This is a genomic window from Bradyrhizobium sp. CER78, from assembly GCF_029846235.1.
Taxonomy (GTDB): domain Bacteria; phylum Pseudomonadota; class Alphaproteobacteria; order Rhizobiales; family Xanthobacteraceae; genus Bradyrhizobium.
This window is the reverse complement of sequence record NZ_JARVWP010000015.1, coordinates 110,530-167,725: the sequence shown is the minus strand read 5'-3', so window position 1 is coordinate 167,725 and position 57,196 is coordinate 110,530. Positions and strand designations below refer to the sequence as shown.

Annotated in this window: 52 protein-coding genes (2 of these 52 running past the window's edge); 21 read left to right on the top strand and 31 right to left on the bottom strand. The window is 65.1% G+C overall.

Translation table 11 applies throughout. The features are described 5' to 3' along the window. On the bottom strand, positions 1 to 63 hold the 5' portion of the coding sequence (locus QDT69_RS27955) for a hypothetical protein (RefSeq protein WP_279709676.1). Its footprint begins 141 nt before the window's first position; 63 of the gene's 204 nt are visible here — the first part of the coding sequence; its start codon is at positions 61 to 63; its stop codon lies beyond the left edge, outside the window. 176 nt (positions 64 to 239) lie between these two features. Between QDT69_RS27955 and QDT69_RS27950 the strand changes: the two genes are divergently transcribed. Then, positions 240 to 1,244 (top strand): hypothetical protein, encoded by a 1,005-nt coding sequence (locus tag QDT69_RS27950; RefSeq protein ID WP_279709675.1) that lies wholly within the window; start codon positions 240 to 242, stop codon positions 1,242 to 1,244. Between the two features lie 187 nt (positions 1,245 to 1,431). Here QDT69_RS27950 and QDT69_RS27945 read toward each other — a convergent pair whose 3' ends face one another. After that, complete coding sequence (locus tag QDT69_RS27945) at positions 1,432 to 2,664, bottom strand: rhodanese-like domain-containing protein (protein WP_279709674.1); 1,233 nt, start codon at positions 2,662 to 2,664, stop codon at positions 1,432 to 1,434. Between the two features lie 245 nt (positions 2,665 to 2,909). On the opposite strand from QDT69_RS27945, the gene glgC reads away from it, so the two are divergent. Continuing rightward, the gene (glgC, locus tag QDT69_RS27940) at positions 2,910 to 4,172 is read left to right on the top strand and encodes a glucose-1-phosphate adenylyltransferase (RefSeq protein ID WP_279709673.1); all 1,263 of its coding nucleotides are present in this window, start codon (positions 2,910 to 2,912) and stop codon (positions 4,170 to 4,172) included. Further along, the gene (gene glgA, locus QDT69_RS27935; protein WP_279709672.1) at positions 4,169 to 5,623 is read left to right on the top strand and encodes a glycogen synthase GlgA; all 1,455 of its coding nucleotides are present in this window, start codon (positions 4,169 to 4,171) and stop codon (positions 5,621 to 5,623) included. The genes glgC and glgA overlap by 4 nt, the downstream gene beginning before the upstream one ends. A 7-nt stretch (positions 5,624 to 5,630) precedes the next feature. Here glgA and QDT69_RS27930 read toward each other — a convergent pair whose 3' ends face one another. From QDT69_RS27930 to QDT69_RS27890, 9 genes are all read right to left on the bottom strand, one after another. Next, positions 5,631 to 5,948, bottom strand: a complete 318-nt coding sequence (locus QDT69_RS27930; RefSeq protein ID WP_279709671.1) for a hypothetical protein — start codon at positions 5,946 to 5,948, stop codon at positions 5,631 to 5,633. Between the two features lie 150 nt (positions 5,949 to 6,098). Next, positions 6,099 to 7,229 (bottom strand): serine hydrolase, encoded by a 1,131-nt coding sequence (locus QDT69_RS27925; RefSeq protein WP_279709670.1) that lies wholly within the window; start codon positions 7,227 to 7,229, stop codon positions 6,099 to 6,101. Between the two features lie 529 nt (positions 7,230 to 7,758). Further along, positions 7,759 to 8,247, bottom strand: a complete 489-nt coding sequence (locus QDT69_RS27920; RefSeq protein ID WP_279709669.1) for a DUF417 family protein — start codon at positions 8,245 to 8,247, stop codon at positions 7,759 to 7,761. A 141-nt stretch (positions 8,248 to 8,388) separates the two neighbouring features. Then, on the bottom strand, positions 8,389 to 9,603 hold the full coding sequence (locus QDT69_RS27915) for an ABC transporter substrate-binding protein (RefSeq protein WP_279709668.1): 1,215 nt from the start codon (positions 9,601 to 9,603) through the stop codon (positions 8,389 to 8,391). A 29-nt stretch (positions 9,604 to 9,632) separates the two neighbouring features. After that, entirely contained in the window at positions 9,633 to 10,607 is a 975-nt protein-coding gene (locus QDT69_RS27910) for a nitronate monooxygenase (RefSeq protein ID WP_279709667.1), read from the bottom strand. A 2-nt stretch (positions 10,608 to 10,609) separates the two neighbouring features. Further along, positions 10,610 to 11,383, bottom strand: a complete 774-nt coding sequence (locus QDT69_RS27905) for a crotonase/enoyl-CoA hydratase family protein (RefSeq protein ID WP_279709666.1) — start codon at positions 11,381 to 11,383, stop codon at positions 10,610 to 10,612. Positions 11,384 to 11,392: 9 nt separating this feature from the next. Next, positions 11,393 to 12,184, bottom strand: a complete 792-nt coding sequence (locus tag QDT69_RS27900; protein ID WP_279709665.1) for an SDR family oxidoreductase — start codon at positions 12,182 to 12,184, stop codon at positions 11,393 to 11,395. Then, on the bottom strand, positions 12,181 to 13,731 hold the full coding sequence (locus QDT69_RS27895) for an AMP-binding protein (RefSeq protein WP_279709664.1): 1,551 nt from the start codon (positions 13,729 to 13,731) through the stop codon (positions 12,181 to 12,183). Before QDT69_RS27895 ends, QDT69_RS27900 begins: the two co-directional genes overlap by 4 nt. Next, positions 13,728 to 14,378 (bottom strand): TetR/AcrR family transcriptional regulator, encoded by a 651-nt coding sequence (locus QDT69_RS27890; protein ID WP_279709663.1) that lies wholly within the window; start codon positions 14,376 to 14,378, stop codon positions 13,728 to 13,730. The genes QDT69_RS27895 and QDT69_RS27890 overlap by 4 nt, the downstream gene beginning before the upstream one ends. A gap of 96 nt (positions 14,379 to 14,474) precedes the next feature. Between QDT69_RS27890 and QDT69_RS27885 the strand changes: the two genes are divergently transcribed. Continuing rightward, positions 14,475 to 14,894 (top strand): zinc ribbon domain-containing protein, encoded by a 420-nt coding sequence (locus tag QDT69_RS27885; protein ID WP_279709662.1) that lies wholly within the window; start codon positions 14,475 to 14,477, stop codon positions 14,892 to 14,894. Positions 14,895 to 14,908: 14 nt separating this feature from the next. Next, the gene (locus tag QDT69_RS27880) at positions 14,909 to 16,048 is read left to right on the top strand and encodes a thiolase family protein (protein WP_279709661.1); all 1,140 of its coding nucleotides are present in this window, start codon (positions 14,909 to 14,911) and stop codon (positions 16,046 to 16,048) included. A 25-nt stretch (positions 16,049 to 16,073) separates the two neighbouring features. On the opposite strand, the gene QDT69_RS27875 is transcribed toward QDT69_RS27880, so the two are convergent. Continuing rightward, positions 16,074 to 16,709 (bottom strand): TetR/AcrR family transcriptional regulator, encoded by a 636-nt coding sequence (locus tag QDT69_RS27875; RefSeq protein WP_279709660.1) that lies wholly within the window; start codon positions 16,707 to 16,709, stop codon positions 16,074 to 16,076. 252 nt (positions 16,710 to 16,961) lie between these two features. Between QDT69_RS27875 and QDT69_RS27870 the strand changes: the two genes are divergently transcribed. The 8 genes from QDT69_RS27870 to QDT69_RS27835 are packed head-to-tail and all read left to right on the top strand — an operon-like array spanning position 16,962 to position 25,728. After that, positions 16,962 to 18,272: an FAD-dependent oxidoreductase gene (locus QDT69_RS27870; RefSeq protein ID WP_279709659.1), complete on the top strand. Its 1,311-nt coding sequence runs from the start codon at positions 16,962 to 16,964 to the stop codon at positions 18,270 to 18,272. A gap of 5 nt (positions 18,273 to 18,277) precedes the next feature. Beyond that, entirely contained in the window at positions 18,278 to 19,126 is an 849-nt protein-coding gene (locus QDT69_RS27865) for an ABC transporter ATP-binding protein (RefSeq protein WP_279709657.1), read from the top strand. Further along, entirely contained in the window at positions 19,123 to 19,914 is a 792-nt protein-coding gene (locus QDT69_RS27860; RefSeq protein WP_279709656.1) for an ABC transporter ATP-binding protein, read from the top strand. The genes QDT69_RS27865 and QDT69_RS27860 overlap by 4 nt, the downstream gene beginning before the upstream one ends. Then, a complete protein-coding gene (locus tag QDT69_RS27855; RefSeq protein ID WP_279709655.1) occupies positions 19,914 to 21,848 on the top strand; it encodes an AMP-binding protein in 1,935 nt (644 codons plus the stop codon). The genes QDT69_RS27860 and QDT69_RS27855 overlap by 1 nt, the downstream gene beginning before the upstream one ends. Next, on the top strand, positions 21,849 to 22,721 hold the full coding sequence (locus QDT69_RS27850) for a branched-chain amino acid ABC transporter permease (protein ID WP_279709654.1): 873 nt from the start codon (positions 21,849 to 21,851) through the stop codon (positions 22,719 to 22,721). It begins immediately after the preceding gene. Then, positions 22,721 to 23,767 carry a branched-chain amino acid ABC transporter permease gene (locus QDT69_RS27845; RefSeq protein WP_279709653.1) on the top strand — a complete coding sequence of 349 codons (1,047 nt, stop codon included), beginning with the start codon at positions 22,721 to 22,723 and terminating at the stop codon, positions 23,765 to 23,767. The genes QDT69_RS27850 and QDT69_RS27845 overlap by 1 nt, the downstream gene beginning before the upstream one ends. A 34-nt stretch (positions 23,768 to 23,801) precedes the next feature. Then, a complete protein-coding gene (locus QDT69_RS27840; protein ID WP_279709652.1) occupies positions 23,802 to 24,962 on the top strand; it encodes an ABC transporter substrate-binding protein in 1,161 nt (386 codons plus the stop codon). Positions 24,963 to 24,966: 4 nt separating this feature from the next. Further along, a complete protein-coding gene (locus QDT69_RS27835) occupies positions 24,967 to 25,728 on the top strand; it encodes an NAD(P)H-dependent oxidoreductase (RefSeq protein ID WP_279709651.1) in 762 nt (253 codons plus the stop codon). Between the two features lie 174 nt (positions 25,729 to 25,902). Here the strand turns inward: QDT69_RS27835 and QDT69_RS27830 are convergent, their stop codons facing one another. The 9 genes from QDT69_RS27830 to QDT69_RS27790 form a co-directional block, all read right to left on the bottom strand. After that, positions 25,903 to 27,096 (bottom strand): acyl-CoA dehydrogenase family protein, encoded by a 1,194-nt coding sequence (locus QDT69_RS27830; protein WP_279709650.1) that lies wholly within the window; start codon positions 27,094 to 27,096, stop codon positions 25,903 to 25,905. Next, positions 27,093 to 28,028: an alpha/beta hydrolase gene (locus QDT69_RS27825; protein ID WP_279709649.1), complete on the bottom strand. Its 936-nt coding sequence runs from the start codon at positions 28,026 to 28,028 to the stop codon at positions 27,093 to 27,095. The genes QDT69_RS27830 and QDT69_RS27825 overlap by 4 nt, the downstream gene beginning before the upstream one ends. 1 nt (position 28,029) lies before the next feature. Continuing rightward, positions 28,030 to 28,779, bottom strand: a complete 750-nt coding sequence (locus tag QDT69_RS27820; RefSeq protein WP_279709648.1) for an SDR family oxidoreductase — start codon at positions 28,777 to 28,779, stop codon at positions 28,030 to 28,032. 1 nt (position 28,780) lies between these two features. Further along, the gene (locus QDT69_RS27815) at positions 28,781 to 29,575 is read right to left on the bottom strand and encodes an enoyl-CoA hydratase-related protein (RefSeq protein WP_279709647.1); all 795 of its coding nucleotides are present in this window, start codon (positions 29,573 to 29,575) and stop codon (positions 28,781 to 28,783) included. Between the two features lie 13 nt (positions 29,576 to 29,588). Beyond that, positions 29,589 to 30,086 (bottom strand): aromatic-ring-hydroxylating dioxygenase subunit beta, encoded by a 498-nt coding sequence (locus QDT69_RS27810; protein ID WP_050425761.1) that lies wholly within the window; start codon positions 30,084 to 30,086, stop codon positions 29,589 to 29,591. Then, positions 30,086 to 31,345 carry an aromatic ring-hydroxylating dioxygenase subunit alpha gene (locus QDT69_RS27805; RefSeq protein WP_279709645.1) on the bottom strand — a complete coding sequence of 420 codons (1,260 nt, stop codon included), beginning with the start codon at positions 31,343 to 31,345 and terminating at the stop codon, positions 30,086 to 30,088. Before QDT69_RS27805 ends, QDT69_RS27810 begins: the two co-directional genes overlap by 1 nt. A 191-nt stretch (positions 31,346 to 31,536) precedes the next feature. After that, a complete protein-coding gene (locus QDT69_RS27800; protein ID WP_279709644.1) occupies positions 31,537 to 32,034 on the bottom strand; it encodes a hypothetical protein in 498 nt (165 codons plus the stop codon). Next, entirely contained in the window at positions 32,031 to 33,101 is a 1,071-nt protein-coding gene (locus QDT69_RS27795; RefSeq protein ID WP_279709643.1) for a phosphotransferase family protein, read from the bottom strand. Before QDT69_RS27795 ends, QDT69_RS27800 begins: the two co-directional genes overlap by 4 nt. Continuing rightward, entirely contained in the window at positions 33,101 to 34,654 is a 1,554-nt protein-coding gene (locus tag QDT69_RS27790) for a long-chain fatty acid--CoA ligase (RefSeq protein WP_279709642.1), read from the bottom strand. The genes QDT69_RS27795 and QDT69_RS27790 overlap by 1 nt, the downstream gene beginning before the upstream one ends. A 204-nt stretch (positions 34,655 to 34,858) precedes the next feature. Here QDT69_RS27790 and QDT69_RS27785 point away from each other — a divergent pair, with 204 nt between their 5' ends. From QDT69_RS27785 to QDT69_RS27755, 7 genes are all read left to right on the top strand, one after another. Continuing rightward, the gene (locus QDT69_RS27785; RefSeq protein ID WP_279709641.1) at positions 34,859 to 36,094 is read left to right on the top strand and encodes an ABC transporter substrate-binding protein; all 1,236 of its coding nucleotides are present in this window, start codon (positions 34,859 to 34,861) and stop codon (positions 36,092 to 36,094) included. A 48-nt stretch (positions 36,095 to 36,142) separates the two neighbouring features. Beyond that, positions 36,143 to 37,258 (top strand): hypothetical protein, encoded by a 1,116-nt coding sequence (locus QDT69_RS27780; protein WP_279709640.1) that lies wholly within the window; start codon positions 36,143 to 36,145, stop codon positions 37,256 to 37,258. Further along, positions 37,258 to 38,181, top strand: coding sequence for an acyl-CoA thioesterase domain-containing protein (locus QDT69_RS27775; RefSeq protein ID WP_279709639.1), 924 nt, complete (start codon positions 37,258 to 37,260; stop codon positions 38,179 to 38,181). Before QDT69_RS27780 ends, QDT69_RS27775 begins: the two co-directional genes overlap by 1 nt. 211 nt (positions 38,182 to 38,392) lie before the next feature. Beyond that, positions 38,393 to 38,626 carry a hypothetical protein gene (locus tag QDT69_RS27770; RefSeq protein ID WP_279709638.1) on the top strand — a complete coding sequence of 78 codons (234 nt, stop codon included), beginning with the start codon at positions 38,393 to 38,395 and terminating at the stop codon, positions 38,624 to 38,626. A 306-nt stretch (positions 38,627 to 38,932) separates the two neighbouring features. Continuing rightward, the gene (locus QDT69_RS27765) at positions 38,933 to 41,224 is read left to right on the top strand and encodes a TonB-dependent siderophore receptor (protein ID WP_279709695.1); all 2,292 of its coding nucleotides are present in this window, start codon (positions 38,933 to 38,935) and stop codon (positions 41,222 to 41,224) included. Position 41,225: 1 nt separating this feature from the next. Beyond that, a complete protein-coding gene (locus QDT69_RS27760) occupies positions 41,226 to 42,251 on the top strand; it encodes an extracellular solute-binding protein (protein ID WP_279709637.1) in 1,026 nt (341 codons plus the stop codon). After that, positions 42,244 to 43,461, top strand: coding sequence for a PepSY-associated TM helix domain-containing protein (locus tag QDT69_RS27755; RefSeq protein WP_279709636.1), 1,218 nt, complete (start codon positions 42,244 to 42,246; stop codon positions 43,459 to 43,461). The genes QDT69_RS27760 and QDT69_RS27755 overlap by 8 nt, the downstream gene beginning before the upstream one ends. A 17-nt stretch (positions 43,462 to 43,478) precedes the next feature. Here QDT69_RS27755 and QDT69_RS27750 read toward each other — a convergent pair whose 3' ends face one another. Both QDT69_RS27750 and QDT69_RS27745 read right to left on the bottom strand, forming a co-directional pair. After that, complete coding sequence (locus tag QDT69_RS27750) at positions 43,479 to 44,006, bottom strand: DUF4269 domain-containing protein (protein ID WP_279709635.1); 528 nt, start codon at positions 44,004 to 44,006, stop codon at positions 43,479 to 43,481. A gap of 227 nt (positions 44,007 to 44,233) precedes the next feature. After that, on the bottom strand, positions 44,234 to 45,871 hold the full coding sequence (locus QDT69_RS27745; protein ID WP_279709634.1) for an isocitrate lyase: 1,638 nt from the start codon (positions 45,869 to 45,871) through the stop codon (positions 44,234 to 44,236). A gap of 145 nt (positions 45,872 to 46,016) precedes the next feature. Here QDT69_RS27745 and QDT69_RS27740 point away from each other — a divergent pair, with 145 nt between their 5' ends. After that, positions 46,017 to 47,453, top strand: a complete 1,437-nt coding sequence (locus QDT69_RS27740; protein WP_279709633.1) for a helix-turn-helix transcriptional regulator — start codon at positions 46,017 to 46,019, stop codon at positions 47,451 to 47,453. Positions 47,454 to 47,462: 9 nt separating this feature from the next. Here the strand turns inward: QDT69_RS27740 and serA are convergent, their stop codons facing one another. The 8 genes from serA to QDT69_RS27700 all read right to left on the bottom strand — a co-directional run. Further along, complete coding sequence (gene serA / locus QDT69_RS27735) at positions 47,463 to 48,716, bottom strand: phosphoglycerate dehydrogenase (protein WP_279709632.1); 1,254 nt, start codon at positions 48,714 to 48,716, stop codon at positions 47,463 to 47,465. Positions 48,717 to 48,961: 245 nt separating this feature from the next. Beyond that, positions 48,962 to 50,053 carry a sn-glycerol-3-phosphate ABC transporter ATP-binding protein UgpC gene (gene ugpC / locus QDT69_RS27730; protein ID WP_279709631.1) on the bottom strand — a complete coding sequence of 364 codons (1,092 nt, stop codon included), beginning with the start codon at positions 50,051 to 50,053 and terminating at the stop codon, positions 48,962 to 48,964. An 84-nt stretch (positions 50,054 to 50,137) separates the two neighbouring features. Continuing rightward, positions 50,138 to 51,598, bottom strand: a complete 1,461-nt coding sequence (locus QDT69_RS27725; RefSeq protein WP_050425778.1) for an extracellular solute-binding protein — start codon at positions 51,596 to 51,598, stop codon at positions 50,138 to 50,140. A 27-nt stretch (positions 51,599 to 51,625) separates the two neighbouring features. Next, a complete protein-coding gene (locus QDT69_RS27720; RefSeq protein WP_279709630.1) occupies positions 51,626 to 52,663 on the bottom strand; it encodes a carbohydrate ABC transporter permease in 1,038 nt (345 codons plus the stop codon). After that, complete coding sequence (locus tag QDT69_RS27715) at positions 52,660 to 53,535, bottom strand: sugar ABC transporter permease (protein ID WP_021076112.1); 876 nt, start codon at positions 53,533 to 53,535, stop codon at positions 52,660 to 52,662. Before QDT69_RS27715 ends, QDT69_RS27720 begins: the two co-directional genes overlap by 4 nt. Positions 53,536 to 53,542: 7 nt before the next feature. Next, positions 53,543 to 54,466: a ribokinase gene (locus QDT69_RS27710; RefSeq protein WP_279709629.1), complete on the bottom strand. Its 924-nt coding sequence runs from the start codon at positions 54,464 to 54,466 to the stop codon at positions 53,543 to 53,545. A gap of 4 nt (positions 54,467 to 54,470) precedes the next feature. Beyond that, a complete protein-coding gene (locus tag QDT69_RS27705) occupies positions 54,471 to 54,926 on the bottom strand; it encodes an RbsD/FucU family protein (RefSeq protein WP_279709628.1) in 456 nt (151 codons plus the stop codon). A gap of 230 nt (positions 54,927 to 55,156) precedes the next feature. Beyond that, a protein-coding gene (locus tag QDT69_RS27700) for an aldehyde dehydrogenase family protein (protein WP_279709627.1) crosses the window boundary here: on the bottom strand, positions 55,157 to 57,196 show its 3' portion. It continues 345 nt past the right edge of the window; the window shows 2,040 of its 2,385 coding nt (coding positions 346-2,385); the start codon falls outside the window, past its right edge — the gene reads right to left on this strand; the stop codon is at positions 55,157 to 55,159.

Genomic DNA, 57,196 nt, shown 5'->3' with positions numbered 1-57,196 from the left:
GAGGCCGCCGATGACGCCACCGCAGCACACGCATTGGTGGCGCGACGCAAACTCTCGCTCCATGACGCGTTCCCCAGCCGTCGCTTCCCTTACGCTATATACTATCGTATATATCGAACCCGACAAGGCAGGCGGGTGAACAATCCGGTCGGGAACCCTGCACACAACAACCATCGACCGGAGACGATCGCCTCACAATTCCTGCCTGGTCCAACCAGGTTCATCGAGGAAACGCGATCATGATAAGAAAGAATGGCGACGCGGGGCATCCGCGCGCAACGGGAGAACTGCTCAAGATCCGCCGCGCGTCACCGCTGAGCGCTGCGGCCGTTATCCTTACGCTCGGCATCGCAGGCATGGCCCGCGCCGAAACGGCTCCGGTCGGCGTTCCCGACAAGAGTTTCCCTGAGAGCGTGACCTCGACCTCCGACGGGACGCTGTATGTCGGCAGCTTCAACCATGGCGGCGTGACCAAGATCTCCGGCGGCAAGGCCGAGCAGCTGGTCAAGCCGGGGGCCGCCGACAGCCGCTCGACGCTCGGCGTGCTCGCCGACGAGAAGAGCGGCACGCTCTATGTCTGCTCCAACGACATCAGCGCCATGGGCGTCGCCGGGCCGAGCGACACCAAGGGCGCCTGGCTGAAGACCTTCGATCTGAAGAGCGGCGCACCGAGGGGCAGCTTTGCCTTGAGCGATCCGAAATCGTTCTGCAACGACATCGTGGTCGGCGCCGACGGCACCGCCTATGTCAGCGATTCCTTCGCGCCGTTCGTCTACAGCCTGAAGCCCGGCGGCACCGCGCTGGCGACGTTCGCGACCGATCCGCAGCTCGCGCCGGCCAAGGATGGCGTCGGGCTCGACGGCATCGCGATCGGCGCCGACGGCAACCTCTATGTCACGACCTTCATTCCGGCCAAGCTGTTCAGGATCGAGATGAAGGACGGCAAGGCCGGTGCCGTGACCGAGCTGAAGCCGTCACGGCCGCTCGACCACGCCGACGCGCTGCGCGCCCATGGCGGCGGCTTCCTGCTGATCGAGGGCAACGGCAAGCTCGACAAGGTCACGGTGAAGGGCAGCGATGCCACGATCGACATCATCAAGGATGGCCTCGTCGAACCGGTCTCGGTGACACAGGTCGGAGATGTCGGCTGGGTCGCCGAGGGCAAGCTGTCCTACGTGATCGGCGACAACAAGGGCAAGGACCCCGGCCCGTTCAAGCTGACGCCGGTGGCGCTGCCGAAGTAGCGGCGGAGCAAGTGGTGTTGCGCTCCCTCTCCCCGTTCTTACGGGGAGAGGGTTGGGATGAAGGGCGGCCTCAGCGTAGACGGTGATAACTGCGTTTGCGGAGACTCCCCCTCACCCGGATCACATTACGCTTCGCTCCATGCGATCCGACCTCTCCCCGCACGCGGGGCGAGGTAATGCACAGGCGCTAGATCACATAAAACCCGTGGGTGCCGTCGCGGCGAAGCTGCTCGACCAACCCGTACTCCCAATCGAGATAGGCCTGCATCGCCTGCTCCGCGACGCCGGTGCCTTCATAGGGCCGGCGATAGCGGTGCGCGGGGTCGGGCCGCGGCACGACGCGCGGCGGTCCGATTTCCAGCGATCCGTCATAGCCGCCTTCGAGCACGTAAGTTTCCCAGCCCATCTGCGCGAGCCAGGACGCCGTCATGTCGGCGCGGATGCTCCTGTCGTCGGTCAGCACGATGCGCGCGCCGCGCACCGGCGCGGCCATGTCGATCTCCTGGACCAGCTGGCCACCCGCATAATGCCGGAAGCCGGCCAGATGACCGGCCGCATATTCCTCGGCATCGCGCACGTCGAAGCGATACAGCGTGCGCTGCGCGTCGTCTTCCAGCGCGGCGAGTTCGCGCGCGCCGATGTGGCGGACGCCGGCACGATAGGCGACGTCGCGGGCATTGTCGGCGGCGCCCGCGAACGGCCCGACATCGCCGCGCTTGCCGGCGCCGTGCTCGAGATCGTGCTTCGCCAGCGTCCAGCCAATGGTGCCATTGCGCAGTGCTCGCACCTTGTTCGGCAGTCCGGCATTGATCAGCGATTGCGTGCCGATGATCGAGCGGGTGCGGCCGGCGCAGTTGACGATGATGGTGGTGTCGGGATCGGGCGCCGCGCCGCCTGCGCGCAGCACCAGCTCCGCGCCGGGCACACTGACCGAGCCCGGGATGTTCATGGTGGCATATTCGTCGAACCGACGCACATCGAGGATCGCGATGTTGGCCTTGTCGGAGATCAGCGCGGCGACCTCATCGGCGCTGAGCGAGGGCGTATGCCGGCGCGCCTCGACCAGCTCGCCGAACGCCTTGGCGTAGGAATTGACGTCCTCGAACACCTCGTAACCGGTCGCCTTCCAGGCCTTGAGGCCGCCGACAAGCGCCGCGACGTTGCTATAGCCGAGCTCCCGCAACTGGTCGGCTGCGGCAGCGACCAGGCCCTCGCCATTGTCATAGAGCACGATCGGCGCGTCCCCGCGCGGCAGTCGCAGCTCGGCCTCCAGCGCGATCCGGCCGGCGGCCATGTTGGCGGCAAACAGCGGATGGCCGGTGGCGAATTCCGCCTCATGTCTGACGTCGAGCAGCGCGATCTCCCGGCGCAGCAGCAGCGTCGCACGAATGTCCTGGGGGGTGACGGAAGAAAGTGTCATGAGATGCTGGTCCGGGCAGGAAATGCGCTGGCTTGCTCTAGGCCGAAATCGCGCGTCGTCAATAGGTTTAACCAAGTCGCAACCCCGCTCCCCGGCAGCTGAAATCCAAGGAACGAAAACCCGCCATCCCGCTTTGCCCAACCGGGACGCTCTTGCTACGTTCCAATCGGCCCCGTTGGCGCCCGATCAGGCCTTCCGGACAAGAGAAGGTAGCGGGGCCAGCCTGAAGTTCTGGGAGGATGACCATGAGACCAGTCGGAAATGAACCTTTGTCGCGTCACGCCCTCGCTTTCGTTCTGGCCGGCGGACGCGGCAGCAGGCTTCAGGAGCTCACCGACAAACGCGCCAAGCCCGCCGTGTATTTCGGCGGCAAGTCCCGCATCATCGATTTCGCGCTCTCCAATGCCGTCAACTCCGGCATCCGTCGCATCGCGGTGGCGACGCAGTACAAGGCGCACAGCCTGATCCGGCATCTCCAAGGCGGCTGGAACTTCTTCCGTCCGGAACGAAACGAGAGTTTCGACATCCTGCCCGCAAGCCAGCGCGTTTCCGAGACGATGTGGTATGTCGGCACGGCCGACGCGGTCTACCAGAACATCGACATCCTCGAGGCGCACGGCACCAAGTACATCCTGGTGCTCGCCGGTGACCATGTCTACAAGATGGACTATGAGATCATGCTGAAGCAGCATGTCGAGAGCGGCGCCGACGTCACGGTCGGCTGCCTCGAGATGCCGCGCGCGGAATCCAGCGCCTTCGGCATCATGCATATCGACGAGACCGGCCTGATCCAGTCCTTCCTGGAGAAGCCGGCCGATCCGCCGCCGATGCCCGGCAAGCCCGACAAGTCGCTGGCCAGCATGGGTATCTATGTCTTCAATTCGGAATTCCTGTTCGACGAATTGCGCCGCGATGCCGCCGACCCGAACTCGGCCCACGATTTCGGCAAGGACATTATCCCCTATATCGTGAAGCACGGCCGCGCGATCGCACATCAGTTCAACCATTCCTGTGTTCGCTCCGGCGACGATCCCCGCTCCTACTGGCGCGATGCCGGCACCGTCGATGCCTATTGGGGCGCCAACATCGATCTCACCGACGTGGTGCCCGAGCTCGATCTCTACGATCGCTCATGGCCGATCTGGACCTATGCCGAGATCACCCCGCCCGCCAAATTCGTCCACGACGAAGACGGACGGCGCGGCCAGGCGGTCACCTCGCTGGTCTCGGGTGCCTGCATCATCTCCGGCGCGTCGCTACGACGGTCGCTGCTGTTCACCGGCGTCCATGTCAATTCCTACGCCAATGTCGAGAACGCGGTGATCATGCCCTATGTCAATGTCGGCCGCGGCGCGCGACTCAGGAACGTCGTGATCGATCGCGGAGTGCGGATTCCGGAAGGCCTTGTGGTCGGCGAGGATCCCGAATTCGACGGCAAGCGCTTCCGCACCACCGAAAACGGGATCACGCTGATTACGCAATCGATGATCGACAGGCTCGGCACATGACGCCCATCCGCGTCCTCGCGGTCGCCTCGGAAGTCTACCCGATCGTCAAGACCGGCGGCCTCGCCGACGTGGCCGGCGCGCTGCCGGCGGCACTGCAGCAGCACGGCGTCACGACGCGGACGCTGGTGCCGGGCTATCCGGCGGTGCTGAGCGCGCTGGCCTCGGCGGAGACGCTGCTGCATTGGCCGGAATTCTACGGCGGGCCGATCCGCGTGCTCGGCGGCACCCATGGCGGCCTCGATCTGCTCGCGCTCGACGCGCCGCATCTCTATGCGCGGCCCGGCAATCCCTATATCGGCCCCGACGGACGCGACTGGCCCGACAACGGCATCCGCTTCGCGGCGCTGTCGCGGGTGGCGGCGGAAATCGGCCGCGGCGCGATCGCCTCCTACGTCCCCGACATCGTCCATGCCCATGACTGGCAGGCCGGTCTCGCGCCGGCCTATCTGCATTATGGCGGGCAACCGCGGCCGGGCACGGTGATGACCGTGCACAACCTCGCCTATCAGGGGCAATTCTCGCCGGATATGCTCGCGACCTTCGGCCTGCCCGGCGAGGCCTACTCGCTGCACGGCGTCGAATATTACGGCACCATCAGCCTGCTCAAGGCCGGTCTGCAATTCGCCGACCGTATCACCACGGTGTCGCCGACTTATGCGCAGGAGATCCAGAGCGACGAGGGCGGCATGGGGCTCGGCGGCCTGCTGCGCGAACGTTCCGACGTGCTGAGCGGCATCCTCAACGGCATCGACATCGCGGTGTGGAATCCGACGACGGACCCCGACATCGCCGCGCGCTTCAGCGCCGAGCAGATGGCAGAGCGCGCCGCCAACAAGGCGGCGTTGCAGCGGCGGTTCGGGCTCGATCCGGCGCCGGATGCGATGCTGCTCGGCGTCATCAGCCGGCTGTCATGGCAGAAAGGGCTCGACCTGCTGCTCGACAACATTCCGACCTTGCTCGGCGAAGGCATCCAGCTCGCGCTGCTCGGCAGCGGCGATCGCGATCTGCAGGATCGCTACGCTGCGCTGGCGCGCGACAATCCCGGACGGATCGCAGTCGTGATCGGCTATGACGAGGCGCTGGCGCATCTGATCCAGGCAGGCTCCGATGCGCTCGCGGTGCCGTCGCGGTTCGAGCCCTGCGGCCTCACCCAGCTCTGCGCGCTGCGCTACGGCGCGGTCCCGATCGTTGCAAATGTCGGCGGCCTCGCCGACACCGTGCAGGGCTTCGACGAAGCCGCAATCACTGGCAGTGCGGCAACCGGCATCAAATTCGCGCCCGTCACCTCGGAGGCGCTCGCCCATGGCTTGCGCACAGCGAACCTGCTGTTCAACGACAAGGTGACCTGGCGCCGGCTGCAGCTAGCCGGCATGGCCACCGATGTCTCCTGGCACAATCGCGCCGGCCGCTACGCTGCGCTCTATCGCGAGCTCGCCGCGGCGCGAAAGTAAAGCACAATCAGTTCAAGAGATCGCAGGACGCGATGCGGTTGATATCGGCAAGGCGCCGGTCGGGATTTCCCTTGAAATCAAGGCTTGCTACGAGATCGAGCAGCCGGCCATAGGCGCGGTCGGCGACCGCAACCGGCAACGGCTCCTCGTCAAACGTCTCGATGTAATTGCCGACGAGACCGCTCAGCAGACGGCACATCGCCCGTTGCTCGGGGTCGTGCCTGCTCAAGGTCTCGAGTTTTTCCTGGAGGGTTCGGTAGGTTCGCAAGCCGTGCGGCTGTTGCGAAAGCCAACCGTGCAGATCGGAATTATTCAGATCACTCATATCAGCCTCTTCAAGCAGGAGAAGAAGCTACCGGCTTATACAGCCGATCATGGTTCCGCGCCATCGCGATTTTTGCATGCATCCCCTGCCCGGCCGTGCAGGCCGTGTCATCGGATTGGCACGCAGTATCGCTACGGTATGTTGGTTTGGTCAGAGTCGCGCGAGTGCCGGCAGGATCCTGTAGCGCGCGATCTCGTGCGGATAGTCGCCGCGATTGGCGAGCAGCACGATGCCGAATCTGCGCGCCGGCACCAGGCCGATATAGGCCGAGGCATTGTTGAGACCGCCGGGCTTGTCGATGACGGTGACGCCGTCGAGCCGCACATGCTCCCATGCCATCGCCTGTCCGAACTTCGCATCGACACGGAAACTCTCGCGCATGGTCATCTGCAATGCCGCACGCAATTCGGGATCGATCACCCCGCCGTCGAGACAGGCCCGCAGCAGGATGCCGAGATCGCGCGCCGAGGAGAACATCTGGCCGGTGCCCGGAAAATCGTAATAGCTCTGCTGATTGCCGATTGGGCCGATCGGCGCTCCATCGTGGGAGTAGCCCTGGACCATGCGCTGCATGATCTCCGGCATCATCGCCGCGCGATTGTCCTCGCCGCGATCCGCAACGAAGGACGACGCCATGCCGAGCGGCTTGAGGATGCGACTCTCGATCAACGTCGCGATCGGCATGCGATAGCGCCGTTCCAGCACCAGCTGCAGCAGCACATAGCCGGCATGGCTGTAGATGCGCTGCTTGCCCGGCTGCACTCCTGCCGGCGGCGTCCACGCATTGAGCATCGCGACGAACTGGTCGCGGCTGAATGTCTCGTTCGGCCACGGCGGATGATCGGTCGGCAGCAGCAGCCCGGACGTATGGTTGACGAGCTCGCCGACGGTGACCCGGCTGACATAGTCGCCGTGCAACTCGGGCAAAATCTTGCCGACGGGATCGTCCAATCGCAATTCACCGCGCTCCGTTGCGAGTGCGACCAGCGTCGCCTCGAACAGCTTGCGCAGCGAGGCGAGGTTGAACAGCGTGTCCGACGTGACCGGCCGCTTCGCCGCGGCGTCGGCGAAACCGTAGTTGACGAAGGTGAGGCGGCCGCCGGCATAGACTGCGGCGGCGAGGCCGCCCGGATCGGCCGCGGTCGCGGTCGGCGCGAGTTCCGTCGTGACGATGTCCCTGATCAGCGCATCCATGTCGGAATCCGCGCGCGCCCCCGCGAGCGCGCTAGCTGCGACGGCAAGCACGATGGCCGCGATCCGGACGGGGAGCCACTGTTTCATCAAGAGCGAAATCGGGTCGATGTTGCGATGTCATCCGCAGCCTGATCCGTTCAGCCACCGCGAGATGGCGACATCGCGATCCTAGCGATGGAACCTAGGCGTCCGCGTTCACAATTGCGCGTATTTCACCGTTACCTGTCCCGGCTGGGGAAGGGGCGGCCCGATCGCTGTTCCAGGGGTCACTACCGGAAACCGCGATCGCGACCGCCCTCCCACTCCAGCCACGGTGCGGGAACTGCAATGGAATTAATAAAAGCGGGATCTTTAAAAATGCATCGAATGTGCTTGGACGAAAACGCAATACCGGCGTCTGCCGGGCGGACCACCGATATGTCTGACTTCGTCACATTCCGCTCCCAACTGGGGACCGTTTCGTTCTAGCAACAAATCGTCAATCGAGGGTTGCATAGGCCGATGGGATTCGAGTGACAAGACACGATGAGGTGCGACGAATCGTCCTGTTCCAGATCGTGGATGCACGCGGTTCCCATTTAAGCGCGGGTTAACCAATGATCGCGCGGCGCGAGACCTATTTGCCGCGCAGCCGGACGATCGACCGCGGCAACGACGCCAGCAGCAGCACGAGACAGACGCACAGCAGCACGATGTCCTTGAACAGGAACTCGCCGGCCAGGTTCCAGGCCATCGGGTCGGTTGACAGGGTCCATTTCACCACCCCGGGCGTCGTGAAGAAGAACGACCAGGTTACCGCAAAGGTGATCACGCCCATCAGCGCGCCGATCGCCGACAGTATCGGGCTGAAGGCGCCGGCAGCCAGCAGCACCGCGATGCCGAACTCGACGACGCCAAGCACATAGGCCTCGCCGCGGAGACCGAACACCGACAGCCATGAGACGAACGGGCTGTTGCTGATGAATTGCACGATGCCTTGCGCCGATTGCAGCGTGAATTTCTGCATGCCGAACGACACGAAGATCACCACCATGACCCAGCGCAGGATCGCGAGCAGACCAAAAGACCCCTCGCCCCGTTCGGCGATGTTGAACGACAGATTCATGCGGATGTTTCTTCCCTTGCTGCGATGCCACCATCGGCCGCCGTTGCGGCGTTCGTGGCAGGACTACGCAGCGTGCCGCGCGCGTGTTACGCGCGGCACCCCACGACGCCCATCACAAGGATGTGCAGGCGACGTGATGGGTCAGGCCGCGGTGAGCAACTCGCCGACCTTCTCATAGGCCTCGCCCTTGAACCGCATCAGCTGAAACTGCTTGATCGGCACATAGTCGCTCGGCGTGGTGTTGAGGGTGATGCCGGGAATCAGCAGCGGCGCTGCGAAGTTCTTCAGGTTGGTCGCTTGGTGCAGGATGTTGGCGCGCGTCAGCTGGTCGCCGCATTGCCTGACGACGTGGGCGGCGGTTGCTGCCGCCGTGTAGCCGATGGCGTAGAGGTCGTCCGCGCGATCGGCGTTAGGGACGTAACGGTCGAGGAACGCCATGTACTGCTTCATGTCCGGCGTATCGGCCCAGAGCGGGTTGCCGGGGTCCATCCGGGTCGCAAAGGCGAGAATGCCCTGGGCGGTCTCGAAACCCGCGGGCTTCAACGTCGCGCGTACCGAGGCATTGCCGGCGCCGAGAAACACTTGAGGCCGCCACTCGAGCGCGGCCATCTTGCGCAGTGCCTGGCTCGCCATCTTCGGGATGGTGATGAGGAACACCACTTCGGCGCCGGACAGTTTCATCTGGACGATCTGGGAATCGATGGTGGGATCGCCGACCGAATAATTCAGCTCGGACGTGATCTGCGCGGTCTTCGCGCCCAGTCCCGCCTTCAAGCCCGACAGCGTTGCCTTACCGGCATCGTCGTTCTGATACAGCACTCCGATCTTCGCATCGGGCGTGGAGCCGGCGATGTAGCGGCCGACGACGCCACCTTCAATCTCATAGGTCGATCCGCCGACCATGGTCCACGGATTGGTGGCCGGGTCCGACAGCTTGCTGGCGGCCGCCGCCAGGAATAGCTGCGGGACCTTTCGCGCGTTCAAATATTTCTGCACGGCGATGTTGCCCGGCGTTCCCATCGCGCCGGCGATGAACAGCACCTCGTCACCTTCGACCAGACGCCGCGCCGCTTCGACCGATTTAGGCGGGCTGTAGGCGTCGTCATAGTTGATGAACTTGATCTTGCGGCCATTGATGCCGCCGGCGTCGTTCAGCATGCGGAAGTAGGCATCCATCGCATTGGCAAGCACTCCGAACGACGACACCGGGCCGCTGAGCGGTCCGAATTGCCCGATGCGGATTTCTGCGTCACTGGCACCAGGATCATAGGAAGCGCCGGCAAATGCCTTGCCGTCAATCGACGCCGCGAGCCCGGCCGCCGTCGTCCCGAGCAGCGTTCGACGGCTGATCGTCATCATGGATTTCCTCCGTTGGATTGGACGCCTTATGCGGCGCCTCTTTCGAATGCCAATTGATATTGCGCGGCGATCTCGTCGACGATGGCGGCAGCTCCCGTCACCGCATGGACGCCGGAGACCGAATGCCCGGCACTCCAAACCTCGATCCAGCGCCGTGGTCCTTCCGCGTCGCTCTTGCCGCCGAACGTTTCGCGCGCACGCGCCTCCGACACGGACTCGTCGAGATTTGCGGCATCGAGGCCCGCGGCAACGATCGAGGGCCGCAGCATGCTGGCGTCGAGCCCGGTGAAGGCCTTGGTCAGCATGATATCGTCGAGCGTGCTGTCGACCAGCATCCTCCGATAGGCATCGCTTGCCATGCTCTCGCGCGCCGCGATGAAGCGCGTTCCCATATAGGCAAGATCGCAGCCGAGCAGCCGCGCCGCGGCGAGCGCGGTGCCGTCGGTCACGCCGCCCGCGAGCACGACCGGACCGTCGAACATGGCGCGCACCGCGCGCACGAAGGCGAATGGATTGGCCCAGCCGGTCTGCCCGCCGGCCCCTGCCGTGAGCAGGATCAAACCATCGGCGCCGGCCTCGATCGCCTTCTCCGCATGCCGCAACGAGGCGATATCCGCGAACACGAGACAGCCGACGTCATGCAGCGGCTGAACCGCCGCTGCCGGTGAGCCGACGCTGGTGATGACCATCTCGACCTTGTGCCGGACGAGGCAGGCGAGATCGTCCTTGAAGCGGGGTTGGCGGATGATGAGGTTCGGACAATGCGGTGCGGCCGGGCGGCCGAGCTCGGCGACACCGCGCTCGATCCGGGTGAGCCAGGCATCGAGCTCTTCGACCGAACGCGCATTCGCGGTCGGAAACGCGCCGATCGCGCCGGAACGGCAGACCGCGGTGACGAGATCGATGCCCGATACACGCAGCATCGGCGCTGCGATCAGCGGCAGCCGAAGCCGCTGCGCGATCGCGGCCGGAAGCGCGCTCCGGCGGCTGACGGCCTGCATGATCAGCGTCCCTTCCACACCGGCTTGCGCTTCTCGGCGAACGCCTTCAGGCCCTCGACGCGGTCCTCGGAGTTGAAGGCACGTTCCGCGATCGGCGCCTGTGCGGTCCATCCTGCTTCGTCGGTCCAGTTCGCGGCCTGGAAGACGATCTCCTTCGAGGCGGCGAGCGCCGTTGGGCCGTTGACCAGGATCTCGTTGCCGAAAGCGATCGCGGCCTCGAGCGCCTGCCCGGGTTCGACGAGCCGGTTCACGAGGCCAAGGCGCTCGAAATACTCCGCGCCCTTGAACTGCCCGGTCAGCGCCAGCTCCATGGCGACGTGATAGGGAATCCGCTTCGGCAAGCGGAACAGGCCGCCGCCGACGGCGACGACATTGTGCCTGACTTCCGGCAGGCCCATCTTGGCGTCGCGCGCGGCGACGATGAGATCGCAGGACAGGCAAAGCTCGAGCCCGCCGCCTACCGCATAGCCCTCGACGGCCGCGATCAGCGGCTTGCGCGGCGGCCTCCGAAACAAGCCGAAGCCGCCGCGTTCGGTGACACCGCGCTCGCCGCGCGCCACCGCCTTGAGATCGGCGCCGGCCGAGAAATTGCCGCCTGCGCCGGTGATGACGCCGACGAACAGCGCGTCCTCCGCGTCGAGCAGATCCATCGCATCGGAGATGCCGCGTGCGAGCGCGAGATTGCACGCGTTACGCGCTTCGGGGCGATTCAGGGTGACGACAAGGATGTGGCCGCGCCGCTCGGTCAGAACGACCTGTTCGTTTTCAGTGGTCATCGCTGCGCCTCACAATGCGAAGGTAAAGCCGCCATTGACGGGATAGGTCTGGCCGGTGATCCACGCGCTCGCATCGGAGGCGAGGAACAGCACCATGTTGGCAACGTCGGACGGCAGGCCTGGGCGGCGGATGACGTATTTCTCCATCATCTTCTTCTGCATCTCGGGATTGGCCTTCAGCCGCGCCTCGATCGCAGGGGTCAGGGTGGCGGCAATCGCCACGCAGTTCGCCGTGATGTTGTGGCGGCCGAGCGATCGCGCGACCGCACGGGTGAAGCCCGCGGCGCCCGCCTTTGCGCCCGAATAGACCTCGAGGCCCGCTTCGCCGGCGCGTCCGGCATCCGAGATGATGGTGACGATGCGGCCGCCCTTGCGCTCGATCATCTGCGGGATGCAGGCCGAGGCGCAGTTGATGACGCCGTAGAGGTTGACGCCGATGAAGCTGTTCCAGACCTCAGGGCCGGTCTCCCAGAACGGTTTGCGCGCATCCGGATCGGGCGTGGCGCCGGCATTGCCGGCATTGTTGACGAGCACATCGACCGGGCCGAAGGCCTGCTCGGCCTTGCCGATCATCGCCTTCACGGAGGCGAGATTGGTGACGTCGGCCTGCGCCGCGATCGCCTTGCCGCCGGCGGCATTGATTTCCCGCGCGACCTGCTCGGCGCGTTCGAGGAAGTAATCGTTGACGACGATGCCGGCCGCATTGTGCGCGGCGAAATGCAGCGCGATCTGGCGCCCGACGCCCTGGCCCGCACCGGTGATCAGCGTCACCTTGCCGTTCAGATCAAGGATATCACTCATACGTTTCTCTCCCGTCCCTTCCAGTAAGGCTCGCGCAATTCGCGCTTGAGCAGCTTGCCCATGGTGTTGCGTGGCAGTTCATCGACAATCGACAGCGTCTTGGGCCGCTTGTACGAAGCAAGGTGATCGCGGCAGAACGCGAGGATCGCGGCCTCGTCGGTTTCGTGACCCGGCTTCAGCTCGCAGAACGCCTTGACCTGCTCGCCGAACTCGTCGTCAGGAATGCCGATGACAGCGACGTCCTGAACATCGGGATGCCGGAGAATCGCAGCCTCGATCTCGGCCGGATAGATGTTGACGCCGCCGGCAATGATCATGTCCTTGGCGCGATCGGTGATGAACAGATAGCCGTCATCGTCGAGCATCCCGACATCGCCGACGCGGAAATATCCGTCGTCGTCGCGCGTGTCGGCTCCGAGCGGCTTGCCGTTCAGGTAGGCGCGGATCGTCACCGGCGTCCTGATCCAGATCTCACCGGACCGGTTGCGCGGCAGCTCGCGCCCCTCGGTGTCGCGGATGGAGATGTCGACATGCTTGTGCGGACGGCCGCTCGAGCCCGGCTTAAGCTCTTGCATCTCAGGCGGCAGGAAGCTGATCATCCCGACCTCGGTGGCGCCGTAGCCTTCGCCGAGGACGCCGCCACCGAAATAGCGGATGATCCAGCGCTTGAGTTCAAAGGGCACCGGGGCCGCGCCGACCGACAGCGCACGGATCGACGACACGTCGTAGGTATCGAGCACGTCCTTCGGCAGCGCCGCGAGGCGCTTGTACATGGTGGGGACGCCGGTCCAGTTGGTGACGCGATGCGTCGCGATCAGGCGAAGCGCGCCTTCGGGATCGAAACGGCGCATCATGACGGTCGGATTGCCGAGCTGGATCGCGCCCCAGACCTGGGAGGGGCCTGCGCCGTGATGCAGCGGCAGCGTCAACAGCGACACGCCGCCCGGCTGGCCACGCCGGGTCGATGCCACGTCGGAGAGATATTCGCTGGTGCGGGCATCCATCTGCACGCCCGGCTGCAGCACCGAGACCACGCCCTTGGGCAGGCCGGTGGTGCCTGACGTATAGAGGATCAGTGGCGGCCGGCCGGTTGAATGCAGCGCCGGCTCGGCAGGCGCCTCGAGCAGTTCGGAGAACGCAACGAAGCCGGGCGACGCCGTGCCGATCGAGACCGCGAGCTTGATCGGCAAGCCCTCGAATGCGGGCTTCAGTGCGGCTGGATCCTCATCGTCGCAGACGATGACCTGGGCGCCGCTGTTGGACAGCACATACTGCGTCTCCGACGGCGTCAGCCGCCAGTTCAGGCCGAGCAGCGAGCAGCGCAGCTTGCCGATCGCCTCGCTCAGGATCGGCCACTCGATCCGGATCTGGGTCCGCAGCACCACAATGTCGCCGGCGACGACACCGCGAGCCGCCAGGCCATGCGCAACACGGTTCGCGGCATCGTTGAGCTGCGACCATGTCAGCCGGCGATCACCTTCGATGAAGGCGACATCATCGGGACGATTGGCCGCCCAGTACTCGACGCTGTTCGGCAGAATGCTCATTTCGCCAGCCTTCCTTCGACCGTGGCAATGAAGCGCGCGCTGATGGCCTCGAGATCGACGCCCTCCGGATCGACCAGCCACTGCGCCACCGATCCGCGCAGACCGGCGAGGATCAGCGCGCTCTCGGTCTCCAGATCGATGTCGGCGCGCAACCGGCCTGCGGCGATCCCCGCCCTGAGGCCGGCGGCGATCTCGCCTCGCGTCTCGCGGTTGAGCTTGGCGACGGTCGCCGTGATCGGCGGCACGGTGAGTGCACCAGCCAGCACGGCGTGAAACGCGCGCGCCATGACCGGCGCCCGCGCCGGCATCACGAAGTAATATTTGAACGATGCGATCAGGCCGTCATAGCCGGTTAGCTCGGGCGAGGCGGCGCGGCGATCGGTGATGAATGAATCGATGATGTAGGCGCCGAGCGCCGACAACAGATCCGCCTTGGTCTTGAAATAGTGCGACGGCAGCCCGCGGCTGTAACCCGCGCGCGCACCGGCCTCCGCCAAGGTGATCGCATCGAGCCCGTTTTCGGCGACGATCTGCGCGGCGGCTTCAAGGATCCGCCGCTCCGCCTCGTCGCGGCGCTCGACCTGCGTCCGCCGTGACGCCGGTGCGTCATCCCGCGGCTCCTGCGCGCGTCGAACTGCTCGTGCCATTCAGCTTCGCTCCCTTTGCCGTGCGGCCACTTCTTGCTTGCATTCAAGCTAGAATAATGTTTGTTGGTCAGTCAACAAGTTTCTTTGGAGGAAACCATGCAACCGAGCAAACTGTTGAAACCAGGCCTGTATTCAGAGGGGTCGAGCGATCGGGAGGGGGCGACGGTCCGCCTCAAGGGCGGCCGGTGCCGCTGCGGATACGTGTTCTTCCCGATGCAGACCTATGGCTGCGAGCGCTGCGGCAGCCATGGCGATGCGCTGACGTCTTGCGAGCTACCGGCCAATGGAACGCTACTTGCGGAAGCGACTGTTCACCTGCACGCCGACAAGAACCGCCCGGCCCCCTTCACCATCGTCAAGGTCGCGCTCGACGACGGGCCTGTGATCCGCACCCTGCTCGCCGACGACAGCGCACCGGTTGCGCCGGGTCAGCGCGTGACCGGCCGGCTCGCCGCGGTTGGACAAAGCGAGAGCGGCGAGACCGTGCTCGATCTCCGCTTCAGCATCGCATCCTGATCCGGAGGTTCGCCATGACACGATCACTCAACGAACTGCGGCCGGTCTACGCCGTAGGCATCGGCTGGCACCGCTATCAGAACCCGAGCGAGACGCCCTACGTGGAGCTCGGCCTCACCGCGATCCGCGCCGCGCTGGCGGATGCGCGCATCGAATGGCCCGCGGTGGAATCGAGCTATGTCGCGACCGCGCTGCTCGGCATGGCGTCGGGACGGCCGATGCTGCGCCATCTCGGTGCGACCGGCGCGCCGCTGATGCATGTCGAGAATGCGTCGGCCTCCGGATCGACCGCGTTCCGCCACGCCTGCATCGAGGTCGCAAGCGGCATCTCCGACGTCGCACTGGCGGTTGGCGTCGACAAGCGCAACCCGGTGCGACGCTCGGACACCGGCATCGGCCACCTCGCCGAGGACGCCATCGTCCCCTTCACGCATTTCGCGCTGCTGACCAATGAGTATTCGGTCCGTCACAACGCGTCGGCCGAGGACATTGCGCGCGTCGCGGTGAAGAACCATCGCAATGGAGCGAAGAATCCCAATGCGCAGCGGCAGCAGGAGCGCACGCTCGACGAGGTGCTTGGCGGCAAGCGGGTGTCGGGATCGCTGACGGCGCTGCAATGCACGCCGATCGGCGAAGGCGCTGCCGCGGTCATCGTCGCATCCGAAGACGGCATTCGCAGGCTAGGCATCGACGCCGGCCGCGCCATCCGCACCACGGCGTCCGTCGGCCGCAGCGAGCGGGTCTATCCGCCCGGCGCCGGCTTCGACGCGGCACTCACCAAGGAGACCGCCGACCTCGCCTTGGCGCAGGCCAAGCTGGCGCCGAAAGACCTCGACATCATCGAGCTGCACGACGCCTTCACGGTCGAGGAGTTGCTCTACATCGAAAGCATCGGCCTCTGCCCCGAGGGGCGCGGCGTTCGTATGCTGAAGGAGGGCGCGCTCGATATCGGCGGGCAATGCGCGATCAATCCCTCCGGCGGCTTGATCGCGATGGGACATCCGATCGGGCCGACCGGCATCGGCCAGATCGGCGAGATCGTGATGCAGCTGCGCGGTGAAGCGGGTCCGCGCCAGCATGGCGGCGCGCGGACCGGGCTCGCGCACATGGTCGGCGTGGGCGCGGTCTGCTACGTGCACATTCTGCAGAAGTGACGCCGCCGCCTGAAGATGCGTCAGCTCACGCGCGCTGGCGCAGCGGCCGCGCGGCATCCTTCGCCGGCACCGGCATGGTGAACCCGTACAGGAACAGGTCCACCACCATGTCGGCGAATTCGTGAGGATCAATGCCGCCCTTGGGGTCGTACCAGGTGTGGCTGAAGTTCAGGATGCCGAACAGCATCATGCTGTAGATCTTCTTGGTCCGCTTGACGATCTTGCCTTCCTTGTCGAGCTTGACCAGAAGATCGGAGACCGTATCGACGATCTGGCGCTCCAGCGCCTTGATCGCGTCCTGCTCGGTCTCGCCGAGGAACGAGAGGTCGTTGAGGATCACGCGCTGCTCGTCGCTCGAGCGCGCGTTCAGCGCGACGATGGCCTGGATCGCGGCGCGGAACTGCTCCAGCGTCGCCGTCTTGCCGGCCATCGCGACCTCGACATCGGCGATCATCTCGCGGATATGCGCATCGAGGATTGCGAACAGGATCGCTTCCTTCGAATCGAAATAATGGTACAGCGCGCCGCGCGACAGCTTGCAGGCATCCGCAAGGTCGGCGATCGAGGCACGCATATAGCCTTGCCGCGCGAACAGGCCGCAGGCGGTGGTGAGAATGCCCCGCTGGATCTCGTCGTAATTTTCTGAGCGCGTCCGCGCCATACCTGTCTCTCTCATCCACCATCGACGCCGCCGGAATCGGTCAGCCGCCGTCTCTCTATACTACTGCGGCTCCGCGCCCTCCTCCCCTTTGCGGGCACCATCCACCAGAACTGTTCGACCGCTCGCATCCAGGCTTCGACCTGCGTCAAAAAATAATTTGAACGACCGGTCGGATTATATTAGACTGCCCACCGTCAAGCAAGCGGATTGCGCACGCCGGGACCAACCCGGCGGCATCGAGGGAGGCTGCGCGTGGATACTCAGAGGATCGATGCTGTCGTGATCGGAGCCGGCGCCGGCGGACTGTGCGCCGCGGCGCGTCTCGCCCATGGCGGGCTGCATACGCTGGTCGTCGACGACAAGGACCGGCTGGGCGGCCGCGCCTCGACCGAGGAGATTGACGGCTTCAAGGTCAATATCGGCGCGATCGCGATCGAGTTCGGCGGCGTGTTCGAGGAGACCTTCCACACCGTCGGCGCGCCGCTCGACATCCGCGCGCCGGAGCCGGCGAGCTCGTTCTTCATCGACGGCAAGGTGATCGACGTCGGCCGCGGTGGCTGGTCGCTGCTGCTCGGGCAGCTCACGAAACAGGCCTCGCGCATCCTGGAGAAATTCGCCGACGCCCGCTCCGGCAATCTGCCCGACGGACGGCAATCGACCGAGGACTGGCTGAAGGGCTACACCAGCAACGCCACGGTGCACGCGCTATTCCGCAATCTCTGCGCGGCGATCTTCGCCTGCAACGCCGCCGAACTGCCGGCCCGCGCCTTCCTCACCTATTTCACCAGCAAGGGCGCCTTCAAGAAGTTCGGCTTTTGCCCGCAGGGCACGATCGGCGTCTGGAACAGCCTCGGCAGCGTGATCCGGCGCAATGGCGACATCTGGCTCGGCACGCCGGCGACCACGATCCACACCGCCAATGGCCGCGTCGAAGGCGTCACCGTTCTGCGGAACGGCGAGCGGGTGCGGATCGACACCGACCTCGTCATCAGCAATGCCGGACCGAAAGCCACTGTCGCGCTTGCCGGCAGCGAGGCCTTCCCGGCGGATTACATCGCCAAGGTGAAGAACGATCTGCGCCCGGCCGCCAACATCGTGATCAATGTCGCGAGCCGCGAGCCGCTGATCAACCATCCCGGCATCGTCACTTTCGGCAAGACGCGCCGGCTCTGCAACATGGCGAACCTCTCCGCCACCTGCCCCGAACTGGCGCCACCCGGCTGGCACCTCTATGTCGCCTATGCCGTGCCGGTGCCCGCGCTCGGCGATTTCGACTCCGATGCCGAGGTCGCGCTGGCGCTCGAAGATCTGCGCGAGCAGTTTGCCAATTTCGAGCAAGCAAAAATCCTGTCGATCCGGGTGATGCGCGACGACTGGCCGGCGCAACGCAGCTGCGCCGGCTACGACCTGCCGCGCGAAACCGGCATCCAGGGCCTATGGTGTGTCGGCGACGCGGTGAAGCAGTATGGCAATGGCGGCACCCAGGCCTGCGCCGAGACCGCCAAGATCGTCACCGACGCGATCCTCGCCGCGCGCCCGCGCCGCTCAGCCGGCCGGGTCTGAGCGCGATGCCGACGACGATCCCGCATCCGACGCCGCAGGCCGCGCCGCCCACGGCAACGGACGCCCTGCTCGAATTCCGCAACATCCGGATCGTCTACGACAACGCGATCGAGGCGATCCGCGATGTCTCGATCGCAGTGCCCGAACGCAGCATCGTCGCTTTGCTCGGCTCCAACGGCGCCGGCAAGTCGACGCTGCTGAAGGCGATGTCCGGCATCCTCTATACCGAGGAAGGCGTGATCGAGAACGGCAGCATCCGCTTCCGTAACGATGAGGTGCATCACCTTGCGCCGGATGAACTGGTTCGGCGCGGCATCGTCCAGGTACCGGAGGGACGCCGCGTATTCGCCGCGCTGACTATCGATGAGAATTTGCAGATGGGCGGCTATATCAGGACCGGCGCCGAGGCGCGCGAGCGTCGCGACAAGGTGTTTGCGCTATTTCCACGGCTGCATGAGCGGCGCGACCAGATCGCCGGCTACATGTCCGGCGGCGAGCAGCAGATGCTCGCGATCGGCCGCGCGCTGATGACCGATCCGGTTCTGCTGGCGCTCGACGAGCCGTCGCTCGGCCTCGCGCCGCTGATCATCGACCGCATCTACGAGGTGATCGTTCGCCTGCGCGACGAGCTGAAGATGACGGTGCTGCTGGTCGAGCAGAACGCGCAGCGTGCGCTCGACATTGCCGACTATGGCTACATCCTCGAGACCGGCCGCGTCGTGCTCGACGGCACGGCCAAAAAGCTCACCGCCAACGAGGACGTCCAGGAATTCTACCTCGGCGTCTCCTCGTTCGGCCGCAAGAGCCTGCGCGACGTCAAGCACTACAAGCGCCGCAAGCGGTGGCTGTCGTGACCGCTTTGCTGACGATCGAGAACCTGTCAAAGCGCTTCGGCGGCCTGCAGGCGGTCGCCGATGTCAGCTTGCAGGTCAGCCCCGGCGAGATCTGCAGCGTGATCGGCCCGAACGGCGCCGGCAAGACCACGCTGTTCAACATGATCTCGGGCGTGCTGCGACCGAGCGGCGGCCGGATTACCTTCGATAGCATCGACCTTGCGACGATTTCGCCGTGGAAATTCGCCGCCGTCGGCATCGGCCGCACCTTCCAGAATCTGGCACTGTTCAAGCACGGCACCGTGGTCGAGAACATCCTGACCGGCCGCCACACCCATCTGCGCTCGACCGTGCTCGATGCCGTGGTGTTCTTCGGCCGCACCCGCAAGGAAGAGATCGCGGCACGGCAGCGCGTCGAGCACATCATCGAATTCCTCGAGATCGAGCATATCAGGGACGCCGTGGTCGGCACGCTGTCCTATGGCCAGCAGAAACGCGTCGAGCTCGCCCGGGCGCTCGCCTGCGAACCGAAGCTGCTGCTGCTCGACGAGATGGTCTCCGGCATGAACCAGGAAGAGACCGAGGACATTGCGCGCTTCGTGCTCGACATCCGCGACGAGCTCCGCATCACCGTCGTGATGATCGAGCATGAGATGCGCATCGTGATGGACATCTCCGACCGCATCCATGTGCTGAATTTCGGCCGCAAGATCGCCGAAGGCACGCCAGACGAGATCAGGCGCGACCCCGCGGTCGCGGAGGCCTATCTCGGCGGCCAGCGCGCCGAAGCGATGAAGGTGGGCGCGTGATGTCGACGCTCGACAGCTTCCGCACCGCTCATCCGCCGCTGCAGGCCAGTGCCGTGCGCAGCGCATCTGCGGCAGGAGCCGACACGCTGCAGGCGGCACTTGCGGATGCCGCCATCACCATCCCGCAACTGCTACGGCAGCGCGCCGCCATGCACGGCGAGGCGCTGGCGCTGCGCGAGAAGGACTACGGCATTTGGAACCCGTATTCCTGGCGGCACTATTACGAGACCACGCGTGCGGTGGCGCTGGGCCTGCTGTCGCTCGGCATCAAGCCGGGCGACCGCATCGCCATCGCCGGCGAGAACACGCCGGAATGGTTCTACGCCGATCTCGGCGCCCAGATGATCGGCGCGGTCGCGGTCGGCATCTATCCGACCAATCCCTGGGTCGAGCTGCAGTATATCGTCAAGCATTCCGGCGCCCGCATCGTCGTGACAGGCGATCAGGAGCAGACCGACAAGGTGCTCGACGCGATGGCCAACAATGGCGGCCTGCCGGATCTCGAGGCAATCGTCTGCGTCGACATGAAGGGCCTCCGGCATTACCGGCAATCCGAGTTGATGTCGTTCGAGGCCCTATGCGAACGCGGCAAGACCTATGCGCAGCAGAACCCGGACGCTGATGCCACGCTCGACCGGCTGATCGGCCAGGGCGCGCCCGACGATGTCTGCATCCTGGTCTATACGTCCGGCACGACGGGCCCGCCCAAGGGGGCGATGCTGACCCATCGCAATCTGGTCTACGCCGCCTTTGCTTACGCCAAAACCGTCGGGATCGCCGACAAGCCGTTCGAGGCGGTGAGCTATCTGCCGCTGTGCCATGTCGCCGAACGCTGCTACGGCACGGTGACGCATCTGGTGCTCGGCGGCACCGTCTCGTTCGCCGAGTCGATCGACACGGTCGCGATCAACATCCGCGAGATCGCGCCGACGTTCTTCGTCGGCGTGCCGCGCATCTACGAGAAGCTGCAGCAGGGTTTTCTGTTCAGGCTGGGTGAGAGCGGCCGGCTGCGGCAGGGCTTCACCAAGGCCTGCCTCGCCTGGGGCCGCAGGCTGTCCGACCGCCGGCAGGCCGGTAAGGCCAATTGGCTCGATCACGCCGCCTACGGGCTGCTCTACCTGCTGATGTTCCGCAACTTGCAGCGCCATCTAGGCTTCGCCTACAGCCGTCACCGGCTGTGCGCCGGCGCCTCGATCTCGCCCGAGACGCTGCGCTTCTTCGACATCATCGGCCGCCCGGTGTCGCAGGGCTATGGCCTGACTGAGAGCGGCGGCGTTGCCTTCATCCAGACCGAGGGCCACCACCGGATCGGTGGCTGTGGCGTGCCGCTACCGCAGACCGAATGGAAACTCGATGCCGACGGCGAGATCCTGCTGCGCAACCCCGGCGTCTTCAAGGGCTACTTCCTCGACGAGAATGCCTCGACGGCCTCGCTGGAAAGCGACGGCTGGCTGCGCACCGGCGATATCATCGACATCCTCGACAATGGCGAGATCGCTGTGGTTGACCGCAAGAAGGCGATCATCATCACTGCCGGCGGCAAGAACATCGCCCCGTCGGAGATCGAGAACGCGCTGAAGGATTCCGAGTTCATCAAGGAAGCGATCGTGGTCGGCGAGGCCAAAAAGTACCTCGGCGCCATCGTGCAGGTCGATTACGACAATGTCGGCCGCTGGGCGCGCGACCGCGCGCTGGCCTACACCAACTACAAGTCGCTGTCGCAGCTGCCGGAAGTGCACGAGCTGGTCGAGCGCATCGTGGGTGAAACCAACAAGCGCTTCGCCCGGGTCGAGAACATCAGGCGCTTCGCCATCCTGGAAAAGGAGCTCGACCATGACGACGGTGAGCTGACTGCGACGCAGAAGGTACGCCGCGCCATGATCGAGAAGAAGTTCGCGCGCGAGCTTGCCATTATCTACCGGGCGGAGGGCTGAATGCAGTATCTCGTCCAGCTCCTGATCTCCGGCCTTGCAATCGGCGCGATGTACGGCCTGATCGCGATGGGCTTTGCGGTGATCTACAAATCCACCGGGCTGGTCAATTTCGCCCAGGGCGAAATGACCATGATCACGGCCTATGTCGCCTGGACGATCTCGACCACGGTCAGCGGCAACGTGTTCGTCGTCGCAATCGGCGCGATCCTGGCGGCGGTCGTGCTCGGCCTCGTCATTGAGCGGCTGGTGATGCGGCCGATGCTGGGCGAGCCGGTGTTCGCGACCGTGATGGTCACGATCGGGCTCGCGGTGATCCTGCGCTCGGCGATCAACTTCATCTGGGACGCCTATCCGCATGGCCTTGATATCGGCATGGGCCGCGGCATCGTGCATCTCGGCGGCATCGGCGTGCGCACCGGGCAGCTTGCCGTCATCGCGACGCTGCTTCTGCTGCTCGCGGCGATCTGGGCGTTCTTCCGCTACAGCAAGGTCGGCGTCGCGATGCGCGCGGTCGCGGCCGACGACCGCACCGCGCTGTTGATGGGCATCAGCGCCACAAAGGTCCATGCGCTGGCCTGGGCTGCCTCCTCGGTGATTGCCGGCATCGGCGGCGTGTTCTTCGCGCTGTCCTACGACCTGTCGCCGGCGATGTTCCAGCTCGGGCTGAAGGCGTTTCCGGCCACCATCCTGGGCGGCCTCGACGCCGTGCTCGGCTCCGGCCTTGGCGGCCTGCTGATCGGCATCACCGAAAACCTGGCTGGCGGCTATCTCGGCTCCGGCATGAAGGAGGTCGCGGGCTTTGCCATGATCATCGTGGTGCTGATGGTCCGCCCGTTCGGCATCTTCGGCGAACGCGACATCGAGAGGGTCTGATGCGTACCGGCGATTACAAGCAGAGCTATGGCGAACTGGTTGCGTTGATCGATTCCCCGCCGGTGTGGCTGTGGTCGGCCGTGCTGCTGCTGGCGCTGATCGCAGCGCCTTACGTTCTGAACTCATACGCGCTGTCGTTCTTGATGATCATCCTGATCACGGTGACCGGCGCGCTCGGGCTGAACATCCTGACCGGCTATACCGGCCTGATCTCGCTCGGCCATGTCGGGTTCCTGGTCACCGGCGCCTACGCCTATGCGGTGCTGGTGTCGAAATATCAGATGCCGCCGCTGGTCGGCTTCCTCGGCGCCGGCGTGGTGCCGGCGCTGGCGAGCCTGATCGTGGGCGCGCCGTCGCTGCGGCTGAAAGGGCTCTATCTCGCCATCACCACCCTCGCCTTCTCCTTCATCATCAACACCGTGATCCTGGAGATGCGCTGGCTCACCAATGGCGCCCGCGGCATCCAGGTGCAGCGGCCCGAGATATTCGGCATCGGCTTCGACGGCGATGCCGCCTTCACCTATCTCTGCCTCGCGATCGCGGCACTGACGCTGTTCGCCACCCTCAACATCCGCCGCAGCCGGGTCGGCCGCGCCTTTGTCGCGATCCGCGACAACGACACCGCGGCCCGCGTCATGGGCATCAATCTGCATACCTACAAGCTGTTCGCCTTCGTCACCTCCGCCTTCATCACCGGCATCGCCGGCGCGCTGTACGGCATCTATCTCTCCTTCGTCAGTGTCGAAGGCTTTCCGTTCCTGCTCTCGATCGAGGCGCTGGCGATCCTGATCGTCGGCGGGCTCGGCTCGGCGCTCGGCGCGGTGCTCGGCACTGTCCTGATCGTGCTGCTGCCGGAGGCGACGAGGCTCGTCTTCAGCCTGTTCAGCGCGCAGATGGATGCAGCGTTCACGACCGGTGCGCAGGAGCTGAAGAGCATGCTCTACGGCCTCGTCATCATCCTGTTCCTGCGCTTCCAGCCGAGGGGGCTGGTCGGCGCCTGGCACGACATCAAGCGAGCCTGGGTGCACTGGCCGCTGCGCTACTAACAAGAAAACGACACAACACCATGAGGAGGAAACAATGATCAAACATCTGGCGGCAGCCTCGCTCCTGCTCACCACCGCCTGTCTTGTCGCCGGCCCGGCGCGTGCCGCCGATCCCGGGATCACCGACAGCGAAATCCTGATCGGCGACGTCGAACCGCTGACCGGACCGCCGGCGCTGCTCGGCGTCGCCGCCTCGATCGGCCACAAGATCGCGATCGCGGAAGCCAACGCCGCCGGCGGCATCAACGGCCGCAAGATCAAATATGTGCTGGAAGACGACGGCTATGTCACCGCTCGTACCATCCAGGGCGTCAAGAAGGTGATCGACGTCGACAAGGTGTTCGCGATGATCGGCATCTCCGGCTCGGGCCAGTCGATCGCTGTGATGCCGGTGCTGGAAAAGTCGGGCATCCCGACCGTGATCGACGTCGCGCCGGTCAAGCACCTCTGGGAGCCGCCGCGCAAGAACGTGTTCGTGGTCGGGCAATCCTATGAGGAGGGCATCATCCACCTCGTCAACTTCCTCGCCGACAGGAACCCGGGCAAGAAATGGGGCCTGATCACCCAGGACGACGATTACGGCATCACCGTGCGCGACGGCTTTGATTCCGTGGTCAAGGCCAAGAAGCTGAACGTCGTCTACAGCGGCAACTACAAGAAAGGCCAGCAGGACTTCTCGTCCGACATGCTGCAGCTGAAGGAGTCCGGCGCCGAGGTGTTCCTTGCCGGCGGCATCATCGCCGAAAACATCGCGATGATGAAGGAGCTCGAGAAGCTCAGCATCAAGCCGGTGACCGGCATCTTCTGGCCCGGCCGCATCGAGCCGGTGCTGAAGCTGATGGGTCCGGCCGGCGATGGCATCTACGCGGTCGACTATGTCGAGCCGTTCGCAGGCCCGGCCGGCAAGGCGTTCCTGGAGAAGGCAAAGCCCTTGGTGTCGGAAGCCGAGTTCAAGGGCATCAACCGCTACACCATGACCGGCTATGCCGCCGCGAAGGTCCTGATCGCGGCGATCGAGCGCTGCGGCAAGCAGCCGACCTGGGCCTGCACCATCGCGGAGCTGGAGAAGACCAAGAACGTCGAGACCGGCGTGATGGCGCCGATCAGTTTCGGCCCCGGCGTCCGCTTCTCCAACCAGAAGCTGCAGATCATGCAGGCTGATGCGAAAACGCTCAGCTTCAAGCCGGTGGACTAGAGCGATGAAAGTCCTGATCGTCTTTGCCCATCAAGAGACGCAGTCGTTCAACGCTGCGCTGCTGGCGCGGTCGGTCGCGGAGCTCACCGCGCTCGGGCATACGATCAGGATCTCCGATCTCTACGCCATGCGCTTCAACCCGGTGGCGACATCGGAAGACTTCGGCGAACGGCGATTTCCCGACCGGCTGCAATATGACCGTGAGCAGAAATACAATCTGCAGCAAAGCTCGCTCAGCGGCGACATCACCGCCGAGATCGAGAAGCTGTTGTGGTGCGACCTGCTGATCCTGCAGTTCCCGCTGTGGTGGTTCTCCGTCCCCGCCATCATGAAGGGCTGGATCGATCGCGTGTTCGTCAACGGCGCGGTCTACGGCAGCGGCCGCCGCTACGACACCGGTGGTCTCGCCGGCCGCCGCGCCATGGTCGTGACCTCGACCGCCGCCTATCCCGGCATGTGCGCACCCGACGGGCTGGTCGGCGCGCTTGACGTGGTGCTGTGGCCGATCCAGAACGGCATGCTGGCCTATGCCGGCTGCAAGGTGCTGCCGCCGTTCGTGTCCTATTCGGTGAATTTCGTCGATGAGTCGACGCGGCATCGCTATCTGGAGGACTACGCTGAACGGCTGCGACGGCTCGAGACCACCGAGCCGCTGTTCTTCCATCCGCTCGCGGATTTTGGCAAGGACTGGCGGTTGAAGCCGGGGATCGCGGCCCAGGCGGTCGGTCAAGGCAAATCTGCAACCTCCTCGAACAGCGCAAAGTAAAGTTGCCGCCACGGAAGTGCGCTCCCTCGCCCCGTTCTTACGGGGAGAGGGTTGGGGTGAGGGGCTGCTTCCGCAGACACGCTGACAGAAGCGCTCGTGGAGACTCCCCCTCACCCGGATCGCATCTTGCGATGCGATCCGACCTCTCCCCGCAGGCGGGGCGAGGTAAGCCGCTCACATCCGCTTGGCGACCTCTTCCAGCATCACCTCGGTGGCGCCGCCGCCGATGGTCAGGACGCGGGCGTCGCGCACCATGCGTTCGATCGGCGTGCCGCGCATGAAGCCTGAGCCGCCATGCAGCTGCAGGCAGCCATGCACGACCTCGTGCAGCACCTCCGGCGACAGCGCCTTCACCATCGACACTTCGCGCAGACATTCCTTTCCGGCCGCGGCGAGCTCGGCGGCCTGATAGGCCAGCGCCCGCGCGGCAGCCGCCTTCGCGGCGAGCTGGGCGAGCTTCATCCGCACGCCCTGCTGATTCCAGAGCGGGCCGCCGAACGCCTGCCGTGTCTTCACATAGTTCGTCGTCAGCTCGATCGCCTTGGCGGATTCGCCGGCGCAGATGCCGCCGATGCAGATCCGCTCGTTCTGGAAGGTCTCCATGATGCCATAGAAACCCTTGTTCTCCTCGCCGAGCAAATTCTCCGCCGGTACGCGCACGTCCTGGAAGGCGAGCTCCGCGGTGTCCGAGCAAAGCCAGCCATGCTTGTCGAGCTTGGTTGCCGTGATGCCGGGCGTGTTGCGCTCAACGATGAACAGCGAGATGCCGCGGCTACCCTTGGCATGAGGATCTGTGCGCGCGGCGACGATCAGGATATCGCCATAGACCGCGTTGGTGATGAACATCTTGGCGCCGTTGATGACCCAATGATCGCCGTCGCGCCGCGCTCGGGTCTTCAGACCCGCGACGTCGGAACCTGCATCCGGCTCGGTGACCGCGATCGAACAGACCGTCTCGCCGCGGATGATCGCCGGCAGATACTTCCGCTTCTGATCCGGCGTGCCGCGCATGGAGATGTGCACCGCCGACATGTCGGTGTGGACAAGGATCGACGAGGTGAAGCCGCCGAAGCTCGAGCGGCCGAGCTCCTCGGCGAATACCATCGAGGCCAGCGGCCCCATGTCGGTGCCGCCATATTCGGCCGCGTGGCGCATGCCGAGAAAGCCGAATGCGCCCATCCGGCGATAGATCTCGCGCGGGATCTTGCCGTCGCGCTCCCACGCCTCGGCGTGCGGCACCACTTCCTTTTCGACGAAGCGACGAACCTGCTCACGCAGCATGCGCAGCTCCTCGGGCAGATTGGGCGGCTCCGAGAAATGGAATTCGGCTTCGGTGTGCTGGCGCGGATCCGAGGTCATGACGTTCATTGTGGCGCCCTCTCGTGGCCGATGTGAAGATGGTTGCGCAAGAAAGCCGCAAGGGATGCGATCGCCGCTCGCGCCTGCGGAACCTCGGGGAACATCTGGAACACGTGGATCATGCCGTCCCAGACCTGGAGTTCGGCGTCGACGCCGACGGCCTTGGCGCGCGCGGCAAGCTCGGTCGAATCGTCGCGCACGGTTTCGCGGTCTCCGACCTGCACGAGCAGCGGCGGCAGACCGGTGAGATCGGCATAAAGCGGCGAAGCCAGCGGATTACTGACATCGCCGTCCCTGCCGAGATAATTCCTGGCGAGCGCCAGGATCATCGCGCGCTGATGGATCGGATCGGCCTCCGCCCTGCTCTCGTAGCTGGCACCGGCCGCGGCGAGATCAGTCCAGGGCGACATCAGCGCGCCGGCTGCCGGGAGAGGCAGGCCGCGATCGCGCGCCGCCAGCATCGCAGCGAGTACGAGATTGCCGCCGGCCGAGTCGCCGGCGAAGGCAATGCCCGCCGGGCGTAATCCCTGATCGCACAGGTACTGATAGGCAGTCAGCGCATCGTCCAGCGCGGCGGGAAAGCGATGCTCCGGCGCGAGCCGGTAGTTGATCGAGAGCACGCGGCAGCCCGATGCATCCGCGATCCGCCCGGTCAGATCGCGATGCGACGCGACCGAGCCGATGCGAAAGCCGCCGCCGTGAAAATAGAGCATCGCCTTGTCGCGCGGTGCGTCCGCTGGTACCAGCCACTCGCCGTCGACGCCGCCGGCGGAGACCGGCTGGCACGTCACCGGCACCGAGCAGCCGGCAAAGGCGGCATCCCAATCGTTGCGCATCTGCGCCACAGTCGTTTCGCGGGTCCAGTTCCGATAGATCGCACGCAGGCGCTCGATCGCACGTTCGATCGGATCGATTGCGATATCGTCGCCGGCGCTCGCCATCTCAGCCGCCGATGCCCATGCCGCCGGACACGCCGAGCGTCTCGCCGGTGATATAGGCGGCCTGGTCGGAGGCCAGGAACAGCGCGGCCGCCGCGACCTCCTCCGGCTCGCCGAGGCGGCCGAGCAGCGTCGCGCCGGTCATCGCCTGCAGTATCTTGTCGCCGCCTTTCGCGACCGCCTGCTCCAGCATCGGCGTGCGGATCGGTCCCGGCGCGATCGCATTCGCGGTGATGCCATAGCGTGCATTCTCGCGCGCGATGCTCCGGGTGAAGGAGATTACGCCGCCCTTGGCCGCGGAATAGACCGCGCCGCCCTTGGAACCGAGCCGTGCCGCCTCCGATGTGACATTGATGATGCGCCCGAAGCGCGCCGCCTGCATCGCCGGCAACGCGGCGTGGGTGCAGGCCAAGACCGAGGTGAGATTGACCGCGATCAGCCGGGCCCAATCCTCCACGCTGGTCTCGGTGAAGAAGGCGTGCTGATCGATGCCGGCATTGTTAACGACGATGTCGAACGGGCCGTCCTGCGCCATCACGGTTTGCACCGCCGTCGCATCGCTGACGTCGAGCCCTGCGACGTGAGCCCCCGTCTCGCGCGCGAGCTCCGAGGCAGCGGCCACATCGAGATCGGCGATCACGACCCTGGCGCCGGCGCCGGCAAAGCTACGGACAATCGCGGCACCAATGCCACGCGCGCCGCCGGAGACGAAGGCGCGGCGGCCATCGAGACGCCCGAATGGCAAGGTCGCCATCTCAGCGTCCCGTGAATACTGGTTTGCGCCGTTCGATCACGGCGGCGAGCCCTTCGCGGGCGTCGGCCATTCCCGAGAGTTCGGCAACCGTGCGCGCCTCTTCCGACAGGCATTGCTCGATGCTGGTGCCGGTGCCGGCCCAGACCAGCCGCTTGGTCGCCGCCAGCGCCTTCGGCGCACCGGCGGCAAGCTCACGCGCCAGCGCCAGCGATGCATCGGCCAGTTCATCATCGGGCACGACTTTGGTGACGATGCCCATCTGCAACGCTTCGGCGGCCGGGATCACCGGATTGGTGAGCAAGATCGACATCGCCCGCCGCAGGCCGACCAGCCGCGACAGCGTGACCGAGACGCCGGCATCCGGCGCCATCGCCACCCGCGTCGCGCCGGCAAGGAATTTTGCCGATTCCGCCGCGATCACGATGTCGGAGGCGCAGACCAGGCCAAAGCCACCGCCACCGGCCGCGAAGCCCTGCACCGAGGCGATAACAGGCGCCTCCAGCCGCAGCAATCCGGTCACCGCATTCTGCAGATAGGCGGTGGCCTGGCGGATATAGTCCGGCAGCTTCTCGCCCTTGGAGGCAAACGCGCGGACATCACCGCCCGCGCAGAAATTGGTGCCCTCGCCGCTCAGCAGCACGACGCGCAGGTCCGGATGGCCGTGGCACACCATGATGGCGTCGCACAGCGCGCTCAAGAGTTCGGCGCTCATGCCGTTGGCCGCGTCAGGACGGTTGAGCCGCAACCGCGCAATGCCGTCGGTGATGTCGAGCAGAACGGGGCCCTTGTCGATCATGGCGAGACCTTCCCTAAACCAGGAACGAGAGCGTGTAGATCGCCTTGTCGTTGTTGACGAGGATGACCTTCTTGCTGGCCATCCGCAATTCGCCATCGACATGACGCAGCCGATATTCGTTGCGCGCCGCCCACAGCGTGTCGTCGCGCAGGCTCGATTCGAAAATCAGGCTGTTGCTGGCGACCGCGATGTCGCCATTGTCAGGCTGCTCGTCCATCAATTCGATGTTGGAGATCAGCCGGCGCAGGTTCGACTGCGGCGTCTGGGTGAAGTGCTTGCCGGTCATCAACTGCCGGACGCGCAGCGCAATCCGCGAGCGATTGTCATAGATGATCGACATCTGCCGCTCCGGGTCGATGTCGGCGCCGTTGGCCGGCACCCAGTAGACGCCGTCGTCGGTCCAGAGCTTTTCCCAGGCCTCGTATTGATGCTCGTCCTGCAATCGCGCCTCGCGATAGAGGAAGGCGGTGATGGCGCTCATCAAGGTGGCGCTGCTTTCGCGCGACAGCATCAGGCCGGCTCCATCAGCTTGCGATAATGGGTCCAGATGCCGCGCGACGGCACCTCGTCGGTGACGTGGCCGACCGTGAAACCGAGTTCGTCCTGCCGCTGGCGCTTCTCGCCGCGGCCGAGGAAGATCCACTCGGGATTGCGCGCCAACACGCCGCGGTGGCAGCGCTCGTACATTTCGGAATCGTCCGCGAGCAGGAAGCCGGCCGGGCCGACCGAGCCCATGGTCTGCTGGCGCAGCCTGCGGTTCAGATCGGGCGCGCCCTTGAATTGCAGCGCGGTGACGTGCTGCACGCTGTCATCGACGCCGAGCGGCTGGATCACGAACATCTGGATCTCGGCGATGAACAGGTTCGGGAAGATCATGACATGCGGCGTGCCGTCGATCATGATCTCGCGCGCCGCGGTGTCGCCATAGGCCGTCTTCATCCGCGCGGTGTAGTCGGGCAGCCGCTCCTCACTGGTACCGAACCAGCTCAACGGCGCATCGCGCTTGCGGAATTCGGGCCGCAAATCGATCTCGGTATGGCCATTGCCGTAGTCGCGCGTCAGCGCGGTCGACGCGCCGCCATAGAGCTTGCCGATCATGCTGTCGGCGACACCGAAGATCGAGGTGTGCACGAAGGCCGGGTGATAGCCGTCGCACTCGTTCTCCAGGATGAACTTCCAATTCGCCTTGACGCGATGCTTGAGGAAGCCCGCGGTGATCTCGACCTCGCCCTCCGGCGAGGTGCGCACCAGGCGGTCGATGGTCTCGGCGGCGCCACCGAGATGCTCCTTCAAGGTCGGACCATCGGCCGCGAACGAGCCGAACACGAAGCCGCGGTAGGACTCGACGCGCGTCACCCGCCCGAGCGCGAGCTGCGCCTTGTCCTGCCCCTCGTAGCCGTCAGGGAAGGCATAGCCGACCAGGCGGCCGTCATTGGCAAAGGTCCAGGAGTGGAACGGACAGGTGAACGAGCGCGCATTGCCGCGCTCAAAGGAGCAGACCTGGTTGCCGCGATGCGAGCAGCGGTTGAGCAGCAGATTGACCTTGCCCTGCTCGTCACGCGTCATGATCACGGATTGCGGGCCGATCGACTTGACGACGTAGTCGTTGGCATCAGGCACCTCGCTCTCGTGACCGACATAGACCCAGGTCCGGTACCAGATGTTCTTCAGCTCAGCTTCGAAGATCTCGGGGTCGGTGTAGAGCGATCCGTGCACCCGGTCGGGCCGGATCAGCCGCTCCCAAGGCGGGACGCCGGTCATCATGTTCATCGCTCCGTCTCCCTCGCCGGCCGCTTGCTGGCGGGTGCCTTTGCCGATCGTTCAAATAATAATCCGAACGACCGTTCGGTAAATTAATAGCACGAGCTCGACGGGGCGGCAAGCTTCTTTCCGAACGCCCAGCCAATCCCGGAGCGGCGCGCAAAGATGCAATTCCCGGTGGTCGCCAGTGCGCCTCAGCCCTACGCCGCGCCGCCGTCACCGCCCGCGATCTGTTGCAGCATCGACTTCGGTGTTGTCGCGAGCTCGATCTTGAGCTGGTCGCAGATCACCCGCCGCAACAGCCGCTCGATCTCGGTCGCGGCATCGCGATCGGCTGCACGCGCGCCCTCGCCGCTGGCCCAGAGCAGGAGCTGTCCCAGCTGCCGGTCGCCATCGTCGCGCAACGCCTCGATCGCGGCAGCGTCGGACACGTCACCGTGAATGCGAGGCGTCGCGGCGATCTCCGGATGCGTCATGCCGTCGGCCAGTCGCTTGACTGCCGCAAAAGTCTCGTCCTGCAGGCGCACCTGCTCGAGCAGCGGCCCCGCCTTCCAGTCGGCGGCGAGCTTCAGGCCGTTCAGGGCGTAGATCGCTGAAAATACCTGCCCGCGGACGAAATCGTCGCTGCTGTTCGGCACGACATGGCTTTGCAGGGCATCGATGATGCCGTCGATCAACCGCTCGAAGGATGCACTCATGCCGCGGCCTCCAATGCGCGCTCGAAGGCCCGCACGATCGAGGGCATCTGGCTTGCCATCACCGCAAGCCGCATGTCGTTGAAGCGATCGACCTCGAAGGCGCGCACGGCGCACATCTGGATCGCCGCCGCCTGGTACAGCGCATACGCCTCGTAGAAGGCAAGGCTCCTGTCCGAAACCGCAATGCCGGAGATGCGCTGATAGAGATCGATCACCTCGGCGCGCTCGAGCACGCCATAGAGCTTCCGGCTCCTGGCGTTGAAGGTCGGCATCATCGCCCAGGCCAGATCCTCATGGGGATCGCCGAGATGAGTCAGCTCCCAATCGAGAATGGCGGCGATCCGCCCCTTATGCTCGATGAAATTCCCGATCCGGTAGTCGCCATGCACGATGGTGCGGCACGGCGGCTGCGGGCAATTGTCGTGCAGCCAGCGGCCGCCCCAATCGAGCAACGGATAATAACGCGCTGTCGGACGCGCGAGGGAGGCACGCCAGCCGGCGATTGCGCGGACTTCGGCACGTTCGCCGCCCTGGTGCAGCGATGCGAATGGCGTTGCGCTCGGGTCGATCCGGTGCAGCGATGCGAGAATCTCGATGAACTGCCGGGCGATCGCGCGCTTGTGGTCGGGATCGAGTTCGCTCGCGGCCCAGGGCGCGGGAACGTCGCCCTCGATGTGCTCGCAGATAAAGAAGGGAAAGCCGATCTCGGCGCCATCCTGCGCGGAAGAGACCAGCGCTGGAACTGGAACGCCACTTCCAGCCAGCGCTTGCAGCGCGTAGACCTGCGGCAGCACCGAGTAAGGCGCAAACAGTCCGTTCGGCGGACCGACGCGCAGGATCAGCTTGCGGTCTCCGTCAGCATCAGCGCGCGCCACGAAAGCATAGGTGATCCAGGAGAAGCCCGACGATTTGCGGCCGAAGCTCGTGATCTCCGTCCGGCTCCCGGATATCCGCGACATGTGTTGCGCCAGCGCAGTCCGCACCGCATCGTCATTCACCGCGGCCGGGCGAACAAGGTTCGGCACCGCACCCGGCACATCGTCGGATCGTTTCGCAGCCTCCTGCATCAATTGACCGACCTCGTATAGCCCTGCCACTTCTCTTCGCGCAGCGCCGACTTCATGATTTTGCCGGAGCCGGTGAGCGGCAGCGGTTCAAGACGGATGTCGACCGAGCGCGGGCATTTGTAGCCGGCGATCAGCGTGCGGCAATGCGCGATCACCATGTCGGAATCGAGCCGCGCGCCGTCCTTCGGCACCACGATGGCGTGCACGGCTTCGCCCCATTGCGGATCGGGCACCGCGATGACGGCGCATTCCTTGACGTGCTCATGCTGGAAGATCGCGTTCTCCACCTCGCCGGAATAGACGTTCTCGCCGCCGGAGACGATCATGTCCTTCAGGCGGTCGACGATATAGACGAAACCGTCCTCGTCCATCCAGGCGCCGTCGCCGGTGTGTAGCCAGCCGTTGCGCAGCACCCGCGCGCTTTCCTCCGGCTTGCGCCAATAGCCGAGCATCACGCCGGCGCCGCGGATCGCGATCTCACCTACCGTGCCGCGCGGCACCTCGTTGCCGGCGGGATCGACGATGCGGATCTCGACGCCCGGTGCCGCTCGTCCCGCCGATTTGCGCTTGCCCGCCAGCGGTCCCTCCAGCGCGTGGTATTCCCAGGGCAGGATGGTCGCCAGCGCCGCGCTCTCGGTCATGCCGTAGCCCTGATGGAAGCGCCAGCTCGGCAGCACGCGCATCAGCTTGACCAGCAGCGCATCGGGCATCGGAGAGGCGCCATACTCGCAATCCCTGACGCTGCTCAGATCATAGGTGCCGAACGACGGATGATTGAGCATCATGTTGAGCATGGTCGGTACGAACAGGCAGTAATCCACCTTGTGCTCGGCGATGGTCTTCATCGCAAGCTCTGGCTCGAATTTCGGGATCGTGACATGGGTGCCGCCGACCAGGGTCAGCGCGATCATCGGCGAGGTGCCCGCCAGATGGAACATGCCGGCCGAGTGCAGGTATCGGGTATCCTCGCGGAATCGGAGCGCGTAGATCCAGACCAGCGATTCGTAGATGATGTTGGCATGCGACAGCATCACGCCCTTGGGAAAGCCCGTGGTGCCGCCGGTGTAGAAGATGCCGGCGAGATCGTTGTAGGCGCCGGACGCATCTTCGACCGGCGCGTGCGCAACCAGCTCATCATAGCCCTGCATGCCGTCCGGGACCTGTCCCTCGTCCAGATAGACCATCGCGGTGAGCGATTTCGCGCCTCGCAGCGCCGAGCCGATCTCGGCAAAGGCCTTGTCGACCAGCAGTAATTTCGGCGTGGAATCGTCGATCGCATAGGCATTCTCCGCGGCCGCCCAGCGCGTGTTGAGCGGCACCGCGACGGCACCGGCCCAGGCGATCGCGTAGAGCGCCTCGATATAGAGATCGCTGTTGTGCGCCAGGATGGCAACGCGATCGCCGGGCTCGATGCCGAGCCGCCGCAGCCCGCCCGCGACACAGGCGACACGGCGGCCGATCTCCTTCCAGCTCCGCGACCGTCCGGCATGGATGGTGCCCGGTGAATCCTTGCGCAACTGCACCGCCGAGATGAGCGCCTGCGTCAGCTTCATGTTTCCTCCTCATCCTCGTGCGGTCGCCCACGCCTGCGGATGTTTCCGTCATGCGTGAAGCCGAAAACGCCGCCCGGAGATTCCAGTTGATAATCCGGACAGACGGTCTATTATTGCACAGCGAACGCGGCGGGTAAAGCCTGGAAGGCAGCCGCCGTCGGGATCAACGAGCCCCGCAAAAGAGGGCCGTCATGGGAGGGGAAGATGCGGAAGCCAATCGTCACGTTTGCAGTGTGGGCGTGCGCGCTCACCGCTGCGCTCGGAACAGCGAACGCCCAGAAGGCATATGGTCCGGGGGTCAGCGACACCGAGATCTTGCTCGGCGCCAATGCGCCCTACAGCGGGCCGGCGTCGATCTATGCGAGCTTCCCGAAGACCATGCTCGCCTATTTTGCGATGCTGAACGAAAAGGGTGGCATCAACGGCCGCCACATCAACCTCCTGACCCGCGACGACGGCTATAGCCCGCCCAAGACCGTCGAGGTGACGCGCGCGTTGGTCGAGAACGACAAGGTGCTCGCGATCATGGCGCCGTTCGGCACGCCGACCAACGCGGCGATCCAGAAATATCTCAACAGCAACGGCGTCCCGCAACTCCTGGTGCAGAGCGGCGGCACCCGCTGGAACGAGCCGAAGCAATTCCCTTGGACCACGCCTTACTCGCCGACCTATGTCAACGAGTCCCGGATCATCGCCCGCTACGTCCTGCGCGAGAAGCCGGATGCCAAGATCGGCGTGCTCTTGCAGGCCGACGACATCGGCAAGGATTTTGTGCTCGGCCTGAAGGAAGGGCTCGGCGCCAAGGCCGACACGATGATCGTCAAGGAGGCGATGTATCAGTCGACCGAGCCGACGATTGACTCGCAGATCGTGAACCTGAAAGCCTCGGGCGCCGACACGATCCTGATCGCCGCGCAGAACAAGTTCGCCTCGATGGCGATCCGCAAGATCCACGAACTCGGATGGAAGCCGCTGATCTTCCTCGGCTCGACCGCGAATTCGATCGCCGGCGTGCTGGTGCCGGCGGGGCTCGACGCTTCGACCGGCATCCTGACCACGACCTCCTACAAGACGCCGAACGATCCGGCCTGGGCCAACGACAAGGGCATGACCGACTACCTCGCCTTCGTCGCCAAATATATGCCGGGCATGGACCCGAACGACGTGATCGCGGTGACCGGCTACACCACGGCACAGCTCGGCGCGATCATCCTGCAGCGTTGCGGCGACAACCTCACACGGGAGAACGTGCTGAAGCAGGCCACCAATCTCAGCGGCATCGAGCTGCCGATGCTGCTGCCGGGCATCACCATCCAGACCACGCCGCAGGATTACGCCGCGATCACCGAACGCCGCTTCGCCCGTTTCGACGGCAAGACCTGGGTGCTGTTCGGCGACATCGTGGGAGCAGGACCGGCCAAGCAGGCGGCCAAGGATTGACCGCGCGGCGCATCGAACGACCGAGGCTCAAACACAAGGACAAGAACAATGCTGACAGCCCAGGATGATCTCATCGGCCACCAGACGCCGCAGCCGTTTGCCAAGGCAGGCGGCGGCGATATCAGGTTCACCGAGCGCTACTGGTACACCGCACATCCGATCGACGGCAGCGAGCTGCTGATCGATATCGGGCTCGGCTATTACCCGAACCGCAACGTGATGGACGGCTTTGCCGGCATCACCATCGGCCGCCGCCAGCACAATTTCCGTGCCTCGCGGCGGCTTGGGACGCGTCCGCTGGAGACCGAGGTTGGCGGGCTCAGGATCGAGGTCGTCGAGGGCAACAGCCTGCACCGGCTGTCGCTTGCCGAGAACCCGTCCGGCATCAGCTTCGCGCTCGAATTCAGGGCAAGCTTTCCCGCGGCGCAGGAGAAGCAGAATTTCCGCGAGCGCAACGGCGTCGTCGAGGAGGACCTCGCGCGCGTCTCGCAATTCGGCCGCTGGCGCGGCTGGATCGTCGCCGACGGCAAGCGTTACGACATCGAGCCGGAACAATGGTGGGGACAGCGCGACCGCTCCTGGGGTCTGCGCTCGGAGATGCGCACCGACGAGACGCGGCCGCCGGTTGCGACCCATCGCAATTTCTTCTGGACCTGGTCGATGTTCCAGTTCGAGGCGTCGGCGCTGTCGATCTTCATCAAGGAGCGCACGCCGGGCAAGCCGCATTACCTCTCGGGCACCGAGTTCCGCCGCGAGGCCGACGGATCGGTGTCGCATCGCGAGGTCACCGCGGTCGAACACACAATCGAGTGGGCCGACGATCCGCTCGGGCAGACCATCGCTGCGGCCGACTTCACCTTCAGCTTCGATCGCGGCGAACCGCGCCGCGTCAGAATGCTGGGGTTGCCGACCCGGTTCTATCTCAAGGCCGGCATGTATGGCGGGTTGCAGGGCTGGACCCATGGCGACGACCGCGGCGAGAACCATGCCGCACACGACATCTGGAACCTCGACGATGCCACAGCGCGTGCCATCGCGCGCACGCTGTCGGACCATGTCGTGCGGCTCGAAAGCGGCAACGAGACCGGATATGGCATCAGTGAATACGGCGTCGCCGCCGGCTATCCGCGCTACCCGGGACCGCAGAAATTCCCGGCGATGTGATGGACGGGCAAGGCATCCGCATCGCGGACGGTAACGAAACCGCGTGCGATCCATGGGATGACAGGGCAGCGGAGGCGTTGGTCTCGCTCGAGACCATCGCCCCGCTGCGCTATCGCAGCCGCTTCGGCGACGGAAATCTCAACGGGCGCTCTTACGGCGGCCAGATCCTTGGCCAGGCCATGATGGCCGCGACGCTGAGTGCGCCCGAGGATCGCCCGGCGGCGATGCTGCAGCTCTTGTTCCTGCGCGGCGCCGATCCTGCCCGGCGCATCACCTTCGACGCTCGGGTCCTCCAGGACGGCAAGCGATTCTCCTCCCGCCATGTCGTAGGCCAGCAGGGCGAACAAACGGTCCTGAGCGCGCAGGCCACATTCTGCGCGCCGCAGCCGGGTCCGCAGCATGCAGTGCCATTTGCTCCGCAAGAGGATCCCGAAAGCCTGCCCGAGCTGAGCATGATCCCGGACGCGCTGATGGCGCAGCTGCGGCCGCTCGGTCCCTACTCGCCGCTGATCAAACCCAGCATGGATTTTCGCGTTCCCGAGATCGAGCGGCAGCTCTCGGCCGCGACGGCAGAACCGCGCCTGCGTTTCTGGATCAGATCCCGGCAGCCGCTCGCCACGGGTTCCCGCGCCCAGGCTGCCGTGTTCGCCTATCTCTCGGATTGGTGGCTCAACTTCTCCAGCGTCGGCGGCCATCTCCGCGACCTGCAGGCGCGCGCCCCGCTCTATCTGTCGAGCCTCAACCATTGCATCTGGTTTCATCGTGCGTTTTCGCCCGACGCCTGGATGCATGTCGACACCGAGAGCCCGTGCGCCGATGGCGGCCGCGGGTTGTCGATCGCCCGCGTCCATGACCGCAATGGGTCGATGCTCGCGACATCGATCCAGGAAACCCTGATGGTGCATCCCGACGGCGATGCGTAAGCCACGCCGCGACAGTTGAGCGCGTGCCGTGATCGCGGCTGGGTTGCTGTCGATGCGCCGCGCTGGTTCCACCGTCTGTTGAATCCGGGCAACACCGCCAGACAAAAACGCACAATCGCGCAGATTGCGGGTTTTGAATCACGAAGGTGCCGCATCCCTGTCAAATCCTGTTCGCGGGTGGCGCAACAAGAACACTATGGGGAAAACCTACATGCAGCAGGCACCGCTGGCCGCACGGAGTGCGGAATCGTCTGGATATGTTCTCCACTTCCAGCTCGCCAGCAATGGCACCAGACGCGCGTGCAGTCTCACGATCCAGGCGGAAAACGCCAACGAGGCGGCGCGCATCTTCCGCGAGAACTGGGGCACGATCGAATCGATGGCGCGCGACGGCGTCAGCACCGGAGTGGTCGGCTCGGCGCCCGTCAGCCTGGCGATGTCGTGAGACACATCGCGCGACCTACGGCGAACCCTACGCGTGAGGCGTGACAGGATAGCGACCTCCGGGATCGCGCGACCAATTGACGCGCTGACGCAACGACCAAGCCATGCGGTGCGAGGCTCGCGCATACGCGCGAGCCTCGCTGTGTCTTAGAACGATTCAAATCCAGTCCGGTTAGAGGGATTCAAGTCTGCTCCGGTTCTTTTCGCGCGCGCCGGCTGCTAGAGGCGCGGCGTGAATGAGTTCGCGTGAATCGGAAGTCCAAGAGTGCCTGTGAATGCTGATCGCCGGGTTGTCGGCGACCGTCGAATTGCCGCCGACAAGGGCCGCCCCCACCTGCTGATCGGCGCAGCGTTCCTGCTCGCCGACGTCTCCTCCGCAATAACACCGGCAAGCGCCCAATCGAGCGTCGCCTTGCCGCCGGTCACGGTCGAGCACCCGACGCAGAAGCGCAAGCCTGCAGCCAGTTCGGCGAAGCCGGCACAACGAACTCAGGCCGCGGCGCGGCAGCGCAGCCGGGATGCCCAGCCGGCGCCACCGACCGCGTCGGAGCGCGCGGCAGCTAGCGCCGCCGCGCTGAACGAAGCCAAGCTCGGCTATCGCGCGATGCCGAGCTCGACCACCTTGCGCAGCGGCGCCTCGCCGCTCGACACCGCGCAGACGGTCAACGTCGTGCCGGAGCAGGTGCTCAGGGATCAGCTGCCGCGCAACCTCGACGACGCACTGGCCAATGTCAGCGGCGTCACCCAGGGCAACACGCTGGCCGGCACCCAGGATGCCGTGATGCGCCGCGGCTTCGGCGACAATCGTGACGGCTCGATCATGCGCAACGGCATGCCGCTGGTGCAGGGCCGCAGCCTCAACGCTGAGGTCGAAAGCGTCGAGGTGCTGAAGGGCCCGGCCTCGCTGCTCTACGGCATCATGGATCCCGGCGGCATCGTCAACACGATCAGCAAGCGCCCCGAGCTCTATCAGCACGGCTCGGTGACCTTGCTCGGCTCGACCTACGCCAACAACAAGAGCGGCGCCGACGGCACCTTCGACATCACCGGCCCGATCGGCAATGGCGGCCTCGCCTATCGCTTCATCGGTTATGGCGTGAGCGAGGACTACTGGCGCAATTTCGGACGCCATCGCGAGATGCTGGTCGCACCGTCACTGGCCTGGTACGGCGACGGCACCACCGTCCAGCTCAACTACGAGCACCGCGAATTCATCGCGCCGTTCGACCGCGGCACCGCGTTCGATGCCGTGACCAAGGCGCCGCTGGCGATCCCCGCGACACGCCGGCTCGACGAGCCCTTCAACAACATGTGGGGAACCTCCGACCTGATGCAGGCCTCGGTCGAGCGCCGGCTGAACCAGGACTGGAATCTGTTCGCGGCCTACAGCTACAACACCGAGACCTTCAGCGCCAACCAGCTCCGCATCACCGGTATCAACAGCAAGACCGGCGTCGAGACCCGCAGCAATGACGGCACGCAGGGTTCGCTCAGCAACGCCAGCTACGGCACGTCCTATCTGCAGGGCAATGTCTGGCTCGGCGGGTTCCGCAACGAGGTGCTGTTCGGCGGCGACGGCCAGTACCGCACGATCTACCGCGACAATCTGATCCGGCAGGCGACGCCGAGCTTCAACTTCTACAATCCGGTCTATGGGCTGATCACGCCGGGCACCATGGTGTCGGCCAGCGACAGCGCCCAGACCGACAAGCTCGGCCAGTGGTCGCTGTTCTTCCAGGACACGCTGCATCTGACCGAGCGCTTCGCGCTGGTCGGCGGCGTGCGTTACATGGACTACGACCAGATCGCCGGCAGGGGCCGGCCGTTCATCACCAACACCAACGTGTCGGCGGACAAGGCGCTGCCGCTCGGCGGCGCCATTCTCAAGCTCACCGACCAGGTCTCGCTCTATGCGAGCTACACGCAGTCGCTGAAGCCGACCTCGACCATTGCGCCGCTCACCGGCGGCGTCGTGATCGGCTCCAACATCGCTCCCGAAGAGGGCACCCAGTGGGAGACCGGTGTCAAGTTCGACTTCAACAAGCGGCTCTCCGGCACGCTTGCGCTCTACGACATCGAGAAGAAGAACGTGCTGGTCTCGCAGCTCAACCCTGCAACCGCCATCGTCGAATACCGCACCGCCGGCAAGGTTCGCTCGCGCGGCGTCGAGCTCGATGTCACCGGCAGGCTGACTGATAGCTGGAGCATGATCGGAAGCTACGGCTATACCGATGCGCGCGTCACCGAGGATCCGACGCTCGCCGGCAACGCCCTGCAAAACGTGGCGCTCAACACTGCCTCGCTCTATCTGGTCTACGATTTCGGCGCCACCCTGCCCGGCCGGCTGCGTCTCGGCGGCGGCGCGCGCTATGTCGGCGACCGGCCCGGCGACGCGGCGAACAGCTTCGTGCTGCCGTCCTATACGGTCGCGGATGTGTTTGCGACCTACGAGACCAAGGTCCAGACCTTCCCGGTGATCTACCAGTTCAACGTCAAGAACCTGTTCGACACCGTCTACTATCCGTCCGCCAATAACATCCTGACGGTGGCGATGGGCGATGCGCGGCGCTTCTCGCTCTCGGCGACGGTGAAATTCTAGCATGGCCACCGTGCTGACAGCGATCAGGCTGCTGGCCGTCCTGACCGCGACCGCGGTCGCCTGTACGACGGTACACGCCGACGAACTCACGCTTTACTCGACCCGGGAAGCCAATCTGGTCGCGCCCGTCATCACGGCGTTCACGGCTGCGAGCGGCACCAAGGTCAACACCGTCTTCATCGAAGACAGCCTAGTCAAGCGCCTGACGTCTGAGGGCGACAGTTCACCCGCGGACGTCTTGCTCACCATCGGTCTCGACAAGACAATGCAGCTTGCCGCGCGCGGGCTGACGCAATCGATCGCATCTGCGGTGCTTGACCGGACGGTGCCGGCGAACCTGCGCGGTGACAATAGTCAATGGATCGCACTTGCCGTCCGTCCACGTGTGGTCTTCACGCGCAACGGCAGCCCCCTCGCCGCGATCACCTATGAGGAGCTCGCCGATCCCAAATGGCGCGGCAAGCTGTGCATGCGGCCGGCCACGCACCAGAACAATGTCGCGCTGATCGCGGCCTTCCTCGCGCATCATGGAGCGGATGCAACGGAGAGCTGGCTCGCCGGGCTGAAGGCCAATCTCGCCCACAAGCCGGCCGGCAAGGACAACGATGTGGTCCGCGAGATCGCGGAGGGACGCTGCGAGATCGGGATCGGCAACACGGTCGCGCTCGCGCAGCTTCGCGACGGCCGCGAAGGCAATGATTGGCGCGCGTGGGCCGACGCCGTGAAGGCCGTGCCGACCGCGTTCACCGGTGGCGGCAGCCACGTCAATCTGACCGGCGCGGCAATTGCCCGGCACGCACCGCATCGGGCCGCTGCGCGCGCCTTCCTCGAATTCCTCGTCACGCCCGAGGCCCAGACCATCTTCTCCACTGCCGAGCTGGAATATCCCGTGCTGGCAACCACAAAGCGGCCTCGGATCGTCGACGGGATCGGATCGTTCCCCGTCGATGCGCTGCCTGTCGACGAGATCGCCGCGCATCAAGCCGCCGCAGTCGCGCTGATCCGAAAGGTCGGATTCGATGAGTGATGTCCGGCGCCCGATCAAGGCCGCGCTGTTGCAGGTCCACTCCATCGCAGGCCTCGCGCTGGCGCTGCTCTGGGCCGTGGTCGGCCTCACCGGCGCAACGATGGCCTTCGAGGACGAGATCGAGGCCAGCCTGAACAGCCAGATGATGCGTGTCGACGCCAGCGCCACCCGACGGCTCACGCCCGACGAACTGGTCGCGCGGCTTCAGGCGGCGGGCGATTTCGGCAAGGTCTCCGCCGTCACCATGTCCAGCGATCCATCAGCCGCGGCGCATATCCGCTTCGCCCGCAGCGAAGGTGGTGCGCGGCCGTCCTCGGTCTATGTCGATCCCTATGACGGACACGTGCTCGGCTCGCCGCGCGGCGAGGATTTTTTCGCCACCGTCCGCAAGCTACATCGCTGGCTGCTGCTGCTGCCGGGTGACGGCAATGGCATGGGCCGCAAGATCACTGGCACAGCCGCGATCTGCCTGATCGTGATGCTGATATCAGGCCTCGTGCTGCGCTGGCCGCATCGCGCGCGCAGCGTGAAGATGTGGCTGAAGCCAAATCTCGGACTGCGCGGGCGCGGCCTGCACCGCTCGCTGCATGCGGTGATCGGCACCTGGGTGCTGCCGGTCTATCTGGTGATGACGCTGACCGGCCTGTGGTATTCGTTCGAATGGTACAAGGCCGGCGCCAACTGGCTGCTGGCGCGCCCGCAGACCGCCGCCGCGGCGATGCAGCCCAAACCAGCGCGCGGCGCAGCGGCTGCCGATAACAAGAGTGAAGCAAGGGCGGAAGCGAAGACCGAGGCAAAACCGCTCGTGTTCGATCACGTCTGGTCAGCGTTCCTGCAGCAGGAGAACAACGATTACGGTAGGGCTCTCCTGACCCTGCCGGCCGGCACGGGCACGGCTGTGCGCGTGCGGTCCTGGTCGCGGGATTCGACGCTCGAGAGCGTGCGTGACGAATTCCGCATCGACGCCGTCACCGGACGCGTGATCTCGTCGGACCGCTACGCGGACAAGACGTTCGGCGAGCGCGTCCTTGCCGGCGTGCTCGACATCCACCGCGGCGCCATCCTGGGTTGGCCCGGCAAGCTCGCCTTCATGCTGGCCGCGGCTATGATGCCACTATTCGCCGTGACCGGCCTGCTGCTCTATCTGTCCCGCCGCCGGCACCGGCGCCTTGCGCGGCCGCCCGTCGCGCACCTCGTGCCGGGCGAGTGAGCTTCAGGAGCCGGCGATCAGCCGGGATCGCACGCCGCAAGCCGGGCGCGTAACCCGGCGTCCGTTTCGACCGCAAGCTCGAGCAATCCCTGATAGGGATCGCCGGATATTCTGAGGACGGCAGCGAACGCAGGCTCGGTCTTGAGGCCGCCTGCCCTTAAGGTTCCGACGGCTCGCCGCAGTCGTCCGTCGTCAAGCGCGAGCAGCCGCCGCTCGACCTCGAAATGGATCCAGCCCCGCTGCTGCTCGACCGGACGCTGGTCGCCGAACAGCTCGAACGGCCAGCCATCCCAGACAAAGTGGGCAATCGCCGGCCGCGTTCCCGAGGTCCATCGGTAGAGCACGAAATCATCAGCCGATCGGTAATGCTTCCAAACGATGTCTGTGAAGGCGTTCGGGTCGAGCACATGGCAGACGATATCGATGTCGCTGCCGGACACAGCAAGGCCGAGCGGCAGCGTTCCGACGATACGGGGATCAAATGGCTCGAGCCGCTCCAGCACGGCAGAGCTGGTGACGGCGGACTTGTAGTCTTCGACGGTCATGGCGTGGCACGCCCCTCAGGATCGCAGCGACGCAATACCACGCGCGCGTCGAATGCGTGAGCCACTACGAATGGGCGGAGAACGGGAGAAAGCGCCTTGCAAAATGTTGCGGGGCGATCCCGACCGCGTCACCGTGGTCGAAATCGCCCAGCCAAACGAGCAAACGGGCGGGACTGCCTCGCAATCCCGCCTGTCCAGCCAATCGTCGCAATGATCCGTTCGGGCCGTTAGCCGAACTGGTTCATCGTGTTGTGGGCGCCGCCCGCCTTGAGGGCAGCCTCACCGGCGAAGTACTCCTTGTGATCGTCGCCGATGTCGGAGCCCGCCATGTTCTGGTGCTTGACGCAGGCGATGCCCTGACGGATCTCCGCGCGCTGCACGTTCTTGACGTATCCGAGCATGCCCTGCTCGCCGAAATACTCCCTTGCGAGATTGTCGGTCGACAGCGCAGCCGTGTGGTAGGTCGGCAGCGTGATCAGATGGTGGAAGATGCCGGCGCGCTTGGCCGAATCCGCCTGGAAGGTGCGGATGCGTTCGTCGGCTTCCTTCGCCAGCGGCGTATCGTCGTATTCCGCCTTCATCAGCTCGGCGCGGTTGTACTTGCTGACATCCTTGCCAGCCTCCTTCATCGCGTCGTAGACCTGCCAACGGAAGTTGAGGGTCCAGTTGAACGACGGAGAGTTGTTGTAGGCCAGCTTCGCGTTCGGAATGACCTTGCGGATGCGATCGACCATCGAAGCGATCTGCTCGATATGCGGCTTCTCGGTCTCGATCCACAGGAGGTCAGCGCCGTTCTGCAGCGAGGTGATGCAGTCGAGCACGCAGCGATCCGCGCCGGTGCCGGGACGGAACTGGTAGAGGTTGCTGGGCAACCGCTTCGGACGCATCATCTTGCCGTTCTGGTTGATGATGACGTCGCCGTTGCGCGCATTGGCGGCCGTCACTTCCTCGCAATCGAGGAAGCTGTTGTACTGGTCGCCGAGGTCGCCGGGCTTGTGGCTGACCGCGATCTGCTGGGTCAGGCCGGCGCCGAGCGAGTCGGTGCGGGTCACGATGATGCCGTCCTCGACACCGAGCTCGAGGAACGCATGGCGGCAGGCGCGGATCTTCGCGATGAACACCTCGTGCGGCACGGTGACCTTGCCGTCCTGGTGGCCGCACTGCTTCTCGTCCGAAACCTGGTTCTCGATCTGCAGGGCACAGGCGCCCGCCTCGATCATCTTCTTGGCGAGCAGGTAGGTCGCCTCGGCATTGCCGAAGCCGGCGTCGATGTCGGCGATGACAGGCACGACGTGGGTCTGGAAGTTGTCGATCTTCTCGATCAGCGCCTTTTCCTTGGCCTTGTCGCCTTCCTTGCGCGCCGCGTCGAGCGCGCGGAAGATATCGTTGAGCTCACGGGAATCCGCCTGACGCAGGAAGGTGTAGAGCTCTTCGATCAGCGCCGGCACCGAGGTCTTCTCGTGCATCGACTGGTCGGGCAGCGGACCGAATTCGGAACGCAGCGCCGCGATCATCCAGCCAGAGAGGTAGAGGTAACGGCGGTCGGTGTTGCCGAAGTGCTTCTTGACCGAGATCAGCTTCTGCTGGGCGATGAAGCCGTGCCAGCAGCCGAGCGACTGGGTGTACTTGGTGCTGTCGGCGTCATAGGCGGCCATGTCGGCGCGCATCAGCGCAGCCGTGTAGCGGGCGACATCCAGACCGGTCTTGAAGCGGTTCTGCAGGCGCATGCGCGCCACGGCTTCGGCGGTGACGCCATTCCAGGTGTCCTTGGTCTTCAGCAGCGCTTCGGCCGCCTCAAGCTCGCTCTGATACGATGCCGGTCCCTGGATGGCCCGGTCGCTGATCCCGCGCGGTTGGAAGTTCATGTCCGTGATCCCTTCGGTGACGAAATAACTGCACCGTTTGTGGCGCCTGGCGGCGTCGGGAGCTAGACCTGACGCGGAAAACTTGTCATAACTTACAAGAAACCGTTGTATTGTTGTAAGAATCTTACAAAGATTGGATACGGCGATGGTAACCTCAAGCGCCCGTTCCGTTTTCATGGGCCCGCGGCTGCGCCGGCTGCGGCGGGACCTCGGGCTGACCCAGGCGGATATGGCCGCCGATCTCGAAATCTCGGCCCCCTATGTCGCGCTGCTGGAACGCAACCAGCGGCCGGTGACGGCGGACATGCTGCTTCGCCTGGCGCGCACCTACAAGATCGATCTGGCCGACCTCGCCGGTGACGGCGGTGCGGATCACACCGCCCGCATGCAGTCGGTTCTGAAGGAACCGATGTTTGCCGACATCGACATCCCCACGCTCGAGGTCAGCGACCTCGCGGTCAGCTATCCCGGCATGACCGAGGCGTTCCTGCGCCTCTACACCGCCTATCGTGAAGAGCAGTTGGCACTTGCGGAGCGGCGTGCGCCGGACCTGGCGGGCACCACCTTGCTGCCGGGCGAGAACTTCGACGCCAACGATCCCGTCGCGGAAGTCAGGCGATTTCTCGCCGCGCGCCGCAACAATTTCGCCAACCTCGACGATGCCGCCGAGCGTCTCGTCCATGAGCCGGCTGGCCCGGCCGGATTCATCGAGCGGCTTCGCGAGCGTCACAAGCTCCAGGTCCGCTATCTGCCGCCGAACGTCATGCTCGGCTCGGTCAGGCGACTGGATATGCATCGCAGACAATTGCTGCTCGAGGACTCGCTCGATACCGCAGGGCTCAATTTCCAGCTCGCCAAGCAACTCGCCTATCTGGAACTGGAAGGCGAGATCAGCGCGGCGGTGGAAGACGGCAAGTTCACCAGCAAAAGCGCCGAGTTGCTGGCCCGCCGCGCACTCGCAGCCTATGCCGCGGCCGCGCTCATTATGCCGTACTCGGTGTTTGCGAAAGCGGTCGAGACGCGGCGTTACGATCTCGAGGCGCTGGCGCGGCAATTCGGCACCAGCTTCGAGCAGACGGCGCATCGGGTCACGACCCTGCAGCGGCCGGGCCTTGAGAAGGTGCCGTTCTTCCTGATCCGCGTCGATCCGGCCGGCAACATTTCCAAGCTGCTCGACGGTGCCGGCTTCCCGTTCGCCAAGCACGGCGGCGCCTGCCCGCTGTGGTCGGTCCACGACATCTTCAAGACGCCGCGCCAGATCGTCACGCAATGGCTGGAACTGCCCGACGGACAGCGGTTCTTCTCGATCGCCCGCACCGTGACCGCCGGCGGCGGCGCGTTCGGCGCCATCCGCGTCGAGCGGGCGATTGCGATCGGCTGCGCGGCCGAGCATGCGGGCCAGTTGATCTACACGCGCGACGGACAGGGGCCGAACGCCGACGAGCCGACCCCGATCGGTGTCGCCTGCCGGGTCTGTCATCGCCCGCGATGCGCGGCACGATCGGCGCCGCCGATCGGGCGCGAGATTCTTCCCGACGATTTCAGAACCTCGAGCGTGCCGTTCGGCTTCTCGGCTGACTGACGTGGTCGATCATCCCTGCGGCCGGTTCTGGTCGTACAGCACCCGCGCGCGGATGGTACCGTCGATGTCTTTCAGGTCGGCGAGGAGCGCCTCGCCCTCGCCGCCGACCACGTCGGTCTCGAGCACGACATAGCCGACTTCCGGATCGGTCTGCAGATACTGCGCCAGGATGTTGATCCCGTGCCGGGAGAGCGCGTCGTTGACCTGACGCATGACGCCGGGAACGTTGCGGTGAACATGGATGAAACGGGTACCGGTCGGTCGCGCCGGCAATTGCACTTGCGGAAAATTGACCGCGCCGAAGGTCGATCCGACGTCGGAATAATCGATCAGCTTGCGTGCGACCTCACCGCCGATGCGATCCTGCGCTTCCTCGGTCGAACCGCCGACGTGCGGCGTCAGGATCACATTGGGGAGCCCCTGCAACGGCGAGACGAAGCGCGCCTCGTTCGACACCGGCTCGACCGGAAACACGTCGACCGCGGCACCGGCCAGGCGGTTCTCACGCAATGCGCTCGCCAGCGCGTCGAGATCGACCACGGTGCCGCGCGAGTTGTTGATCAGATAGGCCTCGGGCTTCATCAGCCGAAGCTGGGCCGCGCCAATCATGTTGGCGGTAGCCGGCGTCTCCGGCACGTGCAGCGATACGATGTCGCTGGCCGCGAGCAGCTCGTCGAGCGAGTCGACCGGCTCGGTATTGCCGTGACGCAGCTTGTCGGTGTGATCGAAATAGATCACGCGCATGCCCATCGCTTCCGCGAGGTTCGACAGCTGCGAGCCGATGTTGCCGTAGCCGACGATGCCGAGCGTCTTGCCGCGCACCTCGCGGCTGCCTTCGGCGGACTTGTCCCAACCGCCGCCATGTGCGGAGACCGACCGCGGAAAGATCCGGCGGAACAGCATGACGATCTCGGCGATGGTCAGCTCCGCTACGCTGCGGGTGTTGGAGTATGGCGCGTTGAAGACCGGGATTCCGAGCTTCCGCGCGGCGTCGAGATCCACCTGGTTGGTGCCGACCGAAAAGCAGCCGACGACCAGCAACCGGTCGGCGGCCTCGAGGATTTCCGCGGTCAACTGGGTCCGCGACCGAATTCCCAGCATATGGATGCCCGACAGCGCCTGCCTGAGGTCTTTCGGTCCCAGCGCCTTGGGCAGACGTTGCAGCTCGGTATAGCCGTTCGCCTCGAACATCCGGACCGCGGAATCGTTCACGCCCTCCAGCAGCAGCACGCGTATTTTTGTCTTGGGAAGCGACAACATCATCAAGATCCAGATTCGTAAGGTTCGGGCAGGTTCTGCACGAGCGCAGTTTCGACGGATCACGTGATAACATGGAAAGCAGTGGCGTCAGAAGCCGCCATCGGCGGCACGCCCCGCGATTTGCCCTCGATTCGGGCATCCCGATGCGGGCAGGAACCGATTCGGTCAAATGTCCTGGTCAATTCGCCGGAAGGGGCCCCGTTGCGGCTCCTGGGGCGTTCGAACGCCCGCTCCGGCGCCGCGGCAAATCAGGAGATGGCCATCCCGGACGCCTTGTCGAACAAATGCGTTCGCTCCAGATCGAGCGCGACGTCGATGAATTGATCCGGCTCGGCGGCGACGCCGACCGGCATTTGCGCCGTGAACGCGAATGCGCCGACGGTTCCGATCACGAGCGTGTGCGGCCCGAGCGGCTCTACGTCCTTCACAAGGATGCGGATGGAAGAGCCTGCCGGCGCGCCTTCGCGCAACACATGATCGGGCCGCACCCCAAGAACCACGGGCTTGCCGACGCTGCCCGCATAGGCAGCCTCACGCGACTTCGGCACGCGCAACGCCGTGCCCGACGGCTCGGTGAAGGTGAGCACGCCGTCGCGGGCTGTGATCTCGCCATGGATGAAGTTCATGCTGGGCGCGCCCATGAAGCCCGCGACGAAGAGATTGCTGGGCTTCTCGTAGATCGTGATCGGATCGGCTGCCTGCTCGATCCGGCCCTTGTTCATCACCACGACGCGGTCGGCCATCGTCATGGCTTCGACCTGGTCGTGCGTCACATAGACGATCGTCTTGGCGAGGCGGCGGTGCAGCGCCTTGATCTCGGTGCGCATCTCGATGCGCAGCTTGGCGTCGAGATTGGACAACGGCTCGTCGAACAGGAATACGTCCGGGCTGCGCACGATGGCGCGGCCGATCGCGACGCGCTGGCGCTGTCCGCCGGAAAGCTGCTTCGGCCGGCGCTGCAAATACTGCTCGAGGTCAAGGACGCGCGCCACGTCGTTCACGGCCTTGTCGATGCTGGCGCGCTGCTCGCCCCGCACCTTCATGCCGTAGCCGATGTTCTCGGCGACCGTCATGTGCGGATAGAGCGCGTAGTTCTGGAACACCATCGCGCAGTTGCGCAAACCCGGGCGCAACTGCGTCACGTCGCGGTTGCCGATGCGGATGGTTCCACTGGTGACGGCCTCCAGTCCCGCGATCATGCGCAACGTCGTGGTCTTGCCGCAGCCGGACGGGCCGACCAGCACGACAAACTCCTCGTCGGCCACCTTGAGGTCGAGCCCTTCGATGATCTTGTAGGGGCCGTATGCCTTGCTGACGTTCTCGATCTCGACGTGCGCCATGGAATCCTTTTCCGTCTCTTCATCGACGGCTGGTCAAAATCCCGGATGACGCGCGCGCATCATCCGGGATGTCTCGGTTGAAGGCTAGTTCTTCGGCGGCAGGCCCATCGCCGCGCGATAGGCCGCGAGCTGCTTGGCCCGGCCGAACTCGTCGGTCAGCCGATTCCACTCCTTCGCCATCGCGTCGAGCGCCGCCTGCGGCGTGGTCTGGCCGGCCAGCGCCTTGCCGAGCTCGATCTCCACCACCTCGGTATAGGAGAAATAGCCGGGCAGACGCATGTCGAGCGCGACGTTCTTGGCATTGATGGAGTCCGATTGCGCGCCGAGATATTCCTTGGCCTCCTCCGGCGAGAAGATCTTGCTCCACAGCTGCAGATTGGCGGTGTGCGATTTGCGATAGGGATTGACGCCGCTGCCGCCGGTGATCGCCGCCTGGCCCGACACCTCGGGGCTGGTCAGCGTCTTGACGAAGTCCCACGCCGCCTTCTGGTTCTTGCCGGCCTTCGGCACCGCGATCTGCCAGCCGCCGAATGCCATGAACGGGCCCGGAAGCACGCTCGGGAATTTATCCCACTTCTTGGTCTTGGCGTTCCAGATCTCGTCCGAGCCAGGCAGCATCGCCGAGCCGACCTTGCCCGAGATCTTCGACTGCTTCGGGTCGGCGGCAATGACGCCGGTGTCGCCCCAGCCGATCGATTCCGCGACCTGGCCGCCCGCGACCGCCGCGTTGACCTCGCCGAAGGAGAAGTTCAGCGCGTTGGGCGGCCCGAGCTTCGATGCGCGGATGTATTCCTCGAGCCCCTTCACCCAGCCCGGATTGTTGATCTGCGCGTCCATCGTCTCGGGGTCGAAGAACATCGCGCCCGGATAGTTCGGATTGTTGGCGTAGGCCGCCGCGTGGCTGAAGAAGAACCAGAACTGCTGACCGCCGCGACGGAACGCTTCCGCCGTTCCCCACAGGCCCTTGTCGGGCCGCTGGAAGAACTCGGCAATGTCGAGATACTGCTTCCAGGTCTTCGGCGGCGCGAGGTCGTAACCGTACTTGGCCTTGAACGCGTCCTTCTCCTTGGGATCGCTGAACAGGTCGGTGCGATACGTGTAGGTATGGACGTCGCCGTCCATCGACTGCGAGTAGATCTTGCCCTCCCACACCATCAGGCGTTCGCGATAAGCCGGCTCGATATCGTCCCAATCCTTGCCGGACTGCATCTCCTTCGGCATCTCGCTCAGATAAGGCACGAAGTCCGGCAGCCAGGCCGGCGCGAAGCTGACGAGGTCGAACGTCGCGTCCGACGCCGTCAGCGATGTCGCGATCTTCGGATAGAGCTCGGACCAGGGAAACTCGACGACATTGACCTTGCCGCAGGTCTTCTTGGCCCATTCGTCCGCGCCGAGCTTGAGCGCGGATGCGATATACGGTCCGGTCTGCGACGCCACCGTCAGGGTGACGCCGGTGTAATCCGGACTGCAGGCAGCATTCGCCTGGCCCGCGGCGCAAGCCATCGCGAGCGAGGTAGTCAGCATCAGGAACGTCCGTCGCAACATCGTTTAGTCCTCCCTACAAAGTTTTTGCTATTTGATGGCCCCGAGCAGCAGGCCCGACCGCATCATCCGGCTGAGCAGGCCCGCCATGATCATCATGGGAACGATGGCGACGAGCGCCGCCGCCGAGATCGCCCACCATTCGTCGCCGCGCTGGCTGTTCTGACCCGCCACCAGGATGGGCAGCGTCTGCCATCTGGAATTGGTCAGGAACAGCGCGAACAGAAACTCGTTCCAGACGAAGGCCAGCGTGATCATGAACGTCGCCAGCAGCCCGTTCATCGACATCGGCACCACGATGCCGATGAAGATGCGCCAGCTCGGCACGTTGTCGACCATCGCGGCTTCCTCGACCTCGATCGGGATCGCCTCGAAGAAGTCTCGCATCAGCCAGACCACGATCGGCAGCGAGAACGCGACGTAGCACAGCGTCAGGCCGACATAGCTGTCGATTAGTTGGAAGCCCAGCCGGCCGATCTCGCTGTAGAGCAGATACAGCGCGAAGGCCGTGACGATCGGCGGAAACATGCGCTGGCTGACGAACCAGAACAGGATGTCCTCGTTGCCGAGGATCGGCCCGGGCAGCGGCAGGCGATTGGCGACCACGGCTGCGATCAGCGCGATCGGAAAGGCGAGCAGAAGTGCCTGCGAGCGGGTCAATCCGAATGTCGCGTTGAACAGCAGATAGCCGCCGAGCGCAAGCAGGAAGAACACGAGGCCCGCGCCAAGCCTGACCTTGAACTCGAACCGCACCAGCGCATAGGCCGCCATCGCGCCGATCGCGGTGGCAATCGCCGCCGCCGACAGGCCGACAACGGTCGAATTCAGGAAGGTCCGGAAGAACTCGCCGCGGATCCCCTGATAGAGATCGATGAAGGGCTGCAGGGTCGGCGTGAAGTCGACGAACGGCAGATAGGTCGGCCCGCCGACGACGCCCGGCGGCGTCTTGAACGCCGTCACCACCACCCAATAGAGCGGAAACACCGTGATCAGGCACCAGGCGAGAACACCGACCGCGACCAGGCGACGGCTCCATTGCGACAGTCCGGTCAAGCCCCGATCGCTCATCGGCGCTTCTCCAGATGCGGCCGCAGCAGCGCCAGATAGGTGACGCCGATGATCGTGATCGCGATCAGGAACAGGAAGCTGAGCGCCGAGGTGTAGCCGAGATTGAACTTCTTGAAGCCTTCCTGATAGGCGAACAGCGTCAGCGTCTCGGTGTCGACGCCCGGCCCGCCGCCCGTCATCACGAACACCGTGTCCATGATCTTGTAGCTCTCGATCAGGCGGATGAAGACGACCGCGGCCGAGATCGGCAGCATCATCGGAAAGGTGATCCCCCAGAACTGCTGCCAGGCGCTGGCATTCTCGAGCTCGGCGGCCTCGTAAACATCTTCGGGAAGCGTTTGCAGGCCGGCCAGCATCATCAGGATGACGAACGGCGTCCATTGCCAGACCTCGACCGCGATGATGCAGGCGAGCGCCCAATGTCCATTGGTGAGGAAGGGCAGATTGACCAGACCGAACTTCGACAGGAACTGGTTGAGCGGTCCCATGGTCGGGTTGAACATCATGCGCGCCACCAGCGCGACCGCCACCGGCGCGAGCAGCATCGGCAACAGCAAGGCGACGCGAAACAGCCGCTCGCCCGGCACGCGCGCGTTCAGCGCCAGCGCGACGCCGAAACCGATCGCGTATTGCAAGCCGACCGCGATGAAGGCGATCAGCGTCGTCGTGAAGAGCGCACTCCAGAACCGCGGTTCCTGCAGCAGCGTCGCATAATTGCCGAGCCAGACCACCCGCGGCGGGATCGGCGGAATCAGGCGATAGCTGAGGAAGCTCGTGGTCAGCGAATAGATCAGCGGAAAGATCGAGATCGCCAGCACGACGAGCACCGCCGGCCAGATGAAGACATGCTTGATCGGATCATTCCGCATCATCGCGCGATCATCCCTTCAGCAGCGCGTCGATCTCGGCCCGCTGCGGCATCGCGGGTGCGGTCCCGGGACGCGTGACGGAAATTCCGGCCGTGGCCGAACCGAAGCGCGCAGCCTCGAGCGGATCGACACCGTCCGCGAGCGCCGCCGCGAAGCCGCCGACGAAGGCATCGCCCGCGCCGGTGGTCTCGACCACCTTGCCGGCGGCAAACGGCGGCACATGCAGCGAGCGATCCCGCGCATGGAACAGCGCGCCGCGCTCGCCAAGCGTGATCAGCGCCGTGCCTGCGCCTTTCGCCAGCAACGCATCGCCGGCACGTCGGGCGCCGGCGAGGTCGCCGACCGCGATCCCGGTCAGCGCTTCGGCCTCGGTCTCGTTGGGGACGACATAATCGCAGAGCGCAAACAGACCAGTGTCGAACTTGATCGCCGGCGCCGGATTGAACACCGTGATGCTGCCCGCGGCGCGCGCAATCTCGAGCCCTCGAAATGCCGCATCGACCGGCTGCTCGAGCTGCGTCACGAACACGCTGGAGTCACGAATGGCGTCCGCCACCGCGTCGATGTCGGCCGGACTGATGCCGCCCGCCGCGCCCGGCACCACGATGATCGCATTGTCGCCTCGCGTCTCGTGGACGTAGATGAAGGCAGCGCCGGTCGGCGCGTCCGCCGTCCTCGCCACGCGCGGCCGGATTCCCTCGGCCTCCCAGGTCTTGACCGCAAGCTCGCCGAAGGCGTCGCTGCCGATCCGCGAGATGAAGCTCACGCTGGCGCCGGCTCTTGCTGCCGCGACAGCCTGGTTGGATCCCTTGCCGCCGGGCCCCATGGCAAATCCCGATCCGGCGATGGTCTCGCCGATCGCCGGCATGTTGCCGGCGCGGAACGCGAGGTCGACGACGAACACGCCGAGGACGGCGACGCCATGCTTGCTCATGTCGTCACTCCCCGTCGGGCGCGATCACGCCCTTGCTGAACAGGAAGCAGCCGTAGAAGCGGCGCTCGCCCGTCGCGATCACGCAATAGGCCGTCTTGGCCTTCTCGTAGAACGCATGGCGCTCGACGCCGACCAGCGGCCAGGATCGTCCCTCGGCGTGATCGATCGCGGCCTGCACCTCGCGCTGCACAGGAGGCACCTCCTGCGGCTGGCCGACAATCTCCATGCGGCTCGCGGCATCGTCGACAAATGTATCGAGCGGCATCACCGAGAGCACGGCTTCGACCGCCTTGGCGGCGCTCACATTGTCGATGCGCAGCAACTTGCCAAGCGTGGTCTGGCGCGCGATCGAATCGGCCGGAAAATTGGTGTCGCACACCACCAGGCGATCGCCGTGCCCCATCGCCCGCAGGGCATAGAGCACGTCGGCATTGAGCAGCGGATTGATGCCCTTGAGCATGTTGCGTCCCTCCCTCGTCTTCAAAATCTCCGGACTCTGACGGTCCGGGTCCCCACCGATATCACCGCAAGATGACGTCGCGAGTGCTGTATCTCTGCCGCGCAATTCACTCAGTGTCATTCCAGGGCTCGCGAAGCGAGAACCGGAATCTCGATCCACACGACCTCTAGATTCCGGGTTCGCGACGTCGTCGCGCCCCGGAATGACCGAATGGACTGCCAAACACAACTCTAGTCGCCATACGGAATCCAGATGTTCTTCACCTGCACGGCATGACGCATCAGGATCGGGCCCTCGCTCGCGGCCTTGTCGTACCAGTCGAGCGCGAGGCCGTGATCGACCAGCGTCCGCTTGAGATTGCCGATCGACAGACGCTCGGCGGCCGCCGACGCGTCCTGCGATCCGAACACCCAGAGCGCGTCGACATCGTCGTGCTCGGCAAGCACCTTGACCAGTTCGCCGCGATCGCCGGTGACGATGTTGACCACGCCGGCCGGCACGTCCGACGTCTCGAGCACCTGGTAGAAGTCGGTCGCGGCGAGCGGATGCCGCTCGCTCGGCACGGCGACGACCCGGTTGCCCATCGCAACCAGCGGCGCCACCAGGCTGATGAAGGCGAGCAGCGGCGCTTCGTCCGGACAGGCGACACCGACCACGCCGATCGGCTCATGCATCGCGAGCGCCACGCCGCGCAGCGGCGGCGTGTGAACGGATCCCTCGAATTTGTCGGCCCAGGCGCCATAGCTGAACAGCCGCTCGATGCTCGCATCGACTTCCGTGCGCGCCTTGGCCGACGACACGCCGGTCATGTCGGCGATGCGCCGGACGAACTCGTCGCTGCGCGCGGAGAGATTTTCGGCAAGGTAGTAGAGGATCTGGGCGCGATTATGCGCCGTCGCCCGCGCCCACGATTCGGTGGCGCGCGCGGCGGCCACCGCATTGCGGATATCCTTGCGATTGCCCTCGCCGGCTTCGCCGAGGCGCCGGCCCTTTGGCGATAGCACCGCGCGCGAATAATTGCCGTCCGGGCGGACCTGCTTGCCGCCGATGAACAGCTTTGCCGTTCGATCGATCGGCGGCACGTCGAAACCGGCGCTGGCGCCGGACGCAATCGGCAGCGGCGATGCCTTGGGCCGCGCCTTGCGCCCACTCCAAGCCTTCGGCTTCAGATATTCAACCATGCCTTCGCGGCCGCCCTCGCGGCCGAAGCCGGACTCGCGATAGCCGCCGAAACCGACGCTGGCGTCGAACAGATTGGTGGCGTTGACCCAGACCACACCGGCCAGCAGCTTCGGCGCGATGTCGAGCGCAAGACCAATCGTCTCGCTCCACACGCTGGCGGCAAGGCCGTAGCGCGTGTTGTTGGCGAGCATCACAGCCTCGTCGGGCGTCCGGAACGTCATCGCAACCAGGACCGGACCGAAGATCTCCTCGGTCGCAACCGTCGAAGACGGATGCACGTTCCAGAGCAGTGTCGGCGGATAGAAGCATCCCTCCGCGGGCATCGCGCCCGGCGTCTGATATTTCTCGGCGCCTTCCTTCACGCCGGTCTCGACCAGCGTCTTGATCCGCTCGAGCTGCACCGGGGCTACCACCGCGCCCATGTCGATCGCCTTGTCGAGCGGCATGCCGACGCGAAGCGTCGACATGCGGCGGACCAGCCGCCTGCGGAAGGTCTCCGCAATCCCCTCCTGCAGCAGCAGCCGCGATCCGGCGCAACAGACCTGACCCTGGTTGAACCAGATGGCATCGACCACGCCTTCCACCGCGCCATCGATGTCGGCATCGTCGAACACGATGAACGGCGATTTGCCGCCGAGCTCGAGCGTCAGCGATTTTCCGGTGCCTGCCGTCGTCTGACGGATCAGCCGTCCGACCTCGGTCGATCCGGTAAACGCGATCTTGTCGACGGGACTTTCGACCAGCAGCGCGCCGGTGGCGCCATCGCCGGTCACGACGTTCAATACGCCCGGCGGCAGGCCGGCCTCAACCGAGAGTTCGGCGAACAGCAGCGCGGTGAGCGAGGTGAACTCCGCCGGCTTCAGCGCCACCGTATTGCCGGCGGCAAGTGCCGGCGCGATCTTCCAGGCCAGCATCAGCAGCGGGAAATTCCACGGGATGATCTGCCCGATCACGCCGATCGGCACCTGATCTGCGAATTCCCGCTCCTGCAACTGCGCCCAGCCGGCGTGATAGTAGAAATGGCGCGCGGCAAGCGGCACGTCGAGATCGCGGGTTTCGCGGATCGGCTTGCCGTTGTCGATCGCCTC

Bases quoted from the DNA above. Each gene is read 5' to 3' on its own strand.
- QDT69_RS27845 (WP_279709653.1), top strand. From the start codon at position 22,721: ATGCGTACCGGCGATTACAAGCAGAGCTATGGCGAACTGGTTGCGTTG.
- QDT69_RS27740 (WP_279709633.1), top strand. From the start codon at position 46,017: ATGGTAACCTCAAGCGCCCGTTCCGTTTTCATGGGCCCGCGGCTGCGC.
- QDT69_RS27720 (WP_279709630.1), bottom strand. From the start codon at position 52,663: ATGAGCGATCGGGGCTTGACCGGACTGTCGCAATGGAGCCGTCGCCTG.
- QDT69_RS27865 (WP_279709657.1), top strand. From the start codon at position 18,278: ATGCCGACGACGATCCCGCATCCGACGCCGCAGGCCGCGCCGCCCACG.
- QDT69_RS27900 (WP_279709665.1), bottom strand. From the start codon at position 12,184: ATGAGTGATATCCTTGATCTGAACGGCAAGGTGACGCTGATCACCGGT.
- QDT69_RS27745 (WP_279709634.1), bottom strand. From the start codon at position 45,871: ATGAACTTCCAACCGCGCGGGATCAGCGACCGGGCCATCCAGGGACCG.
- QDT69_RS27795 (WP_279709643.1), bottom strand. From the start codon at position 33,101: ATGCAGGAGGCTGCGAAACGATCCGACGATGTGCCGGGTGCGGTGCCG.
- ugpC (WP_279709631.1), bottom strand. From the start codon at position 50,053: ATGGCGCACGTCGAGATCGAGAACGTCAGCAAGGCATACGGCCCCTAC.
- QDT69_RS27905 (WP_279709666.1), bottom strand. From the start codon at position 11,383: ATGACCACTGAAAACGAACAGGTCGTTCTGACCGAGCGGCGCGGCCAC.
- QDT69_RS27915 (WP_279709668.1), bottom strand. From the start codon at position 9,603: ATGACGATCAGCCGTCGAACGCTGCTCGGGACGACGGCGGCCGGGCTC.
- QDT69_RS27855 (WP_279709655.1), top strand. From the start codon at position 19,914: ATGTCGACGCTCGACAGCTTCCGCACCGCTCATCCGCCGCTGCAGGCC.
- QDT69_RS27805 (WP_279709645.1), bottom strand. From the start codon at position 31,345: ATGAACATGATGACCGGCGTCCCGCCTTGGGAGCGGCTGATCCGGCCC.
- QDT69_RS27750 (WP_279709635.1), bottom strand. From the start codon at position 44,006: ATGACCGTCGAAGACTACAAGTCCGCCGTCACCAGCTCTGCCGTGCTG.
- QDT69_RS27820 (WP_279709648.1), bottom strand. From the start codon at position 28,779: ATGGCGACCTTGCCATTCGGGCGTCTCGATGGCCGCCGCGCCTTCGTC.
- QDT69_RS27725 (WP_050425778.1), bottom strand. From the start codon at position 51,598: ATGTTGCGACGGACGTTCCTGATGCTGACTACCTCGCTCGCGATGGCT.
- QDT69_RS27715 (WP_021076112.1), bottom strand. From the start codon at position 53,535: ATGATGCGGAATGATCCGATCAAGCATGTCTTCATCTGGCCGGCGGTG.
- QDT69_RS27945 (WP_279709674.1), bottom strand. From the start codon at position 2,664: ATGACACTTTCTTCCGTCACCCCCCAGGACATTCGTGCGACGCTGCTG.
- QDT69_RS27790 (WP_279709642.1), bottom strand. From the start codon at position 34,654: ATGAAGCTGACGCAGGCGCTCATCTCGGCGGTGCAGTTGCGCAAGGAT.
- QDT69_RS27815 (WP_279709647.1), bottom strand. From the start codon at position 29,575: ATGATCGACAAGGGCCCCGTTCTGCTCGACATCACCGACGGCATTGCG.
- glgA (WP_279709672.1), top strand. From the start codon at position 4,169: ATGACGCCCATCCGCGTCCTCGCGGTCGCCTCGGAAGTCTACCCGATC.
- QDT69_RS27710 (WP_279709629.1), bottom strand. From the start codon at position 54,466: ATGAGCAAGCATGGCGTCGCCGTCCTCGGCGTGTTCGTCGTCGACCTC.
- QDT69_RS27910 (WP_279709667.1), bottom strand. From the start codon at position 10,607: ATGCAGGCCGTCAGCCGCCGGAGCGCGCTTCCGGCCGCGATCGCGCAG.
- QDT69_RS27950 (WP_279709675.1), top strand. From the start codon at position 240: ATGATAAGAAAGAATGGCGACGCGGGGCATCCGCGCGCAACGGGAGAA.
- QDT69_RS27760 (WP_279709637.1), top strand. From the start codon at position 41,226: ATGGCCACCGTGCTGACAGCGATCAGGCTGCTGGCCGTCCTGACCGCG.
- QDT69_RS27775 (WP_279709639.1), top strand. From the start codon at position 37,258: ATGGACGGGCAAGGCATCCGCATCGCGGACGGTAACGAAACCGCGTGC.
- serA (WP_279709632.1), bottom strand. From the start codon at position 48,716: ATGATGTTGTCGCTTCCCAAGACAAAAATACGCGTGCTGCTGCTGGAG.
- QDT69_RS27890 (WP_279709663.1), bottom strand. From the start codon at position 14,378: ATGGCACGAGCAGTTCGACGCGCGCAGGAGCCGCGGGATGACGCACCG.
- QDT69_RS27780 (WP_279709640.1), top strand. From the start codon at position 36,143: ATGCTGACAGCCCAGGATGATCTCATCGGCCACCAGACGCCGCAGCCG.
- QDT69_RS27835 (WP_279709651.1), top strand. From the start codon at position 24,967: ATGAAAGTCCTGATCGTCTTTGCCCATCAAGAGACGCAGTCGTTCAAC.
- QDT69_RS27930 (WP_279709671.1), bottom strand. From the start codon at position 5,948: ATGAGTGATCTGAATAATTCCGATCTGCACGGTTGGCTTTCGCAACAG.
- QDT69_RS27800 (WP_279709644.1), bottom strand. From the start codon at position 32,034: ATGAGTGCATCCTTCGAGCGGTTGATCGACGGCATCATCGATGCCCTG.
- QDT69_RS27830 (WP_279709650.1), bottom strand. From the start codon at position 27,096: ATGAACGTCATGACCTCGGATCCGCGCCAGCACACCGAAGCCGAATTC.
- QDT69_RS27810 (WP_050425761.1), bottom strand. From the start codon at position 30,086: ATGCTGTCGCGCGAAAGCAGCGCCACCTTGATGAGCGCCATCACCGCC.
- QDT69_RS27755 (WP_279709636.1), top strand. From the start codon at position 42,244: ATGAGTGATGTCCGGCGCCCGATCAAGGCCGCGCTGTTGCAGGTCCAC.
- QDT69_RS27880 (WP_279709661.1), top strand. From the start codon at position 14,909: ATGACACGATCACTCAACGAACTGCGGCCGGTCTACGCCGTAGGCATC.
- QDT69_RS27850 (WP_279709654.1), top strand. From the start codon at position 21,849: ATGCAGTATCTCGTCCAGCTCCTGATCTCCGGCCTTGCAATCGGCGCG.
- QDT69_RS27925 (WP_279709670.1), bottom strand. From the start codon at position 7,229: ATGAAACAGTGGCTCCCCGTCCGGATCGCGGCCATCGTGCTTGCCGTC.
- glgC (WP_279709673.1), top strand. From the start codon at position 2,910: ATGAGACCAGTCGGAAATGAACCTTTGTCGCGTCACGCCCTCGCTTTC.
- QDT69_RS27825 (WP_279709649.1), bottom strand. From the start codon at position 28,028: ATGGCGAGCGCCGGCGACGATATCGCAATCGATCCGATCGAACGTGCG.
- QDT69_RS27840 (WP_279709652.1), top strand. From the start codon at position 23,802: ATGATCAAACATCTGGCGGCAGCCTCGCTCCTGCTCACCACCGCCTGT.
- QDT69_RS27770 (WP_279709638.1), top strand. From the start codon at position 38,393: ATGCAGCAGGCACCGCTGGCCGCACGGAGTGCGGAATCGTCTGGATAT.
- QDT69_RS27895 (WP_279709664.1), bottom strand. From the start codon at position 13,731: ATGAGCATTCTGCCGAACAGCGTCGAGTACTGGGCGGCCAATCGTCCC.
- QDT69_RS27885 (WP_279709662.1), top strand. From the start codon at position 14,475: ATGCAACCGAGCAAACTGTTGAAACCAGGCCTGTATTCAGAGGGGTCG.
- QDT69_RS27785 (WP_279709641.1), top strand. From the start codon at position 34,859: ATGCGGAAGCCAATCGTCACGTTTGCAGTGTGGGCGTGCGCGCTCACC.
- QDT69_RS27875 (WP_279709660.1), bottom strand. From the start codon at position 16,709: ATGGCGCGGACGCGCTCAGAAAATTACGACGAGATCCAGCGGGGCATT.
- QDT69_RS27705 (WP_279709628.1), bottom strand. From the start codon at position 54,926: ATGCTCAAGGGCATCAATCCGCTGCTCAATGCCGACGTGCTCTATGCC.
- QDT69_RS27920 (WP_279709669.1), bottom strand. From the start codon at position 8,247: ATGAATCTGTCGTTCAACATCGCCGAACGGGGCGAGGGGTCTTTTGGT.